The sequence below is a fragment of the Aquicoccus porphyridii genome, from assembly GCF_008369105.1.
GTDB lineage: Bacteria > Pseudomonadota > Alphaproteobacteria > Rhodobacterales > Rhodobacteraceae > Aquicoccus > Aquicoccus porphyridii.
Genome location: NZ_VINQ01000001.1, coordinates 392,970 through 447,611, shown reverse-complemented (window position 1 = coordinate 447,611; position 54,642 = coordinate 392,970). Strand labels below are relative to the sequence as shown.

At 64.2% G+C, this 54,642-nt stretch carries 56 protein-coding genes and 1 tRNA gene (2 of these 57 running past the window's edge); 29 read left to right on the top strand and 28 right to left on the bottom strand.

Annotation, left to right across the window (positions count from 1 at the left end; genetic code table 11):
- Nucleotides 1–759, top strand: partial view of a lyso-ornithine lipid O-acyltransferase gene (olsA, locus tag FLO80_RS02210; protein WP_111361972.1) — the 3' portion only. 81 nt of this gene lie to the left of the window's left edge; the window shows 759 of its 840 coding nt (coding positions 82–840); its start codon lies beyond the left edge, outside the window; the stop codon is at nt 757–759.
- A gap of 154 nt (nt 760–913) precedes the next feature.
- Here the strand turns inward: olsA and FLO80_RS02205 are convergent, their stop codons facing one another.
- On the bottom strand, nt 914–1,540 hold the full coding sequence (locus tag FLO80_RS02205; RefSeq protein WP_111361973.1) for a thiamine phosphate synthase: 627 nt from the start codon (nt 1,538–1,540) through the stop codon (nt 914–916).
- A gap of 195 nt (nt 1,541–1,735) precedes the next feature.
- Between FLO80_RS02205 and FLO80_RS02200 the strand changes: the two genes are divergently transcribed.
- Genes FLO80_RS02200 through FLO80_RS02190 form a run of 3 tightly spaced genes read left to right on the top strand, consistent with a single transcriptional unit; the run spans nt 1,736 to nt 5,144 of the window.
- Nucleotides 1,736–2,473, top strand: a complete 738-nt coding sequence (locus FLO80_RS02200; RefSeq protein ID WP_111361974.1) for an RNA methyltransferase — start codon at nt 1,736–1,738, stop codon at nt 2,471–2,473.
- Between the two features lie 51 nt (nt 2,474–2,524).
- Entirely contained in the window at nt 2,525–3,664 is a 1,140-nt protein-coding gene (ctaA, locus tag FLO80_RS02195; RefSeq protein ID WP_111361975.1) for a heme A synthase, read from the top strand.
- A 4-nt stretch (nt 3,665–3,668) separates the two neighbouring features.
- Nucleotides 3,669–5,144, top strand: a complete 1,476-nt coding sequence (locus FLO80_RS02190; RefSeq protein ID WP_188078191.1) for a carboxypeptidase M32 — start codon at nt 3,669–3,671, stop codon at nt 5,142–5,144.
- Nucleotides 5,145–5,171: 27 nt separating this feature from the next.
- Here the strand turns inward: FLO80_RS02190 and FLO80_RS02185 are convergent, their stop codons facing one another.
- Together FLO80_RS02185 and gyrA are read right to left on the bottom strand one after the other, a co-directional pair.
- The gene (locus FLO80_RS02185) at nt 5,172–5,522 is read right to left on the bottom strand and encodes a DUF6614 family protein (RefSeq protein WP_111361977.1); all 351 of its coding nucleotides are present in this window, start codon (nt 5,520–5,522) and stop codon (nt 5,172–5,174) included.
- 67 nt (nt 5,523–5,589) lie between these two features.
- Entirely contained in the window at nt 5,590–8,340 is a 2,751-nt protein-coding gene (gyrA, locus tag FLO80_RS02180) for a DNA gyrase subunit A (RefSeq protein WP_111361978.1), read from the bottom strand.
- Nucleotides 8,341–8,534: 194 nt separating this feature from the next.
- Here gyrA and FLO80_RS02175 point away from each other — a divergent pair, with 194 nt between their 5' ends.
- Complete coding sequence (locus FLO80_RS02175; RefSeq protein ID WP_111361979.1) at nt 8,535–8,798, top strand: usg protein; 264 nt, start codon at nt 8,535–8,537, stop codon at nt 8,796–8,798.
- A 515-nt stretch (nt 8,799–9,313) separates the two neighbouring features.
- Here FLO80_RS02175 and FLO80_RS02170 read toward each other — a convergent pair.
- Nucleotides 9,314–9,874: a lipid-binding SYLF domain-containing protein gene (locus FLO80_RS02170; RefSeq protein WP_111361980.1), complete on the bottom strand. Its 561-nt coding sequence runs from the start codon at nt 9,872–9,874 to the stop codon at nt 9,314–9,316.
- A 254-nt stretch (nt 9,875–10,128) separates the two neighbouring features.
- Entirely contained in the window at nt 10,129–11,124 is a 996-nt protein-coding gene (hemB, locus tag FLO80_RS02165) for a porphobilinogen synthase (protein WP_111361981.1), read from the bottom strand.
- 189 nt (nt 11,125–11,313) lie between these two features.
- On the opposite strand from hemB, the gene FLO80_RS02160 reads away from it, so the two are divergent.
- From FLO80_RS02160 to FLO80_RS02150, 3 genes are read left to right on the top strand one after another with little or no spacing between them, the layout of a single operon-like run.
- Nucleotides 11,314–11,838 (top strand): component of SufBCD complex, encoded by a 525-nt coding sequence (locus FLO80_RS02160; protein ID WP_111361982.1) that lies wholly within the window; start codon nt 11,314–11,316, stop codon nt 11,836–11,838.
- A 6-nt stretch (nt 11,839–11,844) separates the two neighbouring features.
- Nucleotides 11,845–15,312, top strand: coding sequence for a transcription-repair coupling factor (gene mfd, locus FLO80_RS02155; RefSeq protein WP_111361983.1), 3,468 nt, complete (start codon nt 11,845–11,847; stop codon nt 15,310–15,312).
- On the top strand, nt 15,309–15,905 hold the full coding sequence (locus FLO80_RS02150) for a GNAT family N-acetyltransferase (protein WP_342781694.1): 597 nt from the start codon (nt 15,309–15,311) through the stop codon (nt 15,903–15,905). The genes mfd and FLO80_RS02150 overlap by 4 nt, the downstream gene beginning before the upstream one ends.
- 72 nt (nt 15,906–15,977) lie before the next feature.
- Here the strand turns inward: FLO80_RS02150 and FLO80_RS02145 are convergent, their stop codons facing one another.
- Both FLO80_RS02145 and FLO80_RS02140 read right to left on the bottom strand, forming a co-directional pair.
- Complete coding sequence (locus FLO80_RS02145) at nt 15,978–16,229, bottom strand: hypothetical protein (RefSeq protein WP_111361984.1); 252 nt, start codon at nt 16,227–16,229, stop codon at nt 15,978–15,980.
- Nucleotides 16,229–16,882, bottom strand: a complete 654-nt coding sequence (locus tag FLO80_RS02140; protein ID WP_111361985.1) for an alpha/beta hydrolase — start codon at nt 16,880–16,882, stop codon at nt 16,229–16,231. Before FLO80_RS02140 ends, FLO80_RS02145 begins: the two co-directional genes overlap by 1 nt.
- Nucleotides 16,883–17,076: 194 nt before the next feature.
- Here FLO80_RS02140 and iscR point away from each other — a divergent pair, with 194 nt between their 5' ends.
- From iscR to FLO80_RS23335, 11 genes are all read left to right on the top strand, one after another.
- Nucleotides 17,077–17,565 carry a Fe-S cluster assembly transcriptional regulator IscR gene (gene iscR, locus FLO80_RS02135; protein ID WP_111361986.1) on the top strand — a complete coding sequence of 163 codons (489 nt, stop codon included), beginning with the start codon at nt 17,077–17,079 and terminating at the stop codon, nt 17,563–17,565.
- Nucleotides 17,562–18,605 (top strand): cysteine desulfurase family protein, encoded by a 1,044-nt coding sequence (locus FLO80_RS02130; protein ID WP_111361987.1) that lies wholly within the window; start codon nt 17,562–17,564, stop codon nt 18,603–18,605. Before iscR ends, FLO80_RS02130 begins: the two co-directional genes overlap by 4 nt.
- 28 nt (nt 18,606–18,633) lie before the next feature.
- Complete coding sequence (gene sufB, locus FLO80_RS02125) at nt 18,634–20,157, top strand: Fe-S cluster assembly protein SufB (protein WP_111361988.1); 1,524 nt, start codon at nt 18,634–18,636, stop codon at nt 20,155–20,157.
- Between the two features lie 61 nt (nt 20,158–20,218).
- Nucleotides 20,219–20,425 (top strand): hypothetical protein, encoded by a 207-nt coding sequence (locus tag FLO80_RS02120; RefSeq protein ID WP_111361989.1) that lies wholly within the window; start codon nt 20,219–20,221, stop codon nt 20,423–20,425.
- 126 nt (nt 20,426–20,551) lie between these two features.
- Nucleotides 20,552–21,064: a hypothetical protein gene (locus tag FLO80_RS02115; protein WP_111361990.1), complete on the top strand. Its 513-nt coding sequence runs from the start codon at nt 20,552–20,554 to the stop codon at nt 21,062–21,064.
- A gap of 83 nt (nt 21,065–21,147) precedes the next feature.
- Complete coding sequence (gene sufC, locus FLO80_RS02110; protein WP_111361991.1) at nt 21,148–21,906, top strand: Fe-S cluster assembly ATPase SufC; 759 nt, start codon at nt 21,148–21,150, stop codon at nt 21,904–21,906.
- Nucleotides 21,903–23,216 carry a SufB/SufD family protein gene (locus FLO80_RS02105; protein ID WP_111361992.1) on the top strand — a complete coding sequence of 438 codons (1,314 nt, stop codon included), beginning with the start codon at nt 21,903–21,905 and terminating at the stop codon, nt 23,214–23,216. Before sufC ends, FLO80_RS02105 begins: the two co-directional genes overlap by 4 nt.
- Nucleotides 23,216–23,698, top strand: a complete 483-nt coding sequence (locus FLO80_RS02100) for a YIP1 family protein (protein WP_111361993.1) — start codon at nt 23,216–23,218, stop codon at nt 23,696–23,698. The genes FLO80_RS02105 and FLO80_RS02100 overlap by 1 nt, the downstream gene beginning before the upstream one ends.
- Nucleotides 23,695–24,291: a Yip1 family protein gene (locus tag FLO80_RS02095; protein ID WP_111361994.1), complete on the top strand. Its 597-nt coding sequence runs from the start codon at nt 23,695–23,697 to the stop codon at nt 24,289–24,291. Before FLO80_RS02100 ends, FLO80_RS02095 begins: the two co-directional genes overlap by 4 nt.
- A 1-nt stretch (nt 24,292) precedes the next feature.
- The gene (locus FLO80_RS02090) at nt 24,293–25,513 is read left to right on the top strand and encodes a cysteine desulfurase (protein ID WP_111361995.1); all 1,221 of its coding nucleotides are present in this window, start codon (nt 24,293–24,295) and stop codon (nt 25,511–25,513) included.
- A 138-nt stretch (nt 25,514–25,651) separates the two neighbouring features.
- A complete protein-coding gene (locus tag FLO80_RS23335) occupies nt 25,652–25,786 on the top strand; it encodes a hypothetical protein (RefSeq protein WP_281286947.1) in 135 nt (44 codons plus the stop codon).
- A 40-nt stretch (nt 25,787–25,826) separates the two neighbouring features.
- Here the strand turns inward: FLO80_RS23335 and FLO80_RS02085 are convergent, their stop codons facing one another.
- Nucleotides 25,827–27,284, bottom strand: coding sequence for a fused MFS/spermidine synthase (locus tag FLO80_RS02085; protein ID WP_246156518.1), 1,458 nt, complete (start codon nt 27,282–27,284; stop codon nt 25,827–25,829).
- A 133-nt stretch (nt 27,285–27,417) separates the two neighbouring features.
- On the opposite strand from FLO80_RS02085, the gene FLO80_RS02080 reads away from it, so the two are divergent.
- Nucleotides 27,418–27,494, top strand: a tRNA-Arg gene (locus tag FLO80_RS02080).
- 39 nt (nt 27,495–27,533) lie between these two features.
- Here FLO80_RS02080 and FLO80_RS02075 read toward each other — a convergent pair.
- The 5 genes from FLO80_RS02075 to FLO80_RS02055 form a co-directional block, all read right to left on the bottom strand.
- Nucleotides 27,534–28,109, bottom strand: coding sequence for a pseudouridine synthase (locus tag FLO80_RS02075; protein ID WP_111361997.1), 576 nt, complete (start codon nt 28,107–28,109; stop codon nt 27,534–27,536).
- Between the two features lie 97 nt (nt 28,110–28,206).
- Nucleotides 28,207–29,718: an anthranilate synthase component I gene (gene trpE, locus FLO80_RS02070; RefSeq protein WP_111361998.1), complete on the bottom strand. Its 1,512-nt coding sequence runs from the start codon at nt 29,716–29,718 to the stop codon at nt 28,207–28,209.
- 7 nt (nt 29,719–29,725) lie between these two features.
- Complete coding sequence (locus tag FLO80_RS02065) at nt 29,726–31,567, bottom strand: peptidyl-prolyl cis-trans isomerase (RefSeq protein WP_111361999.1); 1,842 nt, start codon at nt 31,565–31,567, stop codon at nt 29,726–29,728.
- 93 nt (nt 31,568–31,660) lie between these two features.
- Complete coding sequence (locus tag FLO80_RS02060; RefSeq protein ID WP_111362000.1) at nt 31,661–32,830, bottom strand: aminotransferase; 1,170 nt, start codon at nt 32,828–32,830, stop codon at nt 31,661–31,663.
- 144 nt (nt 32,831–32,974) lie between these two features.
- The gene (locus FLO80_RS02055; RefSeq protein ID WP_111362001.1) at nt 32,975–33,568 is read right to left on the bottom strand and encodes a TetR/AcrR family transcriptional regulator; all 594 of its coding nucleotides are present in this window, start codon (nt 33,566–33,568) and stop codon (nt 32,975–32,977) included.
- Between the two features lie 50 nt (nt 33,569–33,618).
- Between FLO80_RS02055 and FLO80_RS02050 the strand changes: the two genes are divergently transcribed.
- Complete coding sequence (locus FLO80_RS02050) at nt 33,619–34,056, top strand: VOC family protein (protein WP_111362376.1); 438 nt, start codon at nt 33,619–33,621, stop codon at nt 34,054–34,056.
- Nucleotides 34,057–34,062: 6 nt separating this feature from the next.
- Here FLO80_RS02050 and gpt read toward each other — a convergent pair whose 3' ends face one another.
- From gpt to fabI, 3 genes are read right to left on the bottom strand one after another with little or no spacing between them, the layout of a single operon-like run.
- Entirely contained in the window at nt 34,063–34,566 is a 504-nt protein-coding gene (gene gpt / locus FLO80_RS02045; protein WP_111362002.1) for a xanthine phosphoribosyltransferase, read from the bottom strand.
- A gap of 11 nt (nt 34,567–34,577) precedes the next feature.
- Nucleotides 34,578–35,186 (bottom strand): LysE family translocator, encoded by a 609-nt coding sequence (locus FLO80_RS02040; RefSeq protein WP_111362003.1) that lies wholly within the window; start codon nt 35,184–35,186, stop codon nt 34,578–34,580.
- Nucleotides 35,187–35,192: 6 nt separating this feature from the next.
- Nucleotides 35,193–36,014: an enoyl-ACP reductase FabI gene (gene fabI / locus FLO80_RS02035; RefSeq protein WP_111362004.1), complete on the bottom strand. Its 822-nt coding sequence runs from the start codon at nt 36,012–36,014 to the stop codon at nt 35,193–35,195.
- A gap of 140 nt (nt 36,015–36,154) precedes the next feature.
- Here fabI and pdxH point away from each other — a divergent pair, with 140 nt between their 5' ends.
- From pdxH to FLO80_RS02020, 3 genes are all read left to right on the top strand, one after another.
- Complete coding sequence (pdxH, locus tag FLO80_RS02030; RefSeq protein WP_111362005.1) at nt 36,155–36,760, top strand: pyridoxamine 5'-phosphate oxidase; 606 nt, start codon at nt 36,155–36,157, stop codon at nt 36,758–36,760.
- Nucleotides 36,761–36,884: 124 nt separating this feature from the next.
- Nucleotides 36,885–37,418, top strand: a complete 534-nt coding sequence (locus FLO80_RS02025; RefSeq protein WP_111362006.1) for a cold-shock protein — start codon at nt 36,885–36,887, stop codon at nt 37,416–37,418.
- A gap of 25 nt (nt 37,419–37,443) precedes the next feature.
- Complete coding sequence (locus tag FLO80_RS02020; protein ID WP_111362377.1) at nt 37,444–37,905, top strand: DUF192 domain-containing protein; 462 nt, start codon at nt 37,444–37,446, stop codon at nt 37,903–37,905.
- Between the two features lie 12 nt (nt 37,906–37,917).
- Here the strand turns inward: FLO80_RS02020 and FLO80_RS02015 are convergent, their stop codons facing one another.
- Nucleotides 37,918–38,799: a glucokinase gene (locus tag FLO80_RS02015; protein ID WP_111362007.1), complete on the bottom strand. Its 882-nt coding sequence runs from the start codon at nt 38,797–38,799 to the stop codon at nt 37,918–37,920.
- A gap of 181 nt (nt 38,800–38,980) precedes the next feature.
- On the opposite strand from FLO80_RS02015, the gene FLO80_RS02010 reads away from it, so the two are divergent.
- Nucleotides 38,981–39,736 carry a Stf0 family sulfotransferase gene (locus tag FLO80_RS02010; protein ID WP_111362008.1) on the top strand — a complete coding sequence of 252 codons (756 nt, stop codon included), beginning with the start codon at nt 38,981–38,983 and terminating at the stop codon, nt 39,734–39,736.
- A gap of 99 nt (nt 39,737–39,835) precedes the next feature.
- On the opposite strand, the gene FLO80_RS02005 is transcribed toward FLO80_RS02010, so the two are convergent.
- Genes FLO80_RS02005 through FLO80_RS01995 form a run of 3 tightly spaced genes read right to left on the bottom strand, consistent with a single transcriptional unit; the run spans nt 39,836 to nt 42,192 of the window.
- A complete protein-coding gene (locus FLO80_RS02005; protein WP_111362009.1) occupies nt 39,836–40,918 on the bottom strand; it encodes a dihydropteroate synthase in 1,083 nt (360 codons plus the stop codon).
- A gap of 4 nt (nt 40,919–40,922) precedes the next feature.
- Nucleotides 40,923–41,867 (bottom strand): methylenetetrahydrofolate reductase, encoded by a 945-nt coding sequence (locus FLO80_RS02000; RefSeq protein WP_111362378.1) that lies wholly within the window; start codon nt 41,865–41,867, stop codon nt 40,923–40,925.
- A 28-nt stretch (nt 41,868–41,895) separates the two neighbouring features.
- Nucleotides 41,896–42,192, bottom strand: a complete 297-nt coding sequence (locus FLO80_RS01995; protein WP_111362010.1) for a virulence factor — start codon at nt 42,190–42,192, stop codon at nt 41,896–41,898.
- Between the two features lie 289 nt (nt 42,193–42,481).
- Between FLO80_RS01995 and FLO80_RS01990 the strand changes: the two genes are divergently transcribed.
- The 3 genes from FLO80_RS01990 (at nt 42,482) to FLO80_RS01980 (ending at nt 45,090) form a co-directional block, all read left to right on the top strand.
- A complete protein-coding gene (locus tag FLO80_RS01990; protein WP_111362011.1) occupies nt 42,482–43,138 on the top strand; it encodes a sulfotransferase family 2 domain-containing protein in 657 nt (218 codons plus the stop codon).
- A 76-nt stretch (nt 43,139–43,214) separates the two neighbouring features.
- Nucleotides 43,215–44,327 (top strand): Ppx/GppA phosphatase family protein, encoded by a 1,113-nt coding sequence (locus FLO80_RS01985; protein WP_111362012.1) that lies wholly within the window; start codon nt 43,215–43,217, stop codon nt 44,325–44,327.
- A 46-nt stretch (nt 44,328–44,373) separates the two neighbouring features.
- On the top strand, nt 44,374–45,090 hold the full coding sequence (locus FLO80_RS01980) for an RlmE family RNA methyltransferase (protein ID WP_111362013.1): 717 nt from the start codon (nt 44,374–44,376) through the stop codon (nt 45,088–45,090).
- A 58-nt stretch (nt 45,091–45,148) separates the two neighbouring features.
- Here FLO80_RS01980 and FLO80_RS01975 read toward each other — a convergent pair whose 3' ends face one another.
- The 7 genes from FLO80_RS01975 to FLO80_RS01945 form a co-directional block, all read right to left on the bottom strand.
- Nucleotides 45,149–45,766 (bottom strand): TetR/AcrR family transcriptional regulator, encoded by a 618-nt coding sequence (locus FLO80_RS01975; RefSeq protein ID WP_111362014.1) that lies wholly within the window; start codon nt 45,764–45,766, stop codon nt 45,149–45,151.
- Entirely contained in the window at nt 45,759–46,646 is an 888-nt protein-coding gene (gene ppk2, locus FLO80_RS01970) for a polyphosphate kinase 2 (protein WP_246156517.1), read from the bottom strand. The genes FLO80_RS01975 and ppk2 overlap by 8 nt, the downstream gene beginning before the upstream one ends.
- 78 nt (nt 46,647–46,724) lie before the next feature.
- The gene (locus FLO80_RS01965; protein WP_111362016.1) at nt 46,725–47,693 is read right to left on the bottom strand and encodes an alpha/beta fold hydrolase; all 969 of its coding nucleotides are present in this window, start codon (nt 47,691–47,693) and stop codon (nt 46,725–46,727) included.
- Nucleotides 47,694–47,698: 5 nt separating this feature from the next.
- The gene (locus tag FLO80_RS01960; RefSeq protein WP_111362017.1) at nt 47,699–48,643 is read right to left on the bottom strand and encodes a homoserine O-succinyltransferase; all 945 of its coding nucleotides are present in this window, start codon (nt 48,641–48,643) and stop codon (nt 47,699–47,701) included.
- Between the two features lie 44 nt (nt 48,644–48,687).
- Entirely contained in the window at nt 48,688–49,545 is an 858-nt protein-coding gene (locus tag FLO80_RS01955; RefSeq protein ID WP_111362018.1) for an ATPase, read from the bottom strand.
- 54 nt (nt 49,546–49,599) lie between these two features.
- On the bottom strand, nt 49,600–50,511 hold the full coding sequence (locus tag FLO80_RS01950) for a DMT family transporter (RefSeq protein WP_111362019.1): 912 nt from the start codon (nt 50,509–50,511) through the stop codon (nt 49,600–49,602).
- A 41-nt stretch (nt 50,512–50,552) separates the two neighbouring features.
- Nucleotides 50,553–51,425: a DMT family transporter gene (locus tag FLO80_RS01945; protein WP_246156516.1), complete on the bottom strand. Its 873-nt coding sequence runs from the start codon at nt 51,423–51,425 to the stop codon at nt 50,553–50,555.
- A gap of 84 nt (nt 51,426–51,509) precedes the next feature.
- Between FLO80_RS01945 and FLO80_RS01940 the strand changes: the two genes are divergently transcribed.
- Nucleotides 51,510–53,141, top strand: coding sequence for an AMP-binding protein (locus tag FLO80_RS01940; RefSeq protein ID WP_111362020.1), 1,632 nt, complete (start codon nt 51,510–51,512; stop codon nt 53,139–53,141).
- A 118-nt stretch (nt 53,142–53,259) separates the two neighbouring features.
- On the opposite strand, the gene guaA is transcribed toward FLO80_RS01940, so the two are convergent.
- A protein-coding gene (gene guaA / locus FLO80_RS01935) for a glutamine-hydrolyzing GMP synthase (RefSeq protein WP_111362021.1) crosses the window boundary here: on the bottom strand, nt 53,260–54,642 show its 3' portion. 174 nt of this gene lie beyond the right edge of the window; the window shows 1,383 of its 1,557 coding nt (coding positions 175–1,557); its start codon lies off the right edge, out of view; the stop codon is at nt 53,260–53,262.

The following is a 54,642-nucleotide window of genomic DNA, read 5'->3' as shown; positions in this document are numbered from 1 at the left end:
GTTATCCTTGCAAGCCTGATCTTTGGCGGGCTTGGCTTCTTGCTGCTTGTGCGGCTTGTGGAGCGGCCGTTGCACGGCGTGCAGCGACCATGGACCCCCTGGATCGTGCAGGGCGTCTGTGCCATGGCGCTGATCGTGCTGGGAATCCGCTATCATGTCGAGGGCGAGCGGATGCAGGCGCGCGGGGCCGTGGTCTCTAACCACGTGTCATGGCTAGATATTTTTGTGCTGAACGCGCGCAAGCGGGTCTATTTCGTGTCCAAGGCGGAGGTGGCGCGCTGGCCCGCGATCGGGTGGATGGCGCGGGCGGTGGGGACGGTGTTCATCAACCGTGATCCACGGCAGGCGAAGACGCAGCAGGCGCTGTTCGAGGACCGGTTGCTGGCCGGGCACCGATTGCTGTTCTTCCCGGAGGGCACATCGACCGACGGGAAGCAGGTTTTGTCTTTTAAATCAACGCTTTTCGAGGCGTTCTTCAGTGAAAGACTCGAGCATGACCTTCATATCCAGCCGGTCACATTGGCCTATCATGTGCCGCGCGGGCAGGATGATCGGTTCTATGGCTGGTGGGGCGAGATGGCATTCGGTCCGCACCTGGCCCGGGTGATGTCGGTCGGTCGGCCGGGCGCGGTAACGGTAAAATATCACAAACCCTTGAGAGTGGACGATTTTCCGCACCGCAAGGCGCTGGCGGCGGCCTGTGAAGAGGTGGTGCGCTCGGGGCTCGTTGATCACCGGGGGACCTGCGCGGCCGGGTGATGGCCGCCGCGATGCGCATATTCCCGGATGGAATGGTTAACGACGGGGCTGGTCGCCGAATCGGGGGGGTGACTCCCGGCTGCTGCCCGGCTGACATGCGCGCACCCCCGGATGCGGGAAACCGGGGATGGGCCATGGTTAACGCAGCGCGCGGTCAGCCGCCCTGCAACGGTGCGAGAAGCGCGGACAAGGCGGCCACGGGATCGTCTGCGAGCCAGATCTCGTCGCCGATGGCGAAGAAGTCGGTGACCGGGGCGAGGCTGGCCACGAGACCGGGATCGAGCGCGCCCTCGGCGACGACCGGGACCTCGATCATCTCGGACCACCATTCGAAAATCTCGCGCCCGGCGGTGGTGCCGTCACCGAGCGGCGTGTCGCCGACCGGGCCGAAACTCACGTAATCGGCGCCCATCTCGCCCGCGGTCATGCCGTCATGGCGCGAGGCGGCGCAATAGGTGCCGACGATGGCCTCGTCGCCGAGCGCCTTGCGCGCCTTGCGCACCGAACGCACCCCGTCGGTGAGATGCACCCCGTCAAGCCCCAGCCGTTCGACCAGCAGGATGTGACGTTCGATCACCAGCGCCACGTCGCGGGCGATCGTCACCTCGCGCACCGCGTCGGCGGCGCGGCAGAGCGTGTCTTCGTCATGCGAGGAGAGCGCGAGGCGCAGGCAGGCGACCTCCTGCGCGTCGAGCAGGCGGGCCAGCGTGTCGGGAAAGCGTGAAAGCTCGATCTCGGGGGGGGAGACGAGATAGATTTGCGGCTGCTCGGACTGGGCCATGGCGCGTCTCCTGACGATGGGGTTCGGATTGCTATAGCGTGGGAAATCGCGCGGGTGCAAGCGTTTGGCCCCGGACCCCGGGGTTGGCGCGTGGCCGGGGCGGTCGAGTGAGTATTTTTCCCAAGAAAGAGCAGCGGGGGTTTCATCGGGCGGGGGCGTGGTTTATCCGGCGACTGGTCATATCGAGGAGAGCCGATGCCGAGCGAGACCCCGCAACCCGCCTTTGTGCTTGTGCGCCCGCAGATGGGCGAGAATATCGGCGCCGCGGCGCGGGCGATGTGGAATTTCGGGCTGGACCGGATGCGGGTGGTGGCGCCGCGCGACGGCTGGCCCAGCGAGAAGGCGGTGGCAATGGCCAGCGGCGCGGGGCGGCTTCTGGACGAGGCGCGGCTTTACGATGACCTGGCCGGGGCACTCGATGATTGCACCTATGTCTATGCCACGACAGCGCGACCGCGCGAGTTGACCAAGCCGGTGCTGAGCCCGGAGCGCGCGATGGAAGGGGCGCGCGCGCGGATCGCGGAGGGCGAGCGGGTGGCGGTTCTTTTTGGCCCCGAGCGGGCGGGGCTCGAGAACGAGGACGTGGCGCGGGCCAACGCGATTATCTCGGTGCCGGTGAACCCGGCGTTTCCGTCGCTCAACCTTGCGCAATGCGTGTTGCTCACGGGATACGAGTGGCAGCGCACGGGGGGCGGCGTGGTGCACGTGGCGGATGTGCTGCGCGGGGATTGGGCAACCGGGCGCGAGATCGAGGCGCTGGCGGCGCATTACGAGGAGCGGCTCGAGGAGGCGGGGTTTTTCTTTCCCGAGACCAAGGCCGAGGGGATGAAGATCAACCTGCGCAACCTGTGGAGCCGGATGCGGTTGAGCCGGGCGGATGTGCAGATGCTGCACGGAATCATGCGGCAAATGGTACGCTGGAAGAGCCGTTGAAGCCGCGCGCGGGGCGGCATAGGTTGGGCGCGGTTGCGGCGGAGGCAGGCGATGGCTGAGAAACGGTCGATATTCGAGGATGTTGGCAAGGATGAGGCGCGGGTGCGCAAGCCCGGCGGCGGCATGATCGACGCCAAACGGCGCGGTGCGCGCGGTGCGGTGCGCGCGTGGCTCATGCTGCTCTTTGCGCTGGTGGTGATCATGATCGCGGTGGGCGGATTGACCCGGCTCACCGATAGCGGGTTGAGCATCACCGAATGGCGGCCGGTGACCGGGGCGCTGCCGCCGATGAGCGAGGTCGAGTGGCAGGCGGAGTTCGAGAAATACAAGGCAATCCCCCAGTTCGAGCTGCAACACAGCTGGATGGAGCTGGATGATTTCAAGACCATCTATTGGTGGGAATGGGGGCATCGGCAGCTCGGTCGGGTGATCGGTCTCGTCTGGGCCGTGGGGCTGTTGGCGTTCTGGGCGACGCGGCGGATTCCGCCGGGATGGGGCGGGCGGTTGGTCCTTGTCGGGGCCATGGGGGCCGTGCAGGGCGCCGTCGGCTGGTGGATGGTGGCCAGCGGGTTGAGCGGGACGATGACCGCGGTGGCGAGTTACCGGCTGGCGGTGCATCTGGGGCTCGCGTTCGTGATCCTCGGGTTCATCGCGTGGTACGTGATGCTGCTGGCGCGCGAGGAGCGTGACCTGATGCAGGCGCGGCGGGTGCGCGAGGGGCGGCTTTTCTCGCTTGGCACGGGGTGGATGCATGTCGCGTTCTTGCAGATCCTGCTGGGCGCGCTGGTGGCGGGGATCGACGCGGGGCGCAGCTTTACCGACTGGCCGTTGATGGGCGGGCAGGTGGTGCCGCCGGATGCCTTTGGCCTCACCCCGGTGTGGCGCAACTTTTTTGAGAATGCGGGGCTGGTGCAGTTTATTCACCGAGGTGTGGGGTATCTGTTGCTGGTCTTCACGGTGATGGCGTGGCTGCGCGGGCGGCGCAGTGCGAACCCGGCGACGCGGCGCGCGTTTTCGTTGGCCGCGGTGGCGGTGCTGGCGCAGGTTGTGCTGGGGGTGGTGACGGTGGTGACCATCGTGCCGTGGCAGCTGGCGATCCTGCATCAATTTGGCGCGGTGGTGGTCTGGGTTCTGATCCTGCGGGCGCGGTTCGCGGCGCAGTATCCGGTGACCGTTTCAATCAGGGGATAGGGTGATGAATGCATATGACGCGCTGATGGCGCATCAGCGCCAGACCGAGGCGCTGGCGCAGGTGGCCGGGCGGCTGGCATGGGACCAGGAGACGGTGATGCCGCGTGGTGCGGCCGAACAGCGCGCCGAGGAGAGCGCGGCGTTGCAGGCGGTGCTGCATGCGCGGCGGAGCGATCCGCGCCTCGGTGAGTGGCTGGCGGCGGTGGACGAGGGTGCGCTCGATGCCGAGGCGCGGGCCAACCTGCGCCTGATCCGGCGGTCGTTCGAGCGGGTGAGCCGGGTGCCCGAGGCGTTGGCCACAGCGCTGGCGCGACTGACCAGCCGGGCGCAAGGGCAATGGGCCGAGGCGCGCGGCAACGAGGATGTGGCGGCGTTCGTGCCGGTGCTCGAAGAGATCGTGGCGCTCAAGCGCGAGAAGGGTGCGGCACTGGCGGATGGTGGCGATGTCTATGACGCGCTGCTCGACGATTACGAGCCGGAGGCGAAGGCAGCGGAGTTGCAGGCCATGTTCGACGCGCTGCGCCCGCGGCTGGTCGCGCTGCGCGAGGCGGCGCTGGCCGAGGCGCCGCCCGCGGGGGTGACGGGCACGTTCGACGAGCAGGCGCAGATGAAGCTCGCGCGCAAGCTCGCACGGGTGTTCGGCTATGACATGACGCGCGGGCGGATCGACAAGGCGGTGCATCCGTTTTCATCGGGCTCGTTCAACGATGTGCGGATCACCACGCGGACAAGCCCGACCGATCCGTTCAACTGTCTCTACTCGACCATCCACGAGACCGGGCATGCCTGTTACGAGCAGAATATCGACCAGGCGCATGGCTTTACGCCGCTGGGGCAGGGCGTGTCGATGGGCGTGCACGAAAGCCAGAGCCGGATCTATGAGAATCAGCTGGGCCGGAGCCGGGCCTTTACCGGCTGGCTTTATAGCGAGATGCGCGATGCGTTCGGCGATTTCGGGATCGCCGATGAAGACGCGTTTTACCGGGCGGTCAACCGGCTTCATAACGGGTTCATCCGCACCGAGGCGGACGAGGTGCAGTATAACCTGCATGTGATGCTGCGGTTCGATCTCGAGCGGCAGATGATCGCGGGTGAGCTGGCGGTCAGTGACCTTGAAGAGGCGTGGAATGCGCGGTTCGAGGCGGATTTCGGATTTGCCGTGGACCGGCCTTCGAACGGGTGTTTGCAGGATGTGCATTGGTCGGTGGGGCTTTTCGGTTATTTCCCGACCTATAGCCTTGGCAATGTCTATGCCGGGTGCCTGCACGCGGCGCTGCGCGCGGCGTTGCCCGATCTCGACCTGCATCTGGCGCGGGGCGATCTCGCCCCGGCGACGGATTGGTTGCGTGATAATGTGCAGCGCCACGGCGGGCTCTATCGTCCGCGCGAGGTGATCGAGAAGGCCACCGGGGGCGAGGTGAGCGAGGCACCGCTTCTGGATTATGTCGAGGCGAAGTTCGGCGCGATCTACGGGTTGTGAAGCGGTTGGGCGGGGAGACAGCCGACCCTACAGAAGTGCCATCCGCTCGGCCCGCTCCGGGTCGGGGAAGGGGCGGTAGAGGCCGAATTCCTCTTGCGCGATGAGGGTGTTGACCGCGCTATAGAGCGTCGCGACATGGTCATCATGACTTCCCGAGAGGCGAAAGGCGCGGTCGAGCTGGGCGAGGTCGGCCACCTCGATATGCAGGATGAAATCACGATGCGAATCCGAGGCGAGATTGAGCTTGCGCCGGAAGAGGCGCCAGTGCCCGATCACCCCTTCGGCTTGCAGGAATCCCATCCATTCGGACACGGCATGGGCAAAGGCCAGCGCCTTGGCATCATTGGCGAGGTCGATGGAGCAGGTATAGAGGTTCATCGCGTTATCCCGTCGAGGAAAAGTCGCGACGGGTATCGCAGGCAATGGTTACAATCGGATGAAGGCCTCAGCTTTCGCTGTCATCCGTCTCCTCGGCCTCGTCGCCCTTGTCGGCGATCCAGGCGACGCTGACCACCTCTTCGCCCTTGCCGGTGTTGAACACCTTGACGCCGCCGGCGCTGCGCGAGCGGAAGGAAATGCCCTCGACCGGCACGCGGATCGACTGGCCCTTTGAGGTGGCGAGCATGATCTGGTCGTCAAGCTCGACCGGGAAGGAGGCGACGATGGTGCCGCCGCGCATCGCCTTGTCGATCGCCTGAACGCCCATGCCGCCACGCCCGCGCACCGGGTAGTCATGCGACGACGAGAGTTTGCCCAAGCCCCCCGAGGTGATGGTGAGGATCAGGTTTTCAGACGCCGACATCTCGGCATAGCGGTCGGGGCTCACGGTGGCGTTGGCATCGGTCGAATCTTCATCCGATGCATCAACTTCGTCGGCCAAACCCGCGACAGCACGGCGCATTTTGAGATAGGCGGCGCGCTCGTCCGAAGTTGCATCAAAATGCCGGATGACCGACATCGACACGACGCTGTCCTTGCCCTGAAGCCGGATTCCGCGCACACCGGTCGAGCTTCGCCCGGCAAAGACGCGCACTTCGGTCGTGGGGAAACGGATCGCGCGGCCCGCATCGGTGACGAGCATCACGTCGTCATCCTCGGAACAAATCCTTGCGTTGACGAGACTTACAGAGCCATCTTCAGGCAGTTTCATGGCAATCTTGCCGTTGCGTTTGACGTTGGTGAAATCGCTAAGCCGGTTGCGCCGCACCTCGCCCGCCGAGGTGGCAAAGACGATCTGGAGATCGTTCCATTCCTCTTCGGGACGGTCGACCGGCATGATGGCGGCGACGGACACGCCCTGTGGAATGGGCAGGATGTTGACGATGGCCTTGCCCTTGGAGGTGCGTCCACCGAGCGGCAGGCGCCATGTCTTGAGCTTGTAGACCATGCCGTCGGTGGTGAAGAACAGAAGCTGGGTGTGGGTGTCGGCCACGAAAAGGGTGGTGACCACGTCATCTTCCTTGAGCCCACCGCCCGAGAGGCCCTTGCCGCCGCGTTTCTGGGAGCGGAAATCGGTCAGCGCGGTGCGCTTGATGTAACCGCCCTGGGTGACGGTGACGACCATGTCCTCGCGCTCGATCAGGTCTTCGTCTTCCATGTCGCCTGACCAGTCGACGATCTCGGTGCGACGGGGCACGGCGAACAGCTCTTTGACCTCGCGCAGCTCGCTCGCGATGATCTCCATGATGCGCTCGCGCGATCCCAGAATTTCGAGGTATTCCTTGATCTTGGCGGCCAGGACTTCAAGTTCGTCGGTGACTTCCTTGACGCCAAGTTGGGTCAGGCGCTGAAGCCTGAGGTCGAGGATGGCGCGGGCCTGCGTCTCCGAGAGGTTATAGGTGCCGTCCTCGTTCATCTTGTGGGTCGGATCGTCGATCAGGCGGATGTAAGCGGCGATGTCGGCGGCCGGCCAGCGCCGCTCCATCAGCTTGCGCCTTGCCTCGGCGGCGTCGGCGGAGGAGCGGATCGTCGCCACCACCTCGTCGACATTCGAAACCGCGACGGCGAGACCGCAGAGCACATGGCTGCGCTCGCGCGCCTTGCGCAGCTCGTGGGCTGTGCGGCGTGCGACAACATCCTCGCGGAAGTCAATGAAATAGCTCAGGAAGTTCCTGAGAGTCAGGGTCTCGGGGCGACCGCCGTTCAGGGCCAGCATGTTGCAGCCGAACGAGGTCTGCATCGGGGTGAAGCGGAACAGTTGATTGAGCACCACCTCGGCGGTGGCGTCGCGTTTCAGTTCAACCACCACCCGGACGCCGGAACGGTCGGATTCGTCCTGCACGTGGGAGATGCCCTCGATCTTCTTCTCGCGCACCTGTTCGGCGATCTTCTCGATCATCGACGCCTTGTTCACCTGGTAGGGAATCTCGTCGATGATGATGGCATAGCGATCCTTGCGGATCTCCTCGACCCGGGTCTTGGCGCGGATGATGACGCTGCCGCGCCCCTCGAGATAGGCCTTGCGCGCGCCGGAGCGGCCCAGAAGGATGCCGCCGGTGGGAAAATCCGGGGCGGGGATGTAGGAGATGAGCTGCTCGGAACCGAGATCCGGGTCGTCGATCAGCGCAAGGCAGGCGTCGATCACCTCGCCCAGGTTGTGCGGCGGGATGTTGGTCGCCATGCCCACGGCGATGCCGCCCGCACCATTGACCAGCATGTTGGGAAAGCGCGCGGGCAGGACCGTGGGTTCGCGGTCCTTGCCGTCGTAATTGTCTTGGAAATCAACGGTTTCCTTGTCGATATCGGCGAGCAGGTAAGCCGCCGGCTTGTCCATGCGCACCTCGGTGTAGCGCATGGCGGCGGCGTTGTCGCCGTCCATCGAGCCGAAGTTGCCCTGGCCGTCCAGGAGCGGCAGGGACATGGAAAAATCCTGCGCCATGCGCACCAGCGCGTCATAGATCGCGGAATCCCCGTGGGGGTGGTATTTGCCCATCACGTCGCCGATTGCGCGGGCGGATTTGCGATAGGGCTTGTCGTGGGTGTTGCCGGCCTCGTGCATGGCGTAGAGGATGCGGCGGTGGACGGGTTTGAGACCGTCGCGCAGGTCGGGAATGGCGCGGCTCACGATCACGCTCATCGCGTAGTCGAGATAGGAGCTTTTCATCTCCTCGGTGATCGACACGGTGGGGCCGTCATAGGGCGGCCGCGAAGGCGCGCTTTCTTCCGTGTTTTCAGGGGGTTCCGGCGTATCGTTCACGTTGTCTGCCCGTCTTTTGAATGTGGCCCATATATTGTTGCGAGGCTTATATCAGAGGCAGCATATGGGGTGCAATGGGCGATCCCGATCACCGTTGGCAGCAGGCGCGGGAGGCTGCTAACACACTGTTTTTGTTGAAATTTAATTTTTACATGGCATGATTTACCTGTCAGTATGACGAAGGAAGGACCGCGATGACCGAAACCGAAATGCTTCTCAAGGGATACGGGCTGACCACGGCGGAGTTTTTCTATCGCATGCCGGATCATGTCCATGTGCTCAACAGCTTTATCTGGCAAGAGTATGATCTTGCCCCGGATCACCCGAAACTCTTTGATTTCATTGAGTTCTGGCAGCGCGAGATCGATGGGCCGCTGCATTCGGTGCGGTTCAATCACCGCAAGCTGGTGGCCCCCGGGGAATGGCGCAACGTGGTCGGCGAGTTCACCGTGCATTGACCCACCGTCCGGCGTGGTTAACGCGAATTCCCGGCGACAAATAAGGGGGGTGACTCCCGGCTGCTGCCCGGCTGACATCCGGCTGCCGGGTGAAAAGGGATCGCGGCGGGTGGAAAAGGGTTAACGACGCGACCGATCATTCTGCCCCGGTCGCGCCGGGCGGCGTGCTTGTTCATGGGAAGGGACAGGAAGCGGCCATCCGTGACGGGTTGATCCAATGGCCGTTTTGCGGAACGGAGCGGACATTTGAGCGACTTCCCCCGCGCGGAATCAAGGCGTGCTTGCACGCCGCCGCGCGAGCGCCCGACCGCCCCCTCGGGCGGGCGCTTCTGCAACGATCAACACCATAGAACCGTTGGAGTATTTGGCACCATAAAGTGCCCTCCCTGACTGTTGCGGCGCCCACCCGGCGGTCGGGCCCCCGCGCGGCTTTCCCCAGTGTCGCCAAAGAGCTTTCTGTGTGAATCCACCGCGTGCCCCGCCCCAAAACCCGCTTTGGCGACACGCGGGTCCGATCAGGGGATGATGCGGGTGTATTTCACGCCCTTGAGCGTGGCGCCGATATGCAGCCCGGCCTGCCCGAAGATCACCGCCACGACCGGTGCGGTCGATGTGGTGGTCTCGGCGCGCAGGTTCTCGGCCAGATCGTTGAACACGTATTCCACATCGGCTCCGGCGGCCCAGCCCGGCGAGTGACGGAATTTCGACAGCGCGTCCTCGGTCATGAAAAAGAGGACATGGGCATGTTGCTGTGCCCCGATCTGGAGCCCGAAACTGCCCTTGGTCGCGGAATAGTAATCGACCGACACGCCGTTGACGCGCAAGGCGCCGCGCCCGTAGCCGCCGCCAAAGCCGAAACCCGCCTCGGTCACCAGCGGCATGACCAGCATGCCCTGGGATTTCCCGGCCAGTTCGCGCGTCGCGGGATAGGTGTTGTGGAGATAGTTGAGCGTGGTGTCGACACGCGCGTCGATCTTGGCCGCGCCGCTCGAGCCGATACCGTTGCCGCAGGCCGAAAGCGCCCCGGCGGATGCGATCATGGAAAGCGCGAAGCCGCGCCGTGTCATCGGAGTCATGGGTTCACTGCCTCGATATACTGCCTTGGTTGCCTGAAAGCCGGGTTTGGCCCGGTCGTGGGGCGAGTATAGGTCGGTTATGCGCGACTGTCACTAGCCAAGGCGGGAATGGGCGGGAAGATGCACGCGGGCTTTGATCGAATTCGCCCTGCCCGGAATGGCGGCACAGCCGACCGGGCAGCACACCATTGCCCGGCAGGCGATTTTTCGCAGAAAAATCTGCCGGGAGGGGGCCGCGCTGACCGGGCGCGGTTTCAGGCCAGGGCGCGGGCCACGGTGGGGGCGAAATAGGTGAGGATGCCGTCGCAGCCTGCGCGTTTGAAGCACATCAGCGATTCCACCATCGCCCTGTCGCCGTCGATCCAGCCGTTTTGCGCCGCGGCCTGGATCATCGCGTATTCGCCCGAGACCTGGTAGGCGAAGGTGGGCGCGCCGAACGTGTCCTTCACGCGGCGGCAGATGTCGAGATAGGGCAGGCCCGGCTTGACCATCACCATGTCGGCCCCTTCGCGCAGGTCGCGTTCGACAAGGCGCAGGGCCTCGTCGGAATTGGCCGGGTTCATCTGGTAGCTCTTCTTGTCGCCCTTGAGCGCGCCGGAAGCGCCCACCGCGTCACGGAACGGGCCATAGAAGGCCGAGGCATATTTCGCGGCGTAACTGAGGATCATCGTGTTCTTGTATCCGCGATCTTCGAGCGCGTCGCGGATCGCGCCGATGCGCCCGTCCATCATGTCGGAGGGGCCGATGATGTCGACCCCGGCCTCGGCCTGCGAGAGCGCCTGTTTCACCAGCGCCGCGACGGTTTCATCATTGACGATCTCGCCCCCGACGACAAATCCGTCATGGCCATCCGCATTGTAGGGGTCGAGTGCGACGTCGGACATGACCGCGATCCCGGGGGTGGCGGATTTGATGGCGCGGGTGGCGCGGTTCGAAAGGTTCTCGGGGTTCCAGGCCTCTTCGCAACTGGCGGTCTTGAGGGCCGGATCGGTATAGGGAAAGAGACAGATCGCGGGGATGCCGAGATCGGCGGCCTCGCGCGCGGCCTCGGTCACGCGATCAACGCTGCGCCGCACCACGCCGGGCATGGAGGAGACCGGCTCTTCCACGCCGGTGCCGTCGCAGACGAAGACCGGCCATATGAGATCGCCCACGCCGAGGTCGTTTTCCTGCACGAGCGCGCGGATGGCCGATGAGGCCCGGGTGCGCCGGTGGCGGGTGAGGGGAAAGGGGGCCTGAACCGGTCTCATGCGTCTTGTTCCTTTGTCATGCTGGCGCGGTGGCGGGCCGATCTTCATGCCCAGTCTTGCGCTGGCTGAAATCAAATGGCATGGAAGCCCCCGCATCTTCAAGGGTAGGAATTGCCGCGCGGCAAGTCTAGAAGGTGATCCGTGATCTCAGGGCCGTGACCGGCGGGCCATGCAAGCAGGGACTGGGCCTTGGACTGGCATCAAACGATTTTCGAGCTGATCGACATGCGGAGCTTTTCGAACCTGTGGTTCTGGATCGCTCTGGCGGTGATGTGGTCGACCGCGTCGCACTGGGTGCTGGGCGTGCCGTGGGATATCGTGCTGCGCGCGCGGCGCGAGGGCGGGCAGTTCGAGACGGATTTCGAGGATCTTGTGCGGATCTATACCGGGCGGCTCTTGTATATCGCGCGGGTGTCGGGGCTTTGGTTGCTGGGGTTTGCCTGTTTCTTCCTGACCCTGTTGGGGATGCTGGGCTTTCTTTACGGGTTCGAGTTCGGGCAGGCGCTGTTTCTCCTCGGGTTTCCCATGGCGATCGTGGGGGCGCTCAGTCTCAACACTGCGCGGCTCATCCGTGAACGCGGCGAACATGGCGAGGCGCTTTACCGGCGTCTGCACCGGCACCGGATCATCGTGCAGGTGATCGGCATGGTCTCGATCTTCGTGACGGCGCTTTGGGGGATGTTCCAGAACCTTGCTGTCGGGCCGTTTGGCTGAACCGGCATGAGCAGATCCATGCATATCACGATGGGCGGTGCGCCCGAAGGGTTCGATGCGCGGCTGGTTCTCGACGAGTTGGCGCGCGGTGGGCCGGTTTGCCACGTGGCGCGCGACGACAAGCGGATGGCGGCGATGGCGGCCAGCCTGCGGTTCTTTGCGCCCGACATGCCGGTGGTGCGGTTCCCGGGCTGGGATTGCCTGCCTTATGACCGGGTGTCGCCCAATGCCGACATCTCGGCCACGCGGATGGCGACGCTGGCGGGGCTGGTGCACGGGATGCCGGGGCGGTTCGTGCTGTTGACCACGCTCAACGCGGTGACACAGCGGGTGCCGGCACGCGAGGTGCTGCGCGAGGCGGCGTTCACCGCGCGGGTGGGGTATCGGCTCGACGAGGCGGCGCTGCGCGATTTCCTTGTGCGGATGGGGTTTTCACAGGCGCCCACGGTGATGGAGCCGGGCGATTATGCCATTCGCGGCGGGATCATCGACATCTACAGCCCCGGCGAGGCGGGGCCGGTGCGGCTCGATCTGTTTGGTGATGTGCTCGACGGGGCGCGGCGGTTCGACCCGGTGACGCAGCGGACTGTGGAAAAGCTCGACATGGTGGAGCTGGCCCCGGTGAGCGAGGTGATCCTCGACGAGGCGGCGATCCGGCGGTTCCGGCAGAATTACCGGATCGAGTTTGGCGCGGGCGGCAGTGACGATCCGCTTTACGAAGCGGTGAGCGCGGGGCGCAAGCAGGCGGGGATGGAGCATTGGCTGCCGTTCTTTCACGAGCGGCTGGAGACGCTGTTCGACTATCTGCCCGGGGCGGCGGTGACGCTTGATGACGGGGTCGGGCCGCAGCGCGTGGCGCGGTGGGAGAGCGTTGCCGATCAATACGAGACCCGGCGCATCGCGATGGCCGACCGGTCGCGGCGCGACAGTGTCTATAAACCGGTGCCGGCCGACCAGCTTTACCTTGATGAGGCCGCGTGGGAACGCGCGGTGGAGGGGCATCGCGTGGTGCAGTTTCACGCCCTGCCGCAGGCGACGGGGCCGGGGGTGGTCGATGCGGGCGGGCGGATCGGGCGCAATTTCGCACCCGAGCGGAAACTTGAAAACGTGAGCCTTTTCAGTGTTCTGAAAGACCATGTTGAAGTAAAAATGGCCGAGGGGCCGGTTCTGATCGCGTCCTATTCCGAGGGTGCGCGCGAGCGGATCGAGGGGTTGCTTGACGACGAGGGGATGATCGGCGCGGTCACGGTGCGCGATGCGCGCAGCATCGGCAAGCACGGGTTGCACCTTGCCGTCTGGCCGCTGGAACAGGGGTTCGAGGCGCCGCAGGAGGACAAGCGGCGGTTGACGGTGATCGCCGAGCAGGACGTGTTGGGCGACCGGCTGATCCGGCAGACCCGCAAGACCCGGCGGGCGGAGAATTTCCTGACCGAGGCGCAGGCGCTTTCGCCCGGCGACCTGGTGGTGCATGTCGATCACGGGATCGGGCGCTACCAGGGGCTTGAGGTGATCACCGCCGCCGGGGCCGCGCATGAGTGCCTTGTGCTGGAATATGCCGAAAACTCAAAGCTTTACCTGCCGGTCGAAAATATCGAGCTGTTGTCGAAATACGGCCATGAAGAGGGGCTTCTCGACCGGCTGGGCGGGGGCGCGTGGCAGGCCAAGAAAGCCAAGCTCAAGCAGCGCATCCGCGAGATGGCCGACCGGCTTATCCGCGTGGCGGCCGAGCGGGAGTTGCGCAAGGCCCCGGTGATGGAGCCGCAGCACCACGCATGGGAAGAGTTCGCGACGCGCTTTCCTTATGAGGAGACCGACGACCAGTTGCGCGCGATCGGCGATGTTCTGGACGACCTGACGGCGGGGCGGCCGATGGACCGGCTGATCTGTGGCGATGTGGGGTTCGGCAAGACCGAGGTGGCGATGCGCGCGGCGTTCGTTGCCGCCATGTCGGGCGTGCAGGTCGCGGTGATCGCGCCCACCACGTTGCTGGCACGCCAGCATTATCAGAGTTTTGCCGAGAGATTCCGGGGATTTCCCATCAATGTCAGGCCCTTGTCGCGCTTTGTTTCAGCGCGCGATGCGAACCTTACGCGCGAGGGGCTGTCGAAAGGCACGGTCGATATCGTGGTCGGCACGCATGCGCTTTTGGCCAAGAACATCCGGTTTGCCAATCTCGGCCTGCTGATCGTGGACGAGGAACAGCATTTCGGTGTTGGCCACAAGGAGCGGCTCAAGAGCCTCAAGTCGGATGTGCATGTGCTGACCCTGACCGCGACGCCGATTCCGCGCACGCTGCAACTGTCGCTGTCGGGGGTGCGGGATCTGTCGATCATCGGCACACCGCCGGTCGACCGGCTGGCCATTCGCACCTATGTGAGCGAGTTCGACGCGGTGACGATCCGCGAGGCGCTGTTGCGCGAGCATTACCGGGGCGGGCAGAGTTTCTATGTCGCGCCGCGCATTTCGGACCTGCCCGAGATCGAGGAATTCCTGCGCGAACAGGTGCCCGAAGTCACGTTCGTCGTGGCCCACGGGCAGATGGCGGCGGGTGAGCTCGACGATCGGATGAACGCGTTTTACGATGGCAAATACGACGTGCTTCTGGCCACGTCGATCGTGGAATCGGGGCTCGACATCCCGACCGCCAACACGATGGTGGTGCATCGCGCCGACATGTTCGGGCTGGCCCAGCTTTACCAGATTCGCGGGCGGGTCGGGCGGTCGAAACAGCGGGCTTATGCGTATCTCACCACCAGGCCGCGCACGCCGTTGACCCCGGCGGCGGAAAAGCGGCTGCGGGTTCTGGGCAGTCTCGACACGCTCGGCGCGGGGTTCACGCTGGCCTCTCAGGATCTCGATATCAGGGGCGCGGGGAACCTGCTGGGCGAGGAACAGTCGGGCCAGATGCGCGACGTGGGATACGAGCTTTACCAGTCGATGCTGGAAGAGGCGATTGCCAAGATCCGCGCGGGCGAGTTGGAAGGGCTGACCGAGGCGGACGAGCAATGGGCGCCGCAGATCAACCTTGGTGTTTCGGTGCTGATCCCCGAGGATTACGTGCCTGATCTCGATGTGCGGCTGGGGCTCTATCGCCGCTTGAGCGGGATGCATGACAAGGTCGAGCTGGAAGGGTTCGCCGCGGAATTGATCGACCGGTTCGGGAAACTGCCCAAGGAGGTGAACACGCTCTTGCTGGTGGTGCGGATCAAGGAGATGTGCAAGCGCGCGGGGATTTCCAAGCTCGATGGCGGGCCGAAGGGCGCGACGATCCAGTTCCACAACGACAAGTTTGCCAGCCCGCAGGGGTTGGTCGCGTTCATCGAGGATCAGCGCGGGATGGCCAAGGTGCGCGACAACAAGATCGTGGTGCGCCGCGACTGGAAGCGCGACAGCGACAAGATCAAGGGTGCCTTTGCCATTGCGCGCGACCTTGCGGCGAAGGTGAAGGACGAGGCGAAAAGGAAGGCGACATGATGCTTGAGGCGGGATTTCACGCGGTGCCGCAAGGGCATGTGGCGACGGTGGTGACCTATCTCGAGATGCGTGCGCCGGTGGACGCGCGGCCCGAGCGCGAGGCCGGGCTGGAATTGCGCCTTGTCGAGCGCCCGGATGTGGAATGGTATCGGGCGCTCTTTCGCAAGGTGGGCGCCGAGGACTGGATGTGGTTTTCGCGGCTGATGATCGGTGAGGATGCGCTTTTGGCGGTGCTGCACGATCCGGCGGTCGAGGTTTACGTGGCGCTGCGCGATGGCGAGGAGCTGGGCCTGCTGGAGCTCGATTTCAGGGTGCAAGGGGAGTGCGAGATCGCGTTCTTTGGCCTTGCGCGCGCGGCGATCGGGCAGGGCGCGGGGCGCTGGCTGATGAACCGCGCGCTGGAGCGGGCGTGGCGCGAAGGGGTGGGGCGGGTGCATCTGCATACCTGCACGCTCGACAGTCCGCAGGCGCTCGATTTCTATCGCCGGTCGGGATTCGAGCCGGTGCGGCGCGAGGTCGAGGTGCTGCGCGATCCGCGGCTGAGCGGGCATCTGCCCGAAAGCGCCGCGCCGCATGTGCCGATCCTGCGCTGATCGGTCATTGCGGGGGGCGGGACGCCTTCGGCGAGAGTATTTCTGGCAAGATGAAGAGCGGATCGCCGCGGATCACTGATCCGGGGCGCCGCCGGATTTCGCCCCGGCGGCGAGTTTTGCGATCTTGTCCTTGAGAAACGCCTTGGCTGCCCTGCCGGCGAGACGCACGCGAACCTCGTGAAGATAGGCTTCTTCGAGGGTCTGGGACGAGGAACCGAGCACCTTGGCGACTTCGAAATGGAGCCGGTCGTCGCCGGTTTTCTGCATGATGGCGATGGTGTCGTCGGCAAGGTCCGAGGCGATTTTCTCAAGCGTCGAGGACATCAGCGGGTGCTTTCCGTCAGGCGGCGTTTGACATAGTCGCTGACGGTTTCGGTCAGCGTGTCCATGTGATCGTTCTCGAAGAAATGACCCGCGCCCTCGACCTCGGTATGGGTGACGGTGATGCCCTTTTGCTCGTGCAGCTTGTTGACCAGCGCGGTGGTGTCGGCGGGCGGCGCCACGCGGTCGCCGGTGCCGTTGATGACGAGGCCCGAGGAGGGGCAGGGCGCGAGGAAGGAGAAATCATACATGTTGGCGGGCGGCGAGACCGAGACGAAGCCGGTGATCTCGGGGCGGCGCATCAGGAGCTGCATGCCGATCCAGGCCCCGAAGGAAAAGCCCGCGACCCAGCAATGTTTCGAGTTCTGGTTCATCGACTGGAGATAATCGAGCGCCGAGGCGGCGTCGGACAATTCGCCCACGCCCTGATCATATTCGCCCTGGCTTCGCCCGACGCCGCGGAAATTGAAGCGCAGCACGGTGAACCCGAGCCGGTGGAACGTGTAATGCAGGTTGTAGACGACCTTGTTGTTCATCGTGCCGCCGAATTGCGGATGCGGGTGCAGGATGATGGCAATCGGGGCGTCGCGTTCGGGCTGGGGATGATAGCGGCCTTCAAGGCGGCCTTCGGGTCCGGGAAAGATAACCTCGGGCATTTGGTTTGTTTACTTCCTTCGCAGCGGTCCGCGACAATCTTGACGAAATTGCTCGGACTGATTAGAACAATTCTAATTCAAGCAGCGAAGAGCATGGGCCGCAAGCCGCTTGATCAGATTGCGGGATAGTGCGAAGCCTGCGCAAGGTCAATGAATTCGCGCATGAATGCCGGTCATGGCAAGGGAGAAGACGCATGAAACTCAGCACCAAGGGGCGTTATGCCATGGTTGCTTTGGCGGATATCGCGTTGCAGCCCGGCGGAACGCTGTCGACGCTGTCGGATGTGTCGCGGCGGCAGGATATCTCGTTGCCTTACCTCGAGCAGCTTTTCGTCAAGCTGCGCCGTGCCGGGCTGGTCGAGTCGGTGCGCGGGCCGGGGGGCGGATATCGCCTCGGCCGGCCGGCGGCCGAGATCCGGGTGGTCGATATTCTGACCGCGGTGGACGAGACGGTGGACGCGATGCACAAGGGTGCGGGTGCGTCGGGGGGATTGTCGGGTTCAAGGGCGCAATCGGTGACCAACCGCTTGTGGGAAGGGCTGTCGGCGCATGTTTATGTTTTCCTGCACCAGACACGGCTGTCGGATGTGATCAACAACGACCTGGCGCCATGCCCGGCCGTGCCGGGGCTGTTCGCGGTGGTGGATGATGGCGGCGAAGCCGACGCAGAAGCCGAGGCGTGATGCGGGTCTATCTCGACCATAACGCGACGACACCACTGCGCCCCGAGGCGCGTGACGCGATGAGCCGCGCGATGGACGTTGTGGGCAACCCGTCGAGCGTGCATGCCGAGGGGCGCGCGGCCAAGGCGCTGATCGAGCGGGCGCGGGCCGGGTTGGCCCGGGCGATGGGTGCCGAAGGGGCCGAGATCGTGTTCACGTCGAGCGCGACCGAGGCCGCGGCGCTGGCGCTGCGCGGGCGCGGTTTGCACGGCGCGGCGATCGAGCATGACGCGGTGGGGGCCTGGGTCGATGACAGCCTGCCGGTGGACGGCGCGGGGCGGGTGCACATCGCCGATCCGGCGCAGGCGACGCTGCAACTGGCCAATTCCGAGACCGGGGTGGTGCAGGTATTGCCCGAGGGGCTGGCCGTGTCGGACATGACGCAGGCGCTTGGCAAGCTGCCGCTCGATTTCCTGGGCAGCGGGGCGATGGCCGGGATCGTGTCGGCGCACAAGCTGGGCGGTCCTAAGGGCATTGGCGCGCTGGTGATGCGGCGCGGGATCGACCTTGACCCGGTGTTGCGCGGTGGCGGGCAGGAGATGGGCCGCCGGGCGGGCACCGAGAACCTGATCGGGATCGCGGGCTTTGCCGCCGCGGCCGAGGCTGCCGCGCGCGACGTGGCCGCGGGACGGTGGGAAGAGGTTTCTAAAATTAGAAATATTCTAGAGTCATCTATTGCAGCCGCCGTAAATGAGACTATTTTTGTCGGGAAAGACTCGGTGCGGTTGCCCAACACGAGTTGTTTCGCCGTTCCGGGCTGGAAAGGGGAAACGCAGGTGATGCAGATGGACCTCGCCGGGTTCGCGATTTCGGCAGGATCGGCCTGTTCGAGCGGCAAGGTGCGCGCCAGCCGCGTGCTGGGTGCGATGGGGTTTGACGGGGCCGTGGCCGGATCGGCGATCCGGGTGTCGCTGGACCCCGATGTGACGAAGGACGACGTGTTGCGTTTTGCCGATGCATGGTGCGCAGCCTACAGGAAATTCCGCGCCAGGGCGGCGTGAGAGCGAACAGGACGGAAGGAGCAAACTGATGGCCACTCTTGAAGAACCGCAGGTTAAGGACGGGGTCGAAGAGGAGACTGTCGAGGCCGTCCGCAGCTTGGGCGAGAAATACAAGTACGGCTGGGAAACCGATATCGAGATGGATTATGCCCCCAAGGGGCTGACCCCCGATATCGTGCGGCTGATCTCGGAGAAGAACGAGGAGCCGGAATGGATGATCGAATGGCGGCTGGCAGCCTATGACCGCTGGCTCCAGAAGGAAGAACCCAACTGGGCGATGGTCGATTATCCGCAGATCGACTTTCAGAACCAGTATTACTATGCCCGCCCGAAGAGCATGGAAGTGAAGCCCAAATCGCTTGACGATGTCGATCCCAAGCTGTTGGCGACCTATGAGAAGCTGGGTATTCCGCTCAAGGAGCAGATGATCCTTGCCGGGGTCGAGGGGGCCGAGGAGGCCCCGGCCGAAGGGCGCAAGGTCGCGGTCGACGCGGTGTTCGATTCGGTGAGCCTTGGCACCACCTTCCAGGAAGAATTGAAGCGGGCGGGCGTCATCTTCTGCTCGATCTCGGAGGCGATCCGCGAGCATCCCGAGCTGGTCAAGAAATACCTCGGCTCGGTCGTGCCGGTGAGCGACAACTTTTATGCCACGCTCAATTCGGCGGTGTTTTCGGATGGTTCGTTCGTTTACGTGCCGCCGGGGGTGCGCTGCCCGATGGAGCTTTCGACCTATTTCCGGATCAATGCCGAGAATACCGGCCAGTTCGAGCGCACGCTGATCATTGCCGACAAGGGGTCGTTCGTGTCCTATCTCGAAGGCTGCACCGCGCCGCAGCGCGACATCGCGCAGCTTCATGCCGCGGTGGTCGAGATCATCGTCGAGGAAGACGCCGAGGTGAAATATTCCACGGTGCAGAACTGGTATCCAGGCGATGAGAACGGCAAGGGCGGGATCTACAATTTCGTCACCAAGCGGGCCGATTGCCGGGGCGACCGGGCGAAATGCATGTGGACGCAGGTCGAGACCGGCAGCGCCGTGACGTGGAAATACCCGTCCTGCATCCTGCGCGGCGATGACAGCCAGGGCGAGTTCTATTCGATCGCCATCACCAACAACCACCAGCAGGCCGATACCGGCACCAAGATGGTGCACCTGGGCAAGAACACGCGCTCGCGCATCGTTTCGAAAGGGATCAGCGCAGGCGTGGCGCAGAACACCTATCGCGGGCTGGTGAGCATGCACCCGAAGGCCAAGAACAGCCGGAACTATACGCAGTGCGACAGTCTTTTGATCGGCGACAAATGCGGCGCGCACACGGTGCCCTATATCGAGGTCAAGAACAACTCGTCCCGGGTCGAGCATGAGGCGACCACATCGAAGGTGGATGACGACCAGATGTTCTATTGCCGCCAGCGCGGCATGGACGAGGAAGAGGCTGTCGCGCTCATCGTGAACGGCTTTGCCCGCGAGGTGCTTCAGGCGCTGCCGATGGAGTTTGCCATGGAGGCACAGCAACTGGTCGCGATTTCGCTCGAAGGGTCGGTGGGCTAGACCACCGAACCGGGAGTGGCGCGGATGATCCGCAACAGGCAAGCAGGGAAAGGGGACCGCCGTGGATGAGCGGGGCGATATATCGGTGCGTGACAGGGTTCTGTCATGGCTGCCTTATGCGCTTCCGGTGCTGGGCGGGTTTCTCGGCATGCTCTGGGTGCAGATGAACCCTGCCGAGCAGCTCAACCCGGTGGTCGCGGTCGTTTTGGGCGTCGTGGGCGGGCGTCTTTTGTCGGTGTTGGTCCTGCGGTTGGTGCCGGGGCGATGACCAAGGCGTGCGCATATCCCCACGCCTGGCGTGATTGGCCGCGCAATGGCACGGTGTTGCCTCGGCTTTGCCCCAATTGGCGGCCACTGATCGTCTTGGGAGCGAACAGGGACACGGCGATTCAGCATGGCGGTGGCACAGGGACAAACCGATTTTCAGGACCGTTTGCAGCGGATCGAGAAGCAGGGCGCGGGGCGCGCGCAGGTTTTCAACGCGGGCGATGGTCTGAAACGCGAGGTGCGGCACAAGGTGGCGCGGCGCCGATCGGCGGGATTTGTCACCATGCCGATCGCTCTTGGGCTGGGGGCGGTGTCGCTGGTCGGGGCGCGGCTGGCGCTGTTTCGCTATGGCGGGCTGCCCGAGGCCTTCGCGCAGCCGGACTACGAGCTGGCCGCGCAGGCGATGCTGGCTTTGGGGCTGGCCATGCTGTCGGCACTCTTGTTCAACCTCATGCGCAAGCGCCATTTGCTGGCCTCGGTCATGGGGATCGCGCTGGCGATGACGACGATGCACAACCTCGTGCATATGGCGCCGGGCGAATGGGCCAAGATCTTCTCGCCGCAATGGGTCAGCGAGATCCGGGCCACGACCGAACCCAATACGCTCGAGTTTCGGGGCGCAAGCTTCCGGCTGGGCTGACATCTTCATTTGAAACAACCGGATGCGCCGGACCGCTGCCCTTGGGCGGTGGTCTTGGCATGTGACAAGAAAAGGAACGCGATATGTTGGAAATCAAGGGCTTGAGGGTCAAACTCGAAGAAGAGGACAAGGAAATCCTCAAAGGCGTCGACCTGACGGTCGAGCCGGGACGCGTGCACGCCATCATGGGGCCGAACGGGTCGGGAAAATCGACGCTCTCTTATGTTCTGTCGGGCCGCGAGGGATATGAAGTGACCGATGGATCGGCGACGCTCGATGGTGAGGATCTTCTCGACCTCGAGCCCGAGGAGCGCGCCGCGCTGGGGCTTTTCCTCGCGTTCCAGTACCCGGTGGAGATTCCGGGCGTGGGCAACATGACCTTTCTGCGCACCGCCGTGAACGCGCAGCGCAAGGCGCGCGGGAAAGAGGAGATGAACGCCACCGATTTTCTCAAGCTGATCCGCGCGAAGGCCAAGGATCTCAAGATTGACGCCGAGATGCTCAAGCGGCCGGTCAATGTGGGCTTTTCGGGCGGCGAGAAGAAGCGCAACGAGATTTTGCAGATGGCAATGCTCGAGCCCAAGATGTGCATTCTCGACGAGACCGACAGCGGGCTTGACGTCGATGCGATGAAGCTCGTTGCGGACGGGGTGAACGCGCTGCGCGATGCCGGGCGCGGGTTCCTTGTCATCACCCATTATCAACGGTTGCTCGACCATATCAAACCCGACGTGGTGCATATCATGTCCGACGGGCGGATCATCAAGTCGGGCGGGCCGGAACTGGCGATCGAGGTCGAAGAGAACGGCTATGCCGATATCAAGGCCGAGGTGACGGCATGAATGCACAGGTGCAGTCGAAACGGGCGCAACTGAAACAGGCCAAGCTCGCCGCGACGGAAGAGCGGTTGCAGGGGCTTGCGCTGCCCGAGGGCGGTGTCTGGGCCACCGAGGCGCGGCAGGCGGCGCTGGCCCGGCTGCGCGAAATGGGTCTGCCGGGGCGGCGCGACGAATACTGGAAATTCACCCGGCCCGACACGCTGGTGCAGGAAGAGGTGCCGGTGGCCGAGGTGTTCGCGCATGACGAAGCGCCGGTCTTTGACGGGATTGACCGGCTGAAGATCGTGTTCGTCGATGGCGTGTTCAACGCGGCGGAATCCGATCCGCTCGACCTTGCCGGGGTCGAGATCGAGCGCCTGTCCGATGCGGCAAAGGCCGACATCCACTGGGCACGCGAGGTTTTTGGCGTGCTCGAGGCGCGGGGGCAGAGCCCGGTCGAACGCCCCCTGGCGGCGTTCAACACCGGCTTTGCCGAGGACGGGGTGTTGATCCGGGTCACAGGCCGGGCGGAAAAACCCGTGAGCCTGATCTATCGCCATGAATCCGAGTCGTCCGACGCGATATTGCATCACGTTGTGCGGCTTGAGAAAGGCACCAACCTGACCCTTCTGGAGAACGGTCCGGCGGCGGCGCGGCTCAACAAGGTTCTGGAAGTCGACATTGCCGATGGCGCGTCGTTTCACCATGTGCGCGCGCAGGGCCGCGACCACCAGCGCCGTGCGGGCACACATATCTTTGCCCGGCTGGGCGCGGAATCGGCGCTCAAGAGTTTCACCCTGACGGTGAATGGCAAGCTGACGCGCAATGAATGCGTGGTCGAGTTCACCGGCGATGATGCCATGGCGCATGTCGCCGGGGCCTGTCTCGGTGACGGTGATTTCCTGCATGACGACACGGTGTTCATCACCCATGACGCGGTTGCCTGCGAGAGCCGTCAGGTCTTCAAGAAGGTGCTGCGCAACGGGGCGACGGGCGTGTTCCAGGGCAAGATCCTTGTCAAGCCGGGTGCGCAGAAGACCGATGGCTACCAGAAATCGCAATCCCTGCTGCTCGATGAAGACAGCCAGTTCCTCGCCAAGCCGGAGTTGGAAATCTATGCCGATGACGTGGCCTGTTCGCATGGCTCGACCTCGGGGGCGATCGACGAGGAGGGGCTCTTTTACCTGCGCTCGCGCGGGATCGAGGAAGGGCCAGCGACCGACCTCATGACGCTGGCGTTCCTTGCCGAGGCGGTGGACGAGATCGAAGACGAGCGACTGGCCGAAGAGATCACCATGCGACTCGAAGGGTGGCTTGCGCGTCGGCGCGGCTGATGTCGGTTCTGGGCGACATAGCGGCCACCTATCGTGGACCGCGAAAGGTGGTGCGGCGGCATCTGGCCGCAGGGCCGCGCGAAGATCGCGCGCTTGCCGTTCTGATGGGGGCCTGCGTGGTGGTGTTCATCGCGCAATGGCCGCGCCTTGCGCGCGAGGCGCACCTGGCGGGGGAGGCCCTGGGCGAATTGCTGGGCGGGGCGTTGATGGCGTGGCTCTTCATCGCGCCGCTGCTGTTTTACGGGCTGGGTTTTGTTGCGTGGCTGGTGGCGCGGGCGATGGGCGCGCGTTTATCGCCCTATGACGCGCGCATGGCGCTTTTCTGGGCGCTTCTGGCCTCGACGCCGCTCATTCTTCTCAACGGGTTGGTGGCGGGTTTTGTCGGCCCCGGGCCCGGTCTCACGCTGGTCGGGGCCTTGTGGTTGGCGGTGTTTTTGTGGTTTTGGGTGTCGGGTATGGCCGCTGGCTGGAGGGGAACATGACGATCGACTTTCAAAACCTTGCCAAGAGCACGTTCCTGGCCCCGAACGAAGCGGCCGCGACGATCCTTGCGATTCGCCGTTCGGTGTCGAACCAGGTGCTCTGGATGACGGTCGTTCTGGCGGCGGTGCTCAATGCGCTGGTGGTTTCGATCAATATGCAGCTGTTTCCGCCCGCGCCGGAGGCGGTCGAGGCGATGCCGCCGGTGTTTCTTTCGCCCGGCCTGCTGGCGATTTTCGTCACCGGGGGGCTGGTGATCTCGGTCTTTGTGCTCTTGTGGGCCGGGCGGGTGCTTGGCGGCAAGGCCGAGCTGGGCGATATGCTGGCGGTGATGGCATGGATCGAGCTGGTGCAGGTGGGGCTTCAGGTTTCGCTGACCATTCTGGCGGTTGTTCTGCCGGGGCTGGCCCAAATGGCCGGGTTCGTGGCCAGCATCTGGATGCTGTTTATCCTGGTCGTGTTCATCGATTCCGCGCATGGCTTTGGCAGCCGGATGCGCGCGGTTGGCGTGATGATCCTGAGTTTTTTCCTGCTGGTGATGGGGCTTATGTTCTTTCTGCTCCTGATCGGGGCGAGTGCCGAAGGGGGCATCTGAGATGTATGACGTCGAACGGGTCCGGGCCGATTTTCCGATCCTCTCGCGCGAAGTGAATGGCAAGCCGCTCACCTATCTCGATAACGGGGCGAGCGCGCAAAAGCCGCAATGCGTGATCGACGCGGTGACGCACGCCTATAGCCATGAATATGCCAATGTTCACAGGGGCTTGCATTACCTTTCGAACCTCGCGACCGAGAAATACGAGGCCGTGCGGGGCATCGTGGCGCGGTTCCTGGGGGCGCGTGACGAGCGCGAGATCGTGTTCACCAGCGGCACCACCGAGGCGATCAACCTCGTTTCCTATGGCTGGGCCGCGCCACGGATGGAGCCGGGCGACGAGATCGTGCTGTCGGTGATGGAGCATCACGCCAATATCGTGCCCTGGCATTTCCTGCGCGAGCGGCAGGGCGTGGTGCTGAAATGGGTCGACGTGGATGCGACCGGGGCGCTTGACCCGCAAAAACTCATCGACGCCATCGGGCCGAGAACGAAACTCGTTGCGATCACGCATGTTTCCAACGTCTTGGGGACCGTTGTTGATGTAAAGGCGGTCTGTGACGCAGCCCGGGAAAAAGGCGTGCCGGTGCTGGTGGATGGCAGCCAGGGGGCGGTGCATCTGCCGGTCGATGTCGAAGAGATCGGATGCGATTTCTACGCCGTGACCGGGCACAAGCTTTACGGGCCATCGGGATCGGGGGCGATCTTTATCCGGCGCGAGCGGATGGAGGAGATGCGCCCGTTTATCGGTGGCGGCGACATGATCCGCGAAGTCAGCCGGGACGAGGTGATCTATAACGATCCGCCGATGAAATTCGAGGCCGGAACGCCCGGCATCGTGCAGCAGATCGGGATGGGTGTCGCGCTTGAATACCTGATGACGCTTGGCATGGAGAACGTCGCGGCGCATGAGGCGGACATCGCGGCCTATGCGAGCGAGCGGCTCAAGGGGCTGAACTGGCTCGGGCTTCAGGGCACGGCGCCGGGCAAGGCGGCGATCTTTTCCTTCACCATGGAAGGGGCGGCGCATGCGCATGACATCTCGACCATTCTCGACAAGAAGGGCGTGGCGGTGCGCGCGGGCCATCATTGTGCAAACCCCTTGATGGACCACCTCGGGGTGAGCGCGACATGCCGGGCTTCGTTCGGGCTTTATAACACGCGCGAGGAGGTTGACCGGCTGATCGAGGCGCTTGAACTGGCGCATGATCTGCTTGGGTGATGTGGCGGGACAGGGGTCTTGGAATGTAGCAAAAAGCCGCCAAAACACGTTAATGGGGAGTAATCGCGGCCGAATCGCGTGACAAGCCGAAATGGCCCGGTTAATCTGTGGTTATCTGCATAACAGAGGACAGAAACGATGAAGTTTATGAAGTTTGCTGCCGCGCTGGCCACCGTCGGTTTCCTTGCCGCCTGTGCTCAGCAGGAAGAACCGGCACCCGTGGTTATCATGGAAGAGCCGGTCTACGACAAATACGGCAACGTCGTCGAGTGATCGACCGCGTAAGCGTCGGGCGACCGGGGGCTCTTTGGGGCTAATCCGGTCGTCCGACAAGCCTGTCGATCGGCGCGAAATCGTCGGTCAGTATCATGCCCTTCGTTGAAATGAGGCGCGCGATCCATCCCGGGTCGATCGCAGCGAATGTCGTTGGCCCGGGGGCCGGGGCGTTGAAGCTTGCGACATTGGTTGGCGCCTGACCGGCGGCAATGACAAAGACAACCCGCGCACCGGGAACGGGTGGCGCGGTCGATGTCCAGATTTCTACCGACGGAAAGACGGCGTCCAGCGTTCGGGCAAGCGAGGCCAGCGCATCGAGGCGGCCTTCGTAATCAATCACATTCATCAGGTAGCTGCCATTCGCGGTCAGGCGGGTGGCGACGAGTTCGAAAAACTCGCGCGTGACCAGATGCGCGGGCACGGCGACATCGGTGAAGGCGTCGCCGATAATGATGTCATAGCGGTCGGGCCGCTCCAAGAGCGCGCGGCGGGCGTCCTGGTGCAGCACCTCGGCGGTTGTGGGGTCGAACCAGAAATCGCGCGCCGCCATGGCGGTCACGGCGGGGTCGATCTCGGCCACGCTCATGGCGCCAGCGCCGCGATGCGCAAAGGCGCGCGGCACCGCGTAGTTTCCACCACCGATGAAGAACGAGGTGAAATCCGCGCGCGGGGCACGCAGCCGGGCCAGCGCATCGAGCATGGCGGCATGTTCGGTGAACATCACCAGAGGCTGGTCATGGGCGCTGATTCCGTGGGTCAGGTGGTCGATCACCATCATCCGGACCGGGCTTTGCGGGTCGGCCGAAACATCGACCGAGCGCAGGCAGAAGTAGCGGCTTTCCACCGTGCAGGGCCGGGGGGCGGCGAGCGCGGCGCCGGACAGGGCGAGGGCAAGGGCCACAGCTGTTACCGACGAGGCCGAGAGGCGTTGCGCCATGGCAAGCAACAGCACCGCCGCCAGCGCATAGACGGCGGTGATGAGGGCGAGGGTAAGCGCGGTGCCAAGCCACGAGATAGAGAGAAACCCGGCCAGAAGCGTGCCCGCGATGGCCCCGATCGCACCCGAGGCGAACATCGCGCCCAGCGCCCGGCCCGGGCGGATGCTGTCATCGACGGCAATCTTGGCCAGCACCGGGGCGGGCACACCGGCAAAGAAGGAAGGCAGGAAAAAGACCGCCATGCAAAGCGCGGCAATGCCCCAGACCGGATGGGCGAGGGCCCCCAGCACGGGCGCCGCCAGCCAGCCCAGGAGCCACAGCGCCGCGCCGGTTGTCAGCGCCGCACCCAGCGTGGCCCAGCCGGTGCGCGCCAGCGCCGACGCCCCGTCGCGTTCGGCCAACCGCCCGCCCCACCAATGCCCGGCGGAAAACCCCGCCAGCACCACGGCGATGATCGAGGTCCAGGTGTAAAGCGACATGCCGACATAGGGGGCCAGCATCCGCCCGGCAACGATCTCGACCACCAGCGAGGCCGCCGAAACGGACGCCTGAAGCATGACGAGGAGCCAAAGGGGATGCGATTTCACGACCATTCCGGCGAGTTTCCGGATCACGGTGGTGAAGTCCAGTCCCAAAGCGCGATTTTGCGGATTGCGGCACCGGACATGGGAAGTTATATGGGGCGCAGTTGGACCCATAGCTCAGCTGGATAGAGCGCTGCCCTCCGAAGGCAGAGGCCAGAGGTTCGAATCCTCTTGGGTCCGCCAACTCTTTTCAACGACTGAAAATGTACTGCCCTTTGCCTCTCAGGATGGGCCGTGCGCGGCAGCCAGGCACCAGTCGCCGGGGGCGAGATCGCCCAGGCGCCAGTCGCCGATGGCGACGCGGATGAGCCGCAGGGTGGGGTGGCCCACGGCGGCGGTCATGCGGCGGACCTGTCGGTTGCGGCCTTCGGTGATGGTGAGCTCGATCCAGCTATCGGCAACGGTCTTGCGCTGGCGCACGGGCGGGATGCGGGGCCAGAGCCATGCGGGTTCGGCGATCACCCGCGCTTGGGCCGGGCGGGTCAGACCGTCCTTGAGCGTGACACCCCGGCGCAGGGTGTCGAGCGTGGCCGCATCGGGGATGCCCTCGACCTGCGCGAGGTAGGTCTTGGGCAGTTTGAAGCGCGGGTTGGAAATGCGGGCCTGCAACGGGCCGTCATCGGTCAGAAGCAGGAGCCCCTCGCTGTCGCGGTCGAGGCGACCGGCGGGGTAGACGCCTTTTTCAGTGATGTAATCGGCGAGCGTGGGGCGGGGCGGATCGGACCGGTCGGTGAACTGGGTCAGCACGCCATAGGGTTTGTTGAAGAGGATCAGGCGGGGGGCGTGGTTCGGGGTCATGCGTGGGGGCGCTGCCCCCACACCCCCGAGGTATTTCCGGTCAGATGAAGAGGCGGGGCGGGGTTTGCGCGGCTTGCGCCCGCGCCCGGGGCCGGGATCACGCGTTGCCATTGCCGGTGAAACGCGCGGCATCGGCGGCGGCGCGGCGGATGGCGTTGGATTTGTGCACCGTTTCCTGGTACTCGGCCTCGGGGTCGCTGTCATAGACGACGCCACCCCCGGCCTGGATATAGAGGGTGTCGTCCTTGACCACGGCGGTGCGCAGGGCGATGCAGACATCCATGTCACCGCCCGAGGAGAAATAGCCCACGCCGCCGCCATAGACGCCGCGTTTCTCGGGTTCCAGCTCGTCGATGATCTGCATGGCGCGCACTTTCGGCGCGCCCGAGACGGTGCCGGCGGGCAGGCCTGCGAGCAGGGCCGAGAGGGCGTCGTGATCGTCGGACAGTTCGCCCACCACGTTCGAGACGATATGCATGACGTGGGAATAGCGTTCGATGATGAATTGCTCGGTCGGGCGGACGGTGCCGATTTTCGACACCCGCCCGGTATCGTTGCGCCCGAGATCGAGCAGCATCAGGTGCTCTGCGCGTTCCTTTTCGTCCGAAAGCAGATCCTGTTCGAGGGCGAGATCATCTTCGCGGGTCTGGCCACGGGGGCGGGTGCCGGCGATGGGGCGGATCGTGACCTCGTTGCCGAAGACCCGGACGAGGATCTCGGGGCTGGCGCCGATCACCTGGAAGCCGCCGAAATTGAAATAGAACATGAAGGGCGAAGGGTTGGTGCGCCGGAGGCTGCGATAGAGCGCGAAGGGCGGCAGCGCGAAGGGCTGTGCCCAGCGTTGCGACGGCACGACCTGGAAGATGTCGCCCGCGCGGATATACGCCTTGGCCTTTTCGACGGCCTGCAGATAGTCGGGTTTGGAGATATTCGAGACCGGTTCGCCGGTTTCGGAGGCGTGCCCGAGGTCGCGGGCCTGCCGGGGCAGGGCGCGGTCGAGGTCGCGCACCGCGTCCATCACCCGTTCGGCGGCCTGGGCATAGGCGGCGCGGGCGGATTGCCCGGCATCGGCCCATGCGGGCGCGCAGACCGTCACATCGCCCTTGACCCCGTCGAGCACGCAAATGACCGAGGGACGCAGAAGCATGGCATCGGGCAGGCCAAGCGGGTCAGGCGGCACGTCGGGCAGATGTTCGACCAGCCGGATCATGTCATAGCCGAGATAGCCGAAGAGCCCGGCGGAGGCGGCGGGCAGGTCATCGGGCAGGTCGATCCGCGATTCGGCCAGCAGCGCGCGCAGGTTGTCGAGCGGATCGCCCGGTTGATCCTCGAACCCGTCGGGATCGAAACGGGCCTGTCGGTTGAGGCGGCTTTGCGTGCCGTGGCACTGCCAGATCAGGTCGGGCTTCATGCCGATGATCGAATAGCGGCCCCGGACCTCGCCCCCGGTGACCGATTCGAGCATGAAGGCATCGCGCGCCGCACCCGTGAGCTTGAGCATCAGGGATACGGGCGTATCGAGATCGGCGGCGAGGCGGGTATAGACCAATTGGTTCTCGCCGCGCGCATGGGCGGCGGCGAAATCATCGAAGGACGGTGTGAGTTCCATCGTGGTCCTATTGGAAATTGGCCAGAACGGCGTTGATCGCGGTCTGGTCGAGTTGCAGCCCGGCGCGCGCTTGCAGGTCGTTGATGTAATACTGGAATAAATCCTGCGCCTGCGAGGAGCTGGCCTGTTCAGTGAGCGCGTCGCGCAGGGCGGGCACGGCTTCGTCGTTTTCATCGGGGGGCTGGATCGCGTCGAGTCGCACCAGCGCGACCCCGGCGGGCAGGTCGATGATCCGCGCTTCGCCCTCTTGCATGGCAAAGACGCGGGTCAGGAAGTTCTCGGGCATGCCGGGGATGAAGGCGCCACGGGTGATTCCGGTTTCCTGCGTGACAGTGAGGCCGAGCGCGGCCATGTCGGCCTCGGGCGTGACCTGGGGCAGGAGTGCCTCGGCCTTTTCGGTGAGGCGTCGGGTCAGTTCGGCCTCTTCCCATGCGGCGGTCACATCGTCGCGGACCTCGTCCAGCGATAGCTGGCGGGGCGGCAGGATCTCGTCGAGCCGCATTGCCACGATCCCGCCATCGTCGAGCGCGATCAGTTCGGGGAAATCGTCCTGCGAGAGTGCAGCGGCGGCTTCCTGAAAGGCCTCGTAGCCCGCGGCCCCCTCGGAGATGCTGGGGGTCCAGTCGAGGGTGAAGAGCCGCATCTCGGTTTCCTCGGCCAGTTCCTCGATCGAGGCCCCGGCGGCGAGCAGGTCGTCGACCGGGTTCATCTGGTCCTCGATCTGGCGGCGGGTGCGGCCAAGGGCGAGGTCGTCGCGGATCATCGCGGCGGCCTCTTCGAAGGGCATGCTGCTGGCCGGGAGGACGGCGTTGACGCGAAAGAGCGCGGGGCCGAGATCGGTGGGGAAGGGGCCGATGGTGGTGCCGGGGTCGGCGTTGAAGGCGGCAGGGCCGGCGTCACCGAGGTCGGAGGGCAGCACGTCGCCCATATCGACATCGGAGAGATCGAGACCCCGTTCGGCGACGATGTCCTCGAAGCTCTTGTCGCCGGATTCGATGGTGATCTTGGCGGCTTCGGCGGCGGCTTCATCGGCAAAGACGAGCCGTTCGACGAGGCGGCGTTCGGGGCGGTTGAATTCGTCCTCGCGATCCTCGTAATGGCTGCGCAGGGTGGCCTCGTCGATTTCGACCTGATCGAGGATCATGTCGGGCGAAAGCCAGGCATAGGTGATGCGCTTCATCTCGGGCTGCATGAACCGCTCGGCGTTCTCGGAGTGAAAGGCGGCGAGCTGTGCCTCGGTCGGCTCGCCCAGGGGGGTGTCGAGATCGGCTTCGGAAAGGCGCGCCCAGGTGAAGTTGCGCCGCTCGGCCAGGTGCGAGACGATCGTGTCGGCATAGGTGGGCGAGGCGGTCACGCCCGAGAGGACCGCGGCCTGCAAAAGACCGCGGGCGATTTCCCTGCGCAGGCCCTCTTCGAACTCGGCCTCGGACTGGTTGGTGCGGTCGAGGTAGAAGCGGTATCCGTCGCGGTCGAAACTGCCGTCGAGCCCCTGGAAGCCCTGGATCTGCAAGAGCTGGTCACGCAGGTTGGCATCGCCCACCGACAGGCCCAGTTGCACGGTTTCGTTGTCGAGCGCGGTGCTGGCGATCAGTCGGGCAAGGGCCACCTGGTCGAGCCCCATGTCGCGGGCCTGTGAAAACGGGATAGGCTCGCCGGTTTCGGCCTCGCGGGCGCGAATTTCATCTTGCAGGGCGCGCACATAGGCGTTCACGGTGATGTCCTGCCCGCCGACCGAGCCGATGGTGCGGATATTACCCGAGAGGTTGGTCACGCCGAACCCGCCCAGCCCAAGTATGAGCAGGGCCATGAGAATCCAGACGAGGGTTTTCGAGGTGGTGCCGCGTGCCATATGCGCCCCTTTGGACAGGAAGGTGTTTGCAAACTCGGGGTTGTCTAGTGCTTTGGCGGGGCGGGGGCAAGGGTTGGCGACGGGCGCGGCGTGTCAGGGGCTGGCGCCGCCCAGCCGGTCGAACAGCGTGGAGATGCCGGCGCGGTCGACATTGGCAAAGGCGATGCGCAACTGGCGCCTGCCCGCGGGATCGGTGTCGGGCATGAACATGGTGCCGGGTAGCGTGAGCACGCCCGCGCTGTGGACCAGTTCGGGCGCGAGTTCGTTCGAGGGGATGTCGAACGGGTGTTCGACATAGGCGAAATAGGCGCCAACGCCGAGAAGCCGCCAGCCCTTGTCTGCCAGCGGCGGAAAGCCCTCTTCGATGGCGGCGCGGCGGTCAAGGATCTCGGCACGTTCCCCGGCGAGCCATTGGCCAAGATGGCGCATCCCCCAAAGGGCCGCGTGCTGGCCCAGTTGATTGGGGCAGATGGTGACGGTGTCGAGAAATTTCTCGGCCTCGGCCAGGATCGCGGGCGCGGCGGTCATCGCGCCGACGCGGTGGCCGGTGAGCCGATATGCCTTTGAGAAGGAATAGAGCTGGATCAGCGTGTCAACCCAGCCGGGCGTGGTGAAAAGATCATGCGGTGCGCCGGGCCGGGAATGAAAGTCGCGATAGGTTTCATCGACGATCAGTTTCAGCCCGGTTTCGCGGGCCAGATCAAAGAAGGCGCGCACGGTTTCGGGCGGGTATTCCACCCCGCCGGGATTGTTGGGCGTGACCAGCACGATGGCGCGGCTGCGCGGGGTGATGAGCGCGCGGGCCGTTTCGGGATCGGGGATGAGCCCGGCGCCGGTTTGCAGCGGCACAGCCGTGACGCCGGTCATGTCGCACCACATTTTATGGTTGAAATACCATGGTGTAGGCAGGATGACCTCGTCGCCTTCGCCGGTCAGGGCCTGAAGCGCGGCGCAGAAGGCCTGATTGCAGCCCGAGGTGATGGCGACGTGATCGGGCGACACCGTGCCGCCATAGGCACGGGCCCATTCGTCGGCCACCTGTGCGCGCAGGTCGGGCAGGCCCAGCACCGGGCCATAGAGATGCGCGGCAGGGTCGGTGCGGATGATCTCGGCCATGGCGTCGAGCATCGGGTCGGGCGGCGGGGCGACCGGGGCGGCCTGGCTCACGTTGATGAGCGGACGGGCGGAGAAATCGACGCCATCGAGCCAGCGGCGGGCTTCCATTACGGGGGGCGGGAAGGTGGCAGTTGTGCGGGTGGTCATCGGGCGGCTCGCTCGTGTTGGTGCGCGATCGAGGGTCGCCCCCCCGAGTCTTGCAGGTCTGAAACAATCTAAACAACGGACAAACCGGCCGTTGACGCGCCGACGCTAACCGCCGGGAAGCCGATTGAAAAGAGCAGGAGACGGTCAGCGCGCCGGGTTCCTGAGCAAATCGAATGCCGCCCGTGCGAGGGAGTCGGCGAAATTGCTGTCGAGGGGCTGATGGCCAGCGAGGATACGAAAGAACAGCGGACCATAGATCATGTCGAGCAGGGTTTCCATGTCCTGCGGCGCGGAGAGATCGCCGCGGGCGATAGCGGCTTCGATGAGCGCGCGCCCGTGGGCCCGGGCGGACAGGATGACGCGGTTGCGGAACGCGCGCGTGAATTCGCTTTCGGGATCGGCGGAGGCCAGCGCAATCGTGATCTGGCGACCGCGGGTGGAGGAGAAGCTCTGCACGAGGCGGGTCAACTGGGCCGTGAGCGCCGCCTGTGGGGACAGGTCGGGATCGGGCGTGCTTTCGGCGGGTGCGACGGTGATGAGCGCCTCCATGGCCAGTTCCTGAAGATTGGCCCAGTTGCGATAGATCGTGGGTTTGCCGATGCCTGCGGCGCGCGCCACTGCCTCGATGCTGAGGCGGCCCAACCCGTCCTCCATAAGAAGGTGGCGTGCCGCGGCGAGCGCCTTGCGGCGGGCATCGGCAGAGCGTGGGCGGCCGCGTTTTCCAGGTACTTGACTCATTTCAATACGGAACGTAACGTAATTATAGAGTGAATGTAAAGGGGACGATGATGGCGCAGACAGTTTCTCCATATCTTTGTGCAAAAGGCGCAGCCGACGCGCTGGAATTCTACCGTGAGGTGTTCGGGGCCGAAGAGCTTTTCCGGATGACCGACCCGTCAGGGGATGGTCGATTGGGGCACGCAGAATTCCGGATCGGTGAGACGGTGCTTTTCATCGCCGATGAATACCCGGATTTCGGCGCGGTTTCGCCGGATCGGTTGGGTGGCACGCCGGTCAGTCTGCACGTGATGGTTAAGGATTGCGACGCGGTGATCGCCAAGGCGCGTGATGCGGGCGCAACCGTGACCCGAGAGCCTGCGGATCAGAGCTATGGCGAGCGGGTGGGGCAGTTTTTCTGCCCTTGGGGGCATCGCTGGTTCGTGGCGCAGGCGATCGAGGATGTCAGCCCAGCGGAGATGCAAAGCCGTTGGGAAAGCGGCGTTTGATCCGTCTCAATCCACGCCGCGATAGGGCTCGACATACTGCAGCGCCATGTCCCAGGGAAAGAAGATCCAGGTATCCTGGCTGACCTCGGTGATGAAGGTGTCGACCTGTTCGCGGCCCTTGGGCTTGGCATAGACGGTGGCGAAATGGGCCTTTGGATACATCTGCCGCACCAGTTCGAGGGTTTTGCCGGAATCCACCAGATCGTCGATCACGAGAATGCCGCTGCCGTCGCCCATGAGGCTGGCGTCGGGGGCCTTGAGCAATTCGGCCTCGCCCTGATGCTGGTAGTGGTAGCTCTTGATGCTGACCGTGTCGATGGTGCGGATATCGAGCTCGCGCGCGACGATCATGGCCGGGGCCATGCCGCCACGGGTGATCGCGACCACGGCGCGCCAGCCGCCATCTTCGGGGCCGAACCCGTCGAGCCGCCAGGCCAGGGCACGGCTGTCGCGGTGAATCTGGTCCCAGCTTATGTGGAAACCTTTTTCATGGGGCAGGCGGTCGGTCATGTGATGTCCCTTCAGCGGTCGGTCAGAAGCCGCATCCCCAGAGCGCCCAGCACGGCGGCGGCGATGCGATCGAGGAGCGGTTTGAGACGCAGATACCCGTCGCGGGCGGGCCCTGTCGAGAGGGCGAGCGCGAAGAGCGTGTAGGAAATCCATTCAACGGCGAGGTGATTGGCCACGATCAGCGCCTTTTCGGCCGCGCCGAGCCCGGCGGGAAAGATCACGATCAGGACCGAGGCCGCGAAGATCACCGATTTCGGATTGGCGAGATTGACCATGAGACCGGAAAGGAAGGCACGACGCCGGCGCAAGGGTCCGGAGGCGGGGGCGAGCGGCGTGCGGGCATCGCGCCACATGCCGTAGGCGATCCACAGAAGATAGAGCGCGCCCGCGATCTTCATCGTCATGTAGGCCCAGGGAAAGAGCGCGAAAAGCGTATCGAGCCCAAGCAGCGCCAGCCCGGTCCATGCCGCCGCCATGGTGCCCAGCCCGAGGCCCGTGACGATGCCATGCGCGCGCCCGCCGGTGAGCGTGGCGCGGACCGACAAAAGCATGGCAGGCCCGGGCGAGGCCATGGCCGCGAGCAGCGTCAGGTTGAACGCGATCAGGTGGGCCGCTTCCATCGCGGATCAGTCCTTGCGCCCGTTGGTGGCGTCGATATCGGGGGCGTCCACGGCTTTCATGCCGACGACGTGATAGCCCGCGTCCACGTGCAGGGTTTCGCCGGTCACGCCCGAGCCCAGATCCGAGAGCAGGTAGAGCGCGGATTTTCCCACGTCGTCGATGGTCACGTTGCGGCGCAGCGGCGAATTGAGTTCGTTCCATTTGAGGATATAGCGGAAATCGCCGATGCCCGAGGCGGCCAGCGTCTTGATCGGGCCAGCGCTGATCGCGTTGACGCGGATGCCGTCCTTGCCCAGATCCTCGGCGATATACTTGACCGACGCCTCCAGCGCGGCCTTGGCCAGCCCCATGACGTTGTAATGCGGCATGACCTGTTCGGCGCCGTAATAGGTGAGCGTGAGGGCGCTGCCGCCATCGCCCATCAGTTTCTCGGCGCGCTGCATCACGGCGGTGAAGCTGTAGCAACTGATATCCATGGTCATCAGGAAATTGTCGCGGCTGGTATCGACATAGCGGCCGCGCAGCTCGGTCTTGTCGGAAAAGCCGATGGCGTGGACGATGAAATCGAGCTTGCCCCATTTCGCCTCGATCTCGGAAAAGGCGGTGTCGATCGAGGCCGGGTCGGAGACGTCGCAGTCGATCAGCATCTCGACGCCGATCCGCTCGGCCAGGGGGGCCACACGTTTGCGAAACGACTCGCCCATGTAGGTAAAGGCCATTTCGGCGCCTGCGTCTGCGCAGGCACGCGCGATTCCCCAGGCGATGGACTTGTCATTGGCAAGTCCCATGATCAGGCCTCGTTTGCCCGTCATCAGATTGTTCGACATGCGTTTTCCTCGTGATCCCTTGCCCGGGTCCGGAGAGCCCTGAACCGGCCGTTTGCAGATGATTGAAATCTTTAGGCGATCGGCTAGGTTGCATCAAGGGCAAGGGTGCCCGGTCATGTGGTGCGGATAGAGGGTGGCGGATGAGCGACAGAGGTGGAATTTTCGCAGGCGACGATCCGTTCGCCATCGCGCGAAGCTGGCTGGCCGAGGCCGAGGCCAGCGAGGTCAACGATCCCAACGCGATCGCGCTGGCGACGGTGGATGCCGGGGGGCTGCCCAATGTGCGGATGGTGTTGCTCAAGGAGATCGAGGCCGAAAGCTTTGTGTTTTACACCAATTACGGCAGTGCGAAGGCGCAGGAGCTTGATCACGCGGGCAAGGCCGCTTTCGTGATGCACTGGAAAAGCCTGCGCCGCCAGATCCGGGTGCGCGGCACGATCACCCGGGAGGACGGGTCACAGGCGGATGAATACTATGCCAGTCGCTCGCTCAAGAGCCGCCTTGGGGCCTGGGCGTCGCAACAGTCACAGCCGCTTTCGTCGCGCGGGGCATTGATGGCCGAGGTCGCCCGGGTAACCGCGAAGCACGGCCCCAACCCGGAGCGCCCGCCGTTCTGGGGGGGCTATCGCCTCACCCCGGTCGAGATCGAGTTCTGGGCGGATGGGGCGTTCCGCCTGCATGACAGGTTTCGCTGGAGCCGCGAAGAGGTCGCGCAGGAATGGGTGATTCAGAGGTTGAGCCCGTGAATTTCACGTTACGTGAAATGCATTGTCTTGAAAATCGGGTAACTTTTTATGCTTGCAACTCAGCCCGCCATTGCGCATCACGGACTGATCTGGGGATGAAAAAACTGACGGAAATCACGAGTTGATGCAAGATGGGAACAGCACCCGTAACGTATCCGGTCATGTAAAATGGTTCGACCCTGTCAAGGGTTTTGGGTTTGTGGTGGCCGACGAAGGCGGGCCGGACATTCTGCTTCATGCGAATGTCCTTAGAAACTATGGGCAGAGTTCCATCGCGGATGGTGCTTTGGTCGAAATCTGCGTGCAGGAAACCGACCGCGGGGTTCAGGCGGTCGAGATCCTGAGCATAGAACCACCGGCCAGCACCGAAGGGGCACCGCTGGCTGATTTCGAGCAGATCGACCCCGAGGTGATCCGCAGCGCGCCGCTGGAACCGGCACGGGTGAAGTGGTTCGACAAGGCCAAGGGGTTCGGCTTTGCCAATGTCTTTGGCCGCTCCGAGGATGTATTCCTGCATATCGAGGTGCTGCGGCGATCCGGGCTGGCCGATTTGCAGCCCGGCGAGGCGCTGGCCATGCGGGTGATCGACGGCAAGCGCGGGCGCATGGCAACCGAGATCTGCGCATGGGAAGCTGGTGTGAAAGCCGTGGAAGAGTGATGGCGTGGGTCTGATGTGGCGTCAAATGGTCTGGTCGCTTGCGCTCATCCTGGGCGTGATCGCGAGTGGCGTGGCCGCCGCGGAGTGCCGAAACGACGAGGTCACGCTGCGTGGGCCATGGGGACAGGCGCGGTTCGGTGTCGAACTGGCGGTCACGGCGCAGGAGCGGGCCCAGGGCCTCATGCATCGCGAAAGCCTGTCGCAAAGTCGCGGGATGCTGTTTCTTTTTCCGCGATCGGGTCCGGTTGGGTTCTGGATGAGGAACACGCTTATTCCGCTCGACATGATCTTCCTCGATGACGTCGGGCGCGTGGTGAAGGTGCATCACGAGGCGCGACCGCATGACGAAACGGTGATCCGGGGCGGGCGCGACGTGAAGGCGGTGCTGGAGATCAATGGCGGTCTGGCCCGGCAGATGGGGATCGTCGCGGGCAGCGAGATGCGTCACCCGGCGTTCGGTAGGAATGCAGCCTGGCCCTGCGAATGAGGACTGCATAAGTCAGGTCTCGCATGACAGGCGGGCAAGGCCGTGCAGCGGGGCGAGGTCATCGTCGATGCAGCGCAGCTCAAAGCGGGTCATGAGGTCGCTATAGGCGCCGCGCGCGGTGAACTGATGGCGAAAATCCGGGCTGTCGAGATAGGCGTGAAGTGCCCGCCCGACGCTGCCCGCAAGGTAGAGTCCGCCATAGGGCAGATGCATCAGCGCAAGCGAGCCGAGCGTGGCGCCGAGTGCGCGCAGGACGAGCGCGCGGGTGTCCGGGGCCGTGGCAAGGACGTCGCGCACTGTGCGACTCTCGCCGGTCATCAGGCGATGCGCGCGCATGATCCCCGGACCGGAGAGCAGGGCCTCGGCCGTGTTCGAGCCGAAATCACGGGCGAGTGCGGCCAGGATCGGCGCGTCGGCCTCATGCGTGAAGGGCAGGGATTGATAGCCGCTCTCGCCGGGGGGCACGAATGTGCGGTTCGCCACCGGATGCGCCACCGCGGCGTTCAGGCCGGTACCGATGGCCAATGCGAGGCGCGTTTGGGTCAGCGGGCCGCCAGCAATCTCGGGAACGGCCAGAGCATGACCCATCGCCTGAAGATCGTTGAGCAGGGTGACCTGCGCAGCGCCGGTGGCGTCGGCCAGGTCGGCGGCCGAGCAGGACCACCCGGGGCGGTTGGTGAGGCGCACATGCCCATCGGTGACCGGCCCGGCGGCGGCAAGGATCAACCGCGCCGGGCGGGCGGATCGGGCCGCGGCGTAATCGGCCAGCATCGGAACAAGGCCGGGGCTGTGGTCATTGCCAAGGCTGCAGATGGTGGCGTGCTCGAGCTTGCCGTCGCGGGCCAGTGCAAGGCGGCTGTTGGTGCCGCCGATATCGGCGAGAAGGGTGATCATGGCGGAACTTTAGCCGAGCGTGGCAGGAAGCAAAGCCAAAATACCCCGATCAAAGGTCTGATCGTTGCCTGATATGTTCAACCTCGCATAAGCTGTGGCCAGGCCTCGTTGCGGTCGGCTGGGTTGCGTGCGTGTCGGTAACGGTGGATTTTGGGGGCGAAGGGTGGGTTCGAGCAAGATCATGGATAGCTACATCATTTGCAGCACCTCCAGAACCGGGAGCACGTTGCTTTGTGATCTGCTGGCGTCAAGCGGGGTTGCGGGCGATCCGGATTCCTTTTTCATGCACGATGTCGATCCGGTATGGGCGCGAAGATGGCGCCTACCGGCCCGCGACGGGTTGAGCGAGGCGGAGTATTGCGCCGCTTATCTCAGGGCTGCCATTGCGGCCGGCCGGGGCGCAACGCCCATCATGGGCCTTCGCCTGATGCGGGAGAATCTGGACGACCTGTCCGCGACGATCGACACGGTTTACCCCGGGCTTCCTTCTGACCGGGACCGACTGCAAGCCGCTTTCGGCGAGATCCTCTATATTCACCTCACGCGGGAGGACAAACTTGCACAGGCGGTTTCACTGGTGAGGGCAGAACAGTCCGGTCTTTGGCACATGGCCCCGGACGGAACAGAGCTTGAACGCATCGCGCCCCCGCGCGAACCGGAATACGACTTTCATCGGATTGGCGCCAAACTGGCGGAACTGGAGCGGTTTGACGCGGGCTGGCGAAGCTGGTTCGAGGACCAGGGCATTATTCCGCTGAAAGTTGGGTATGAGGGTCTCTCCGAGACTCCGGCCGAAGCTGTCGGGCGTATCTGTCGCAGCCTTGGTGTGCCGGAACCGGAGGCGGGTAGCCTCAAGGCCAACGTGGCGAAACTCTCCGATGCGACGAACGCGGAGTGGATGCGGCGCTATCGCGCAGAGGCGGATCTTGTCACATAGGGTCGGCGAGGTATTGCAACGGATCAAGTGCTGAATGCCTGAAAGGCTCGTGACCCCGCGGTGTTGCATTCGCGCAGGGTCACGGGGTTCGAACATGGATCAGGCGCGGCGGCGGCGGCCTCCGGTGCGACCGGCGCGACCTCGGTTTTCGTGACCGGGCTTCGGAGCGACCTTGTTGAAGTTGATCCACTCGGCGCCGCCATCATCGTTGTTGGTCAGGAAATTGGCGGCGCGGATCGCCTCCATCTCCTTGCCGGCGCGGGGTTTGGTGGAGCCCAGACCGAAAAGCGTGACGAAGGTTTCATCGTCGATGTCCTCGGGCAGGATGATTCCGGCCGCGGCCACTTCGGCCTTCTTCTCGGCGATTTTCGTCGGTCCGATGGGCAGGGCGACCGGGTTCATGATGGCGCTGGTCATGCCCGCGGTGATCGCCATGGGCAGGAAGGCGTTGTTGATGCCGTGGCGGTTGGGCAGGCCGAACGAGATGTTGGACGCGCCGCAGGTCGTGTTGACGCCCAGTTCCTCGCGCAGGCGGCGCACGAGGGTAAAGACCTGCAAACCGGCGGTGCCCATCGCGCCGATCGGCATGACCAGCGGGTCGACCACGATGTCATGCGCCGGGATGCCGAAATCGGCGGCGCGTTCGACGATCTTTTTCGCCACCGCGAAGCGCACATCGGGGTCTTCGGAAATGCCGGTGTCGTCATTGCTGATCGCCACCACCGGCACGTTGTATTTCTTGACCAGCGGCAGCACGAGTTCGAGCCGTTCTTCCTCGCCGGTGACGGAGTTCAAAAGCGGGCGTCCCTCGGCGGCGGCGAGGCCGTTTTCCAGCGCGCCGGGCACCGAGCTGTCGATGCAGAGCGGCACGTCGACGACCCGCTGCACCACCTCGACCAGTTGCCGCATCAGCGTGGGTTCGACGAAATTGTTGTCGGCATAACGCGGATCTTCGGCCATCTTGTTCGAGAACACCGCGCCCGAGTTGATGTCGAGCACCGTGGCGCCCGCTGCGACCTGGGCCAGCGCGTCGGCCTCGACCCGGCTGAAATCGTCGCGTTCCAGCTCTTCGTTGAGGATCTTGCGCCCGGTGGGGTTGATCCGTTCGCCGATGACGCAAAAGGGCTGATCAAATCCGATGATCGCGGTCCTGGTTTTCGATTCGACGATGGTGCGGGTCATGTACTTATCCTTGCGCTTGCTGGCTGGCGGGGGTGGCGGAGGTGCCACCGTGGTCGATCGCCCATTGGGCATTGGTCTTGATCCCGCCGAGCGGGAAGAAATGGACCTGTTCGATCAGGCTGTCGGGGTTGGCCGCCTTGTGGGCGGCGAGATCGGTGAGCACGTCGGTCGGCTCGTAAGGCAGCAGCAGTTTCGAGACATCCCGCGCCCGGCGCTGAAGCACGCGGATCGAGGGGCCGACGCCGCAGGCCACGGCGAACTTGATCATGGTCTGGAGCTTGGCCGGGCCGGCGATGCCGATATGGATGGGCAGGGTGATTCCGGCGGCTTTCAACCCGTCGGCCCATTTCACGATTGGCGCGGCCTCGAAGGCGAATTGCGTGGCAAGGGCCATTTTCGCGTCGGTGCGCTCGGAAAATCTCTGCTTCCAGTGGATGGCGTCCTCGACGTTCTTCATGCCGCCATCGGGGTCGATGTCGCGGTTGCCTTCGGGGTGACCGGCGACATGCAGGCGCTTGAACCCGGCCTTGTCGAAGAGGCCGGTTTCCAACAACTGCATCGAGCTGTGGAAATCGCCATGCGGCTTGTTCACGCCACCGGCGAGCAGGAGCGCCTGATCGACACCCGCTTCGCCCTGGTACATGGCGATCCAGTTTTCCAGCATGGCGGTATCGTGGATGATGCGGGCCGGGAAATGCGGCATCACCGGATAGCCATCGCGCGCAAGGCGCGCAGCGGTGGCGACCATCTCCTCGATGGGCGTGCCCTCGATATGGGCAATGTAGACGCGCGTGCCTGCGGGCAGCAGGTCGCGGAAATTCTCGACCTTTTCGGCGGTGCGCGGCATCACCTCGATCGAATAGCCCTTGAGGAATGCCTCAACCTGCGGGCTGACCGGGCTGGCGGCGCCGGGGGTGGTGTCTTTCTTGCGGAAATTCAAAAGCGACATGATCGGCTCCCAAAGGCGCATACGGGGCTCACGCCCATCCATCGTTGGCGATCAGGGCCTTGAGGCGATCCTGATCATATTCCGCGTCGATACGGGCGGCTTCGGCCGCGGCGACATCGGCGGGGTCTCCGTCGACCGAGAAGGACGGGGCCTTGCGCCATTCGGCGAGATAGGCGTCGGTCTCGGCCGCGCCCACCTTCATCGCCGCGCGGTCGATCGCCTGTTCGAAACGCTCGGGCAGGGGCATCTTGCTGCCCCGGCGGCCCTTGCCGACGATGACCTGTGCGGGGATGTCCCGCCAATAGACGATTGTGACATCGGCCATGGATGATTCCCTCTCTCTCGGTGACCCCCTCAATAGAGAGTCGTAGGCGTGACCAAAGGCGGATTTTCGACACGATGACGCGCACAAGCGACGCGCCCCATCATAACCGCCTTGTGGCCGCTCGGCGAGAGGGCGGGCGGCCCGAAATGCTCATGTCCTGTATGAGAGGGTTTCAACACGGTTTGTCGGGGATCGCGCGCAGGAGCGAGCGTTGAATTCCACAGCCGAAGTGGCTAGTGTGCTCTGCGAGCAGTAACGCATAAAACAGACAACCCGGCGAAGGGCAGAGATGCCGATCATCGTGAGTGCCCACAAGATCGCCTATATGGCGCTGCCCAAGGCCGGGTGTTCGACCGTCAAGCGCGCGCTGGCGCAGATAGATCCGGATGTGACGGTCGATGTGGGCACGGTTGATGACATGGATGTCTGGCATGGCCTTTATCCCACGGTCCGGTTTCGCCCGCATCGCTGGGAAGCGGTCGCGGATCACTGGCGCTTTTGCGTGGTGCGCGACCCGGTCAAGCGGCTCTTGTCGGTCTATACCAACCGGGTGGCGCAGTTCGGTGAGCTGCACAACAGTCGAAAGCTGAAATGGCCGCAGTTCGCGCATCTGACGGCCGATCCGGACCCGGATTTCTTTTTCAGCAATCTTGAGGATTACATGCAAGCGGCCTCGGTTATCCGCCACCACGTCTTGCCCGCCGAATTGTTCGTCGGGCCCGACCTGGGCGCTTATGACAGGGTTTATCGCACCGCGGAGCTTGCCCGGCTTGCCGACGATTTGCAGGCCAGGACCGGGCATGCGGTCGATATCTCGCGCGAGAACGCGTCGGAGATGAAGCTGGAGCTTGACGATCTGGCTCCGGTGACGATCGACGCGATCCGTCCGCGCTTGATGCGGGAATACGCCTTGCTGGGTGGCTTTTTCACCAACCCGCTCGCATAGGGCGGCGACAAAGAGCTTGCACGGGGGCGACGGTGCGCCTACCTTTGACTCAACTCGAAATGGAGGGCGTGACGAGATGGCGCCCAAGCGTCCCGAAGGTGCGGGCGCGTTCCCGAAACCGGTTGAAAGCCCCGCGCCGAGACCGCCGGATCCTGCGCAGCTTTATGCGGCACTGGACCTTGGCACCAACAGTTGCCGCATGCTGATTGCCCAACCCAAGGGCAGCCAGTTTCATGTGGTGGACAGCTTTTCAAAGTCGGTGCAGCTTGGGCAGGGGCTTGAGCGCACCGGGAACCTTAGTCGTGCCTCGATGGCGCGCACGGTGCAGGCGCTGCGGATCTGTCAACAGAAGCTCAAGCGCCACAACGTCAAGCGGATGCGGCTGATTGCGACCGAAGCCTGTCGGCGGGCGCGCAATGCGCAGGATTTCATCCGCACGGTCAAGCGCGAGACTGGGCTGCAACTGGACATCATCTTGCCGGAGGAGGAGGCGCGGCTGGCGGTGATCTCCTGTGCGCCGCTGGTGTCGACCAAGACCGAACAGCTTCTGGTGGTCGATATTGGGGGCGGGTCGACCGAGCTGGTCTGGATCGACCTGTCGCGCGTGCCGCGGCGGGACCGCCCGCGCGCGATCATGCGGCTGCATTCCGGGTTTCACACCACCGACAGCCCGTTTCCGACCGCCAAGGTGGTGGACTGGATAAGCGTGCCACTGGGCGTGGCGACGCTGCGCGACCAGTTCCGCGATGTCGAGGACGACGCAGCCCGGTTTGCGCTGATGAGCTGGTTCTTCGAGGAGAACCTGGCCGAGTTCGCGCCCTACAAGGACGAGCAGGCGCGTGCGGGGTTCCAGATCGTGGGCACCAGCGGCACGGTGACCACGGTTGCGGCGTCGCACCTGGGATTGAAACGCTATGACCGGACCAAGGTGGACGGGTTGCGCATGACCTCGGACCAGATCGACAGGGTGATCCAGACTTACCTGCGGATGGGTCCGGGGGGGCGGCGTCGCGATCCGCGCATCGGGCAGGACCGGCAGGCGCTGATCATGTCGGGGGCGGCAATCTTGCAGGCGATGATGCGGGTCTGGCCGACCGACCGGCTTTCGGTGGCGGACCGGGGCTTGCGCGAGGGGTTGCTTTACGCGCAGATGAGCGCGGACGGGGTTCTGGAGGACGGGCCGTTCTGATGAGACGGGTTTTCTGCGAAAGTTCGTCGGCGGCAAGGATGCGATCATGGTGAAGAAACCGACAGGCAAGAACACATCGGGGCGCGGCCAGCGCGACCTGACCGTGAAGGTCAAGACCGCACGGGGGCGCAAGCTGAGTTCGACCCGGTGGTTGCAGCGGCAGTTGAACGATCCTTATGTGCAGCGCGCCCGCAAGGAAGGGTATCGCGGGCGCGCGGCGTTCAAGATCATGGAACTGGATGACAGATACCGGTTCCTGGTGCCCGGGGCGAGGGTGGTGGATCTGGGCTGTGCGCCGGGGGGCTGGATCCAGGTGGCGGTGCCGCGGATCAACGCATTGGGCGAGAAGAGCGGCAAGAAGCAGGGCCGGATCATCGGCGTGGATCTGCAAGAGGTTGAGCCAATCGTGGGGGCCGAGCTGCATCAGCTCGATTTTCTTGACGAGGGGGCGGATGAAAAGGTCAAGGCGTGGCTGGGCGGCAAGGCCGACGTGGTGATGAGCGACATGGCCGCGTCCAGCTCGGGGCACAAGCAAACCGACCATTTGCGCATCATCACGCTATGCGAGGCGGCGGCGGAATTCGCCTTTGACGTGCTCGACGAGGGCGGCACGTTCGTCGCCAAGGTTCTGGCAGGTGGGACCGAAGAAAGCCTTCAGAAGCTGCTCAAGCAGAAGTTCGAGAAGGTCGCGAATGTCAAACCGCCGGCCAGCCGGGCGGATTCATCGGAAAAATTCGTGGTTGCGACCGGGTTCCGGGGTTAACGGCGGTCGCACCTTGTTGGCCACGCTTGCGAGGTGCAAGGCGTCTCAAGGGTCGTGTTCACGTATCGGGTTCGATCAGTCCAAGACCGCGCAGGTAGATGCCGATGCCGGTTTCGAGCAGGTCTTCGGGCGAATAGGGCGATCGGGTGCCGGGCGAGTTGCGCGCGAAAAGCTCGACCACGCCATGGCTCAACGCCCAGATATGGGCCGAGAACATCGCGGCGGGCGGGCGCTGCTCGGGCGGGATATGTTGTGACAGATCATCGGCGGCGCGTTCGAGGACGGCGCGGGCGCGGGACGAGGCGGCGGCCAGTTCAGGGGTGCGGTTGACCGAGATACCGCTTTCGAACATCGCGATGTAATGGCCCGGGTACTTGCGGGCAAAGGCGAGATAGGCGCGACCCGTGGCTTCGAACGCGGCGAGCGCGGAAGGCTGGCCCTTGTCATAGGCGTATTGCATGAGATCGGCGAAAATCTCGTATCCTTGCCGGGCCGCTTCGGCGATGAGGTCTTCGCGCCCGTCGAAATGGCGATAGACCGCTGCCGGGGTGACACCGGCCTGTTTGGCGGCCTCCGACAGGGTAAAGCCGGTCGGGCCGCGTGCCTCGATCAGCAGCAACGCCGCCTCGATCAGTGCCTGGCGCAGGTTGCCGTGATGATAGCCGCGTTTACGCATCCCAGATCTCGGGACCGCCACAAACCGCGTCGTCGATCCGACCCAGCCCCTTGCGGTCCTTGTGGGCATAGTCGATCCGCGTCAGGACCGAGCGGATCGCATGGACCCGTGCGCGGCGCTTGTCATCGGAGCGGATGATCGTCCAGGGCGCGTGATCGCTGTGCGAACGCTCGAAGGTTTCCGCGATGGCGCGCGTGTAGTCGTCCCATTTGGCCAGACCTTCGACGTCGATCCGGCTGAGCTTCCAGTGTTTCAGCGGATCGCGTTCGCGTTTGAGAAAGCGAATGAGCTGTTCGGCGCGACCGACATTGAGCCAGAGCTTGAAGAGAAGGATGCCTTCGTCCACCAGCATGCGTTCGACATCGGGCACCTGGGCAAAGAAATGTTCGCGTTGGTCGTCGGTGCAAAAGCCGAACACGTTTTCCACGACGCCGCGATTGTACCAGCTCCGGTCATAGAACACGATCTCGCCGCCTGCGGGCAGGTGGTCGATGTAGCGCTGGAAATACCATTGCGTCGCTTCTTTGTCGGTCGGTTTCGGGAGTGCCACGACGCGTGCACCGCGCGGGTTGAGATTCTCGCGAAAGCGTTTGATCGTGCCGCCCTTGCCAGCGGCGTCGCGGCCCTCGAAGACGATGGCGATGCGCGCGCCAGTTTGCTTGACCCAGTGTTGCAGCTTGGCCAGTTCGATCTGAAGCCCGTCAAGTTCCTTGTCATAGGCCTTGCGCGGCATGCGTTCGGAATAGGGAAAGTCCGGGTTGAGGATATCGCCCTTTTCGGCCCGTTTGATGGCATTGCGGATGGTGACGGGGGCGTCGTCTTCAAGAAACCGGGTGATGGCGCCGTCGAAGGGCGGCTCGAACGGGTCGGATCGGGGCACGGTGTGTATCCTCTTGCGTGAGTTCCCCATGATTAGCCGATTTCGCTGGGGGGCTAAAGCCATTCAGCCAGTCGCGCGTCACTCTTGTTGACCGGCCCCTGCGCGGGCGGCGGCGCGGTCGATGGCCGCGATCACCTCGGACCGGGCGACATGGTGGGGCATGTGGCCGATCCCGTCGAGCCGGGTCAGGCGCGCGCCGTCGATCTGTTGTTCCAGGGGCACGGCGTGGATGTCGAGGCCGACGGTCGTATCGGCGGTGCCATGCACGCTTTCGACGGGCAGGTCGATCCGGTGGTAATGCGGTTGCAGCGCGGTGATCTCGGCGAGGAGATTGGCGCGTTGCAGGGCATTGGTGCGCAATGTCTCGCGGCGCAGCGTGAGGCCCGCACCGACATGCGCCGCATAATCGGGGTCTGGCGCTTGCGGGGCAAAGATCGCGTCGAGCATGGCCGACACCCGGCTGTCGCGCACATACGCGGTGATGAGCGGGATCACGATCGGCCCGAGGATCGGGTGCGAGGTCAGGCGGTAATACCAGCTCAGATCACGCTGCCAGGGCTGCGAGGGGGCCGAGACCAGGACCAGCCCCGAGAGGTTTTCGGGTTGGTGCACGGCCCAGGCCAGCGCCACCGCCCCGCCATAGGAATGCCCCAGAACGATGGGCCGCTGGGCACCGAGTTGCCGCGCGGCCCGTGACAGGAGGTCGGCCTGCTGGACGATCGTGGCACCGGTGCGGTCGATCCGCTCGGAATGGCCCAGCCCGGGCCGGTCGAAGACGATCACGCGATACCGCGTGGCCAGGGCCGGGGCGAGGGAATGGGTGAAGTCGCGGGTGTTGCCGGAGAGGCCGTGGATCAGCACCAGATCGGGGGCGTCCGCGCGATCTGGCCCCATGACCACGGCATGAACCCGGTGGCCGTCGACGGTGAGGATGCGCCCCTCGGGCGGGTGGCTGGCCTCGGCGTGGGCCTCGTGGGCGCGGGCCTTCCACAGGGTAACACCGGCGAAAATGACGATCAGCGCAAGGACGATCAGGGCAAGCTTCAATTGCCCTACCTCCGCCAATCGGTGACTTCTATCCCGATCTTCGAGATATCATAAGGGGTTGTCTCGTAGATCTCGGAAATCCAGTTGCCATAGAGCAGATGCGCATGGCTGCGCCAGCGGTTCTGGGGCGTAAGGGCCGGGTTGTCATCCGGGTAATAGTTGACCGGCACGATGATCTCGGCGCCCGAAGCGACGTCGCGGTCGTATTCCTGTTTGAGTGTGTCGCTGTCATACTCGAAATGGTTGAAGATATAGAGCGCGCGATGGTCCGGGTCTTCGACAAGGCAGGGGCCGACCTCGTCGCTGCCCAGCAGGGTCGAGAGCGCGGGCACCGCGTCGATCTCGTCCTGCCGGACCTCGGTCCAGCGCGAGACGGGGATCACGCAATCGTCGGAAAAGCCGCGCAGATAGGGCGAAGCGGGGGCGAGATTCTGATGCCGGAAACAGCCGAACGCCTTGTGCGGCAGCATGTGTTTACGGATGCCGTGCAGATGATTGATCATTGCCATGCCGCCCCAGCAGACCCCGAACGTGGAATGCACGTGGGTCTGGGTCCAGTCGAACACGCTGCGCAACTCGTCGATATAGGTGACATCGTCGAAATCGAGATGTTCGATCGGGGCGCCGGTGATGATCAGCCCGTCGAATTTCTCGCCGGTTTGCCTCACGTCCGTGAAGGGGCGGTAGAAGCTCTCCATATGGTCGGCGGCGGTGTTCCTGGTCTCGTGTTCGCTCATCCGGATCAGCGAAAGCTCGATCTGGAGCGGGGTGGCGCCAATCAGGCGGGCGAACTGGTTCTCGGTCTGGATCTTCTTGGGCATGAGGTTAAGAAGCCCGATGCGCAGTGGGCGGATATCCTGCCGCGCGGCGGCGTCCTCGTCCATGACCTGCACACCCTCGCGCGTGAGAACGTCGAAGGCAGGCAGGTCGGAAGGAAGCTTGATCGGCATGGTTGGATGTCCTTGGGTGTCGGATAGCGGATATAGACGCGGGGTCAGGTCTTCTCAATCGCGTTGGCGATCACATCGGTGAAATCGGCCTCGGAGGCGATGCCCGCGATCTGGTCGGCGGTGACGGTGACGCCCCATTTCGCCATCGCCTCGTAACGCGGCTGGCGATGGGCCAGCGCCTTGGAATAGGTCCAGCGGATGAAGGTGTCGGGATCGACCTGCGCTTCGGTGCAGCCCTCTTCGCGCAGGTAGCGTTGCCACATCGCATCGAGGAATTCGGGCTGGTAGGCCATCGGCTTCGGCGCACGGTCGAAGCGGCGGATCAGCTCTTCGGTATGGGCCGCGTCACCCTTGATCCAGACCATGAGGGTGTGGGCCGCGAGTTCTTGCATCAACGGATCGTCGGGGTCTTCGGGATCGACCCATTCACAGATCGACCCGCCGGTGTCGCAGATGAAATGCGGATAGCCATAGAGATCATGCGCACGGGAAATGAAGTGGGCGGTGTCGTTCAGGGCCGCGATTTCGCCTGCGCGGAACTGGTTCTGGCGGCGGGTGTATTCGTCATAGGCAAGGCCCCCGCGCGCCGGATTGCCGGGCTTGCCGAGATAGGCCGAGACCGGGGCGAGATTGTTGAAGGTGATGTTCGAGCCGATATAGATCGAGTCCGATAACAGAAGATCGCGCAGAAACGGGTTCTTCATCGCCTCGCGCTTGACGTTGTCGGTGATGTATTCGCCCATGTAGCGGGTGCCGATCCGGTAATCTATGGAATAGTGATACCAATCGCCGGAATCGCGCAGGAGGTTGGAAACATGGGTTTTTCCAAGGCCGGACATGCCGAAGAACAGCACCGATTTGCGGGTGGCATCGCGCCAGGCCCGGGCGGAGGTATAGAGCATGAAAAGACCCCTTGGGATATGTTCCAAGCTTGGTAAATCGGCACGGGGGCGCGGTCAAACCCTTATGGCGAGGCGGCGCAGGATGCGACCGTCGAGAATGGCCAGTCCGAACGCGATCATCGCGAACCCGAGAATCGCATTCACGGACAGCGTTTCACCGAGGCCGAGCGTGCTGATCACGATGGCGACGGGCGGCACGATCAGCGTGACCAGCATCAGGTTGCCGGAGCCCGCCAGCCCGAGAACGCGGTAGTAAAGCAGATAGGCCAGACCCGTGCCCGGAATGGCGATATAGGCCAACACCGCGAAGGTGACCGGCGAGAGGTCGAGGGTGGGCGGGCCTTCGACCACCCAGGCCACGGGCACGGCGACGAGCGCGGCGGCGCTGAGCATGCCGGCCGATGCGACGCTGGGCGCCACGCCGGTCAAGGTCTTTCGCGCCCAGACCCCGGCCAGCGCATAGCAGAGCGTGGCGCCCAGAACGGCGAGTTGACCGGCGCTGCGCAGATCGAACTCCTTGAGATGCTCAAGCCCGATCACCGTGGCGACGCCCAGAAAACCGGTGCCGATCCCGAGAATCTTGCGCGCGCTCAGCCGCTCATCGGCGAGGAAGATCGCCGCGACCAGCACGCCGAAAATGGCGGTTGAGCCATTGAGGATCGACGCGAGACCCGCCTCGATATGCTGTTGCGCCCAGAAAATCAGCGAAAAGGGCAGCACGTTGTTGAGCACGCCCATGACCGCAAACCCAAGGAGAACGCGCGGATTGCCCGGCACGGGGATGCGCCGGATGAGGACGAACCCCCAAAGCATCAAGGCCGCCCAGAAGGTGCGGTTGGCGACGATGGTGATCGCGCCGACCTCATTGAGCGCGATCTTGGCGGCGGGGAAGATGACGCCCCAGATCAGCCCGAGACTGATCAGCAAGGCCCATGCGAGGGGGGTGAGTGTTTTTTGCGGTGCCATGTGAGAGCCTTATGGCGCAACCGGGCAGGGGGCGACCCGGATCATGCGGGTTTGCGCAGTGCGCGCGATTCGGTCCAGATGTTGAGGTAGTTGCCGCCGAAGATCACTGCCGCGCCGAGCAGCACAAAGAGATCCAGAGGTTCCTGATAGAGCAGCATCCCCAGCACGGCGATGACCGGCAGGCGGGTGAAGTCGATCGGGGTGACGACCGTGGCAGGGGCCAGCGAAAGCGCCTTGGCGATGCAGAAATGCGCCAGGAGCCCGGCACAGCCGATGAGCACGATCAGCGGGATATTTACGGCGTCAGGCAGGGCGATATCGCCGTCGATCCCGGCACAGATGATCCCGAAAACCGCTTGCATGACAGTGAGATAGAAGAGGATGCAGGTCACGGTTTCGGTGCGGGTGAGCTTTTTCGTGAGCATCGTGGTCATGGCGAAACAGACCGCCGATCCGGCGGCCATGAGAATGCCGATGTCAAAGCTTTCGGGGCTCGGGCGGGCGACGATGAGAATGCCGCAGAACCCGATGATCGCCGATAGGAGCCGCACCGGGGTGAGACGTTCGCCCAGGATCAGCGGCGAGAGCAGCACGACCCAGATCGGCGAGGTGAACTCCAGTGCGAAGACCTGTGCCAGCGGTATGAGCGTGATGGCGTAGAACCATAGATTCTGACCGGCGAAATGGGCGAAATTGCGCATCGCGTGGGTGCGCAGATCGCGCCGCTGGATCTCGCGCCAGGTGCCGGTGGCCGAGGCCAGGCCGAGCACGATGATGATGCCCACGAAGCTGCGATACATCATGATTTCGAAGGTATCGAGCTGATACGAAACCTCGCGCCCGGCGATGGCCATGGTGGAGAACGACAGGATCGCGCCGCTCATCCACAGGGCGGCCAGGGCAAAAGGATTCATCGGCGGGCGAGGGGGGTTGTGCGCATCATGTCCTTATCTCTACGGTAAAGCCGTGGCTTGGCAATGGGGAGAGGTGAAAAAGCCATGCTGGAGATCGAAGGGCGCACCATCGGCGCGGTGTTCGACGCGGCCGCCGCGCGCTGGCCGGGGCGTGATTTTCTGGTTGCGGCGGCTTGGGAAGGCGCGCCGCTCCGCTGTCTGAGCTATGGGCAAGTGGCTGAACTTGTTGGGAGATACGAGCGTGCCTTGCGTGCGGCGGGATACGGGATCGGCCATCGGATCGCGGTCTGTCTTGGCACATGCCCCGAGCATTACATCCTCAAGCTGGCGGCCAACCGGGCGGGGTTGTCCTTTGTGCCGGTCAATCCCGATTACCGGCAAGGGGAACTGGCCTATCTGCTTACCGATAGCGGGGCGGCCCTGGCGGTGGCCGGTGAGGCCCATGCCGAGTTGATGCAAGCCGCGATCGCCGAGGCCGGGACGGGCGTGGGGTGCGTGCCCTTCGCGGCGATGCTGGATGCGCTGCCGCCCGCGCCATGGCCCGCCGAAGCGGGAGAGGTGACACCCCAAACCGAGGCTGGCCTGCTTTACACCTCGGGGACGACGGGGCGGCCCAAGGGCTGTATCCTGAGCCATGAATACGAGTTGATGGTGGGCGACAGTTACCGCCTGATCGGGGGCGCCGTGGCGCTGCGCGATGGTGGCGACCGGGTGTTCAACCCACTTCCGGCGTTTCATATCAATGCCGGGATCGTCGCCTTTTTCGGTGTGATGCTGACCGGTAACTGCCTGATTCAACCGCAAAGATTCAGCGCCCGGACATGGTGGAAGGATATCGGCGAAAGCCGCGCGACGGTGTTTCATTATCTCGGCGTGGTGATCGCCGTGCTCTTGGCCGATCGCAATGCCGGACCCGAGGTTCTGGGTCATCTGCGGGTCGGCGTGGGGGCGGGAGTCGAGCCCGCGTTGCATGTGGAGTTCGAGCGGCGGTTCGGCATTCCGCTGATCGAGGTCTGGGGCATGACCGAGATGTGCCGGGTGATGTCGATGTGGCAGGAACCGCGCCGGATCGACACGCGGGCCTTTGGCCGGGCGAGGGATGACCTTGAGGTGCAGGTCTGGGACGACGCGGGAAATCCGTGCCCGCCGGGCGTCCCCGGCGAGATGGTGCTGCGCCATTCGGCAGAAACGCCCGGGAAGGGGTTCTTCTCGGGCTATCTCAACAAGCCCGAAGCCACGCAAGAGGCGTGGGCGGGCGGATGGTTTCACACCGGCGACACCGTCACAATGGACGCCGAGGGCGTGCTTTATTTCGTCGACCGCAAGAAGAACATCATCCGCAGGGCAGGCGAGAACATTGCGGCGGCCGAGGTCGAGAACATACTTCTCGAGGATGAACGGGTGGTTAACGTGGCCTGCGTTGCCGTGCCCGACGAGACCCGCGAAGAAGAGGTTCTGGCGGCGGTGGTGCTGGCCGAAGGGGTTGAGCCGGATGCGCAAACCGGCATGAAGATATTCCAGCAAGCCTTTGACAGAATGGCATATTACAAGCTTCCCGGCTGGATCGTTTTCGTCGAGTCCCTGCCCGTGACCGGTACGCAGAAAGTGGTGAAACACCGCATTTTCGACGGGGATGAAGACCCGCGAAAACGCCCCGGCGCGCTTGATCTGCGGCATCTCAAGACGCGGCACATGGGCAGCGCACGGTCGGGTTAACGCGGATTCCGAAGCGAAAAACCGGGGGGTGACATCCGGCTGCCGCCCGGCTGCTTTCCGGCTGCCGGGGAAAACGCCGAAAAGGCCCCGGAAAATCCGTTAACGCGGCGCGCGCCGGTCACTCCCACTCGATCGTGCCGGGGGGTTTCGAGGTGATGTCATAGGTCACGCGGTTGATGCCCTGCACCTCGTTGATGATGCGGGTCGCGGTTTCGCCCAAGAAATCGTGGCTGAACGGATAGTAATCGGCGGTCATGCCGTCGACGCTCGTCACCGCTCGCAGCGCACAGGCGAAATCATAGGTCCGCCCGTCGCCCATCACCCCCACGGTGCGCACCGGCAGGATCGCGACGAAGGCCTGCCAGATCTCGTCATAGAGGCCGTGGCGGCGGATCTGGTCGATGAAGACCGCGTCGGCCTTGCGCAGGATATCGAGCTTTTCGCGCGTGATCTCGCCGGGGCAGCGGATGGCGAGGCCCGGCCCCGGGAAGGGGTGACGGCCGATGAAACTCGCCGGGAGGCCCAGCTCGTGGCCAAGCGCGCGCACCTCGTCCTTGAAAAGTTCGCGCAGGGGTTCGACGAGTTTCAGCCCCATCTTTTCCGGCAATCCGCCCACGTTGTGATGCGATTTGATCGTGACCGACGGCCCGCCGCTGAACGACACGCTTTCGATCACGTCCGGGTAAAGCGTACCCTGGGCGAGGAATTCGGCGCGTTCGATCTGGCCCGCGTATTTCTGGAACACGTCGATAAAAAGCCGCCCGATGGTCTTTCGCTTCTGTTCCGGGTCACTGACGCCCTCGAGCTCACCCAGGAACAGGTCGGATTCATCGGCATGGATCAGCTTGATGTTGTAGTGATCGCGGAACATCGCCACGACCTCGTCGGCCTCGTTCTGGCGCAGGAGGCCGTGATCGACGAAGACACAGGTAAGCTGATCGCCGATCGCCTCGTGCAAGAGCACCGCCGTGACCGAAGAATCGACCCCGCCCGAAAGCCCGCAGATGACATGGGCATCGCCCACCTCCTCGCGAATCCTGGCGATCGCCTCTTCGCGATAGGCGCCCATGGTCCAGTCGCCGGTAAAGCCGGCGATGCGCAGGAAATTCTCGTAGAGCGTGCGCCCGTTGGGGGTGTGATGCACCTCGGGGTGGAACTGCACGGCATAGAAATGGCGGGTGGCATCGCCGGTGATGGCAAAGGGCGCGTGGGGCGAGGTGCCATAGACCTCGAAACCTGGGGCGATGGCGCTCACGTGGTCGCCATGGCTCATCCAGACCTGTTCGCGCCCGTCAAGGAACCAGCCAAGGAGCAGATCGTCATGCCGGGTCGCGGGTTCGACATAGGCGCGCCCGAACTCGGCGGTGCCGTGGCCGCGCTCGACCTTACCGCCCAGCATCTGCATCATCACCTGCTGGCCATAGCAGATGCCCAGCACCGGCACGCCCAGCGAAAACACGCTTTCCGGCGGGCGGGGCGATCCTTCGTCGATGACGCTGGC

Excerpts from the sequence above, each read along its gene's own strand:
- FLO80_RS02205 (WP_111361973.1), bottom strand. The coding sequence starts at position 1,540 with ATGGCCCAGTCCGAGCAGCCGCAAATCTATCTCGTCTCCCCCCCCGAG.
- FLO80_RS02200 (WP_111361974.1), top strand. The coding sequence starts at position 1,736 with ATGCCGAGCGAGACCCCGCAACCCGCCTTTGTGCTTGTGCGCCCGCAG.
- ctaA (WP_111361975.1), top strand. The coding sequence starts at position 2,525 with ATGGCTGAGAAACGGTCGATATTCGAGGATGTTGGCAAGGATGAGGCG.
- FLO80_RS02190 (WP_188078191.1), top strand. The coding sequence starts at position 3,669 with ATGAATGCATATGACGCGCTGATGGCGCATCAGCGCCAGACCGAGGCG.
- FLO80_RS02185 (WP_111361977.1), bottom strand. The coding sequence starts at position 5,522 with ATGAACCTCTATACCTGCTCCATCGACCTCGCCAATGATGCCAAGGCG.
- FLO80_RS02175 (WP_111361979.1), top strand. The coding sequence starts at position 8,535 with ATGACCGAAACCGAAATGCTTCTCAAGGGATACGGGCTGACCACGGCG.
- FLO80_RS02170 (WP_111361980.1), bottom strand. The coding sequence starts at position 9,874 with ATGACTCCGATGACACGGCGCGGCTTCGCGCTTTCCATGATCGCATCC.
- hemB (WP_111361981.1), bottom strand. The coding sequence starts at position 11,124 with ATGAGACCGGTTCAGGCCCCCTTTCCCCTCACCCGCCACCGGCGCACC.
- mfd (WP_111361983.1), top strand. The coding sequence starts at position 11,845 with ATGAGCAGATCCATGCATATCACGATGGGCGGTGCGCCCGAAGGGTTC.
- FLO80_RS02150 (WP_342781694.1), top strand. The coding sequence starts at position 15,309 with ATGATGCTTGAGGCGGGATTTCACGCGGTGCCGCAAGGGCATGTGGCG.
- FLO80_RS02145 (WP_111361984.1), bottom strand. The coding sequence starts at position 16,229 with ATGTCCTCGACGCTTGAGAAAATCGCCTCGGACCTTGCCGACGACACC.
- FLO80_RS02140 (WP_111361985.1), bottom strand. The coding sequence starts at position 16,882 with ATGCCCGAGGTTATCTTTCCCGGACCCGAAGGCCGCCTTGAAGGCCGC.
- iscR (WP_111361986.1), top strand. The coding sequence starts at position 17,077 with ATGAAACTCAGCACCAAGGGGCGTTATGCCATGGTTGCTTTGGCGGAT.
- sufB (WP_111361988.1), top strand. The coding sequence starts at position 18,634 with ATGGCCACTCTTGAAGAACCGCAGGTTAAGGACGGGGTCGAAGAGGAG.
- FLO80_RS02115 (WP_111361990.1), top strand. The coding sequence starts at position 20,552 with ATGGCGGTGGCACAGGGACAAACCGATTTTCAGGACCGTTTGCAGCGG.
- sufC (WP_111361991.1), top strand. The coding sequence starts at position 21,148 with ATGTTGGAAATCAAGGGCTTGAGGGTCAAACTCGAAGAAGAGGACAAG.
- FLO80_RS02105 (WP_111361992.1), top strand. The coding sequence starts at position 21,903 with ATGAATGCACAGGTGCAGTCGAAACGGGCGCAACTGAAACAGGCCAAG.
- FLO80_RS02100 (WP_111361993.1), top strand. The coding sequence starts at position 23,216 with ATGTCGGTTCTGGGCGACATAGCGGCCACCTATCGTGGACCGCGAAAG.
- FLO80_RS02095 (WP_111361994.1), top strand. The coding sequence starts at position 23,695 with ATGACGATCGACTTTCAAAACCTTGCCAAGAGCACGTTCCTGGCCCCG.
- FLO80_RS02090 (WP_111361995.1), top strand. The coding sequence starts at position 24,293 with ATGTATGACGTCGAACGGGTCCGGGCCGATTTTCCGATCCTCTCGCGC.
- FLO80_RS23335 (WP_281286947.1), top strand. The coding sequence starts at position 25,652 with ATGAAGTTTATGAAGTTTGCTGCCGCGCTGGCCACCGTCGGTTTCCTT.
- FLO80_RS02085 (WP_246156518.1), bottom strand. The coding sequence starts at position 27,284 with ATGCTTCAGGCGTCCGTTTCGGCGGCCTCGCTGGTGGTCGAGATCGTT.
- FLO80_RS02075 (WP_111361997.1), bottom strand. The coding sequence starts at position 28,109 with ATGACCCCGAACCACGCCCCCCGCCTGATCCTCTTCAACAAACCCTAT.
- trpE (WP_111361998.1), bottom strand. The coding sequence starts at position 29,718 with ATGGAACTCACACCGTCCTTCGATGATTTCGCCGCCGCCCATGCGCGC.
- FLO80_RS02065 (WP_111361999.1), bottom strand. The coding sequence starts at position 31,567 with ATGGCACGCGGCACCACCTCGAAAACCCTCGTCTGGATTCTCATGGCC.
- FLO80_RS02060 (WP_111362000.1), bottom strand. The coding sequence starts at position 32,830 with ATGACCACCCGCACAACTGCCACCTTCCCGCCCCCCGTAATGGAAGCC.
- FLO80_RS02055 (WP_111362001.1), bottom strand. The coding sequence starts at position 33,568 with ATGAGTCAAGTACCTGGAAAACGCGGCCGCCCACGCTCTGCCGATGCC.
- FLO80_RS02050 (WP_111362376.1), top strand. The coding sequence starts at position 33,619 with ATGGCGCAGACAGTTTCTCCATATCTTTGTGCAAAAGGCGCAGCCGAC.
- gpt (WP_111362002.1), bottom strand. The coding sequence starts at position 34,566 with ATGACCGACCGCCTGCCCCATGAAAAAGGTTTCCACATAAGCTGGGAC.
- FLO80_RS02040 (WP_111362003.1), bottom strand. The coding sequence starts at position 35,186 with ATGGAAGCGGCCCACCTGATCGCGTTCAACCTGACGCTGCTCGCGGCC.
- fabI (WP_111362004.1), bottom strand. The coding sequence starts at position 36,014 with ATGTCGAACAATCTGATGACGGGCAAACGAGGCCTGATCATGGGACTT.
- pdxH (WP_111362005.1), top strand. The coding sequence starts at position 36,155 with ATGAGCGACAGAGGTGGAATTTTCGCAGGCGACGATCCGTTCGCCATC.
- FLO80_RS02025 (WP_111362006.1), top strand. The coding sequence starts at position 36,885 with ATGCAAGATGGGAACAGCACCCGTAACGTATCCGGTCATGTAAAATGG.
- FLO80_RS02020 (WP_111362377.1), top strand. The coding sequence starts at position 37,444 with ATGGTCTGGTCGCTTGCGCTCATCCTGGGCGTGATCGCGAGTGGCGTG.
- FLO80_RS02015 (WP_111362007.1), bottom strand. The coding sequence starts at position 38,799 with ATGATCACCCTTCTCGCCGATATCGGCGGCACCAACAGCCGCCTTGCA.
- FLO80_RS02010 (WP_111362008.1), top strand. The coding sequence starts at position 38,981 with ATGGATAGCTACATCATTTGCAGCACCTCCAGAACCGGGAGCACGTTG.
- FLO80_RS02005 (WP_111362009.1), bottom strand. The coding sequence starts at position 40,918 with ATGACCCGCACCATCGTCGAATCGAAAACCAGGACCGCGATCATCGGA.
- FLO80_RS02000 (WP_111362378.1), bottom strand. The coding sequence starts at position 41,867 with ATGTCGCTTTTGAATTTCCGCAAGAAAGACACCACCCCCGGCGCCGCC.
- FLO80_RS01995 (WP_111362010.1), bottom strand. The coding sequence starts at position 42,192 with ATGGCCGATGTCACAATCGTCTATTGGCGGGACATCCCCGCACAGGTC.
- FLO80_RS01990 (WP_111362011.1), top strand. The coding sequence starts at position 42,482 with ATGCCGATCATCGTGAGTGCCCACAAGATCGCCTATATGGCGCTGCCC.
- FLO80_RS01985 (WP_111362012.1), top strand. The coding sequence starts at position 43,215 with ATGGCGCCCAAGCGTCCCGAAGGTGCGGGCGCGTTCCCGAAACCGGTT.
- FLO80_RS01980 (WP_111362013.1), top strand. The coding sequence starts at position 44,374 with ATGGTGAAGAAACCGACAGGCAAGAACACATCGGGGCGCGGCCAGCGC.
- FLO80_RS01975 (WP_111362014.1), bottom strand. The coding sequence starts at position 45,766 with ATGCGTAAACGCGGCTATCATCACGGCAACCTGCGCCAGGCACTGATC.
- FLO80_RS01960 (WP_111362017.1), bottom strand. The coding sequence starts at position 48,643 with ATGCCGATCAAGCTTCCTTCCGACCTGCCTGCCTTCGACGTTCTCACG.
- FLO80_RS01955 (WP_111362018.1), bottom strand. The coding sequence starts at position 49,545 with ATGCTCTATACCTCCGCCCGGGCCTGGCGCGATGCCACCCGCAAATCG.
- FLO80_RS01950 (WP_111362019.1), bottom strand. The coding sequence starts at position 50,511 with ATGGCACCGCAAAAAACACTCACCCCCCTCGCATGGGCCTTGCTGATC.
- FLO80_RS01945 (WP_246156516.1), bottom strand. The coding sequence starts at position 51,425 with ATGAATCCTTTTGCCCTGGCCGCCCTGTGGATGAGCGGCGCGATCCTG.
- FLO80_RS01940 (WP_111362020.1), top strand. The coding sequence starts at position 51,510 with ATGCTGGAGATCGAAGGGCGCACCATCGGCGCGGTGTTCGACGCGGCC.